This is a genomic window from Microcoleus sp. D2_18a_B4 (genome assembly GCF_036702475.1).
Taxonomy (GTDB): domain Bacteria; phylum Cyanobacteriota; class Cyanobacteriia; order Cyanobacteriales; family Microcoleaceae; genus Microcoleus.
Genome location: NZ_JAUBTL010000061.1, coordinates 1 through 48702 on the forward strand (window position 1 = coordinate 1; position 48702 = coordinate 48702).

45 protein-coding genes, 1 tRNA gene, 1 other RNA gene and 3 pseudogenes are annotated in these 48702 nt (G+C 45.3%); 24 read left to right on the top strand and 26 right to left on the bottom strand.

Annotated elements, in window-relative coordinates; translation table 11 throughout:
• Positions 1–154: 154 nt before the first annotated feature.
• On the bottom strand, positions 155–766 hold the full coding sequence (lepB, locus tag QUB04_RS26500; RefSeq protein ID WP_333289032.1) for a signal peptidase I: 612 nt from the start codon (positions 764–766) through the stop codon (positions 155–157).
• A gap of 89 nt (positions 767–855) precedes the next feature.
• On the opposite strand from lepB, the gene QUB04_RS26505 reads away from it, so the two are divergent.
• From QUB04_RS26505 to QUB04_RS26515, 3 genes are read left to right on the top strand one after another with little or no spacing between them, the layout of a single operon-like run.
• Complete coding sequence (locus QUB04_RS26505) at positions 856–2178, top strand: dihydroorotase (RefSeq protein WP_333289034.1); 1323 nt, start codon at positions 856–858, stop codon at positions 2176–2178.
• A gap of 60 nt (positions 2179–2238) precedes the next feature.
• A complete protein-coding gene (locus QUB04_RS26510) occupies positions 2239–2580 on the top strand; it encodes a DUF433 domain-containing protein (protein WP_015174644.1) in 342 nt (113 codons plus the stop codon).
• Between the two features lie 3 nt (positions 2581–2583).
• The gene (locus tag QUB04_RS26515) at positions 2584–2916 is read left to right on the top strand and encodes a DUF5615 family PIN-like protein (protein WP_333289036.1); all 333 of its coding nucleotides are present in this window, start codon (positions 2584–2586) and stop codon (positions 2914–2916) included.
• Positions 2917–3066: 150 nt separating this feature from the next.
• Here QUB04_RS26515 and tsaE read toward each other — a convergent pair whose 3' ends face one another.
• Together tsaE and QUB04_RS26525 are read right to left on the bottom strand one after the other, a co-directional pair.
• Positions 3067–3516 carry a tRNA (adenosine(37)-N6)-threonylcarbamoyltransferase complex ATPase subunit type 1 TsaE gene (gene tsaE / locus QUB04_RS26520; protein WP_333289038.1) on the bottom strand — a complete coding sequence of 150 codons (450 nt, stop codon included), beginning with the start codon at positions 3514–3516 and terminating at the stop codon, positions 3067–3069.
• A gap of 171 nt (positions 3517–3687) precedes the next feature.
• Positions 3688–5088, bottom strand: coding sequence for a gluconeogenesis factor YvcK family protein (locus QUB04_RS26525; protein ID WP_333289040.1), 1401 nt, complete (start codon positions 5086–5088; stop codon positions 3688–3690).
• Between the two features lie 164 nt (positions 5089–5252).
• Here QUB04_RS26525 and QUB04_RS26530 point away from each other — a divergent pair, with 164 nt between their 5' ends.
• The 9 genes from QUB04_RS26530 (at position 5253) to QUB04_RS26570 (ending at position 17031) form a co-directional block, all read left to right on the top strand.
• Positions 5253–6035 (top strand): ATP-binding cassette domain-containing protein, encoded by a 783-nt coding sequence (locus QUB04_RS26530; RefSeq protein WP_333066584.1) that lies wholly within the window; start codon positions 5253–5255, stop codon positions 6033–6035.
• A 69-nt stretch (positions 6036–6104) separates the two neighbouring features.
• Positions 6105–6485 carry a four helix bundle protein gene (locus QUB04_RS26535; protein ID WP_333289042.1) on the top strand — a complete coding sequence of 127 codons (381 nt, stop codon included), beginning with the start codon at positions 6105–6107 and terminating at the stop codon, positions 6483–6485.
• Between the two features lie 125 nt (positions 6486–6610).
• Entirely contained in the window at positions 6611–8101 is a 1491-nt protein-coding gene (locus QUB04_RS26540) for an MlaD family protein (protein ID WP_333289044.1), read from the top strand.
• Positions 8102–8280: 179 nt separating this feature from the next.
• The gene (locus tag QUB04_RS26545; RefSeq protein ID WP_333289046.1) at positions 8281–9057 is read left to right on the top strand and encodes a Uma2 family endonuclease; all 777 of its coding nucleotides are present in this window, start codon (positions 8281–8283) and stop codon (positions 9055–9057) included.
• A gap of 115 nt (positions 9058–9172) precedes the next feature.
• Positions 9173–9325, top strand: a complete 153-nt coding sequence (locus QUB04_RS26550; RefSeq protein ID WP_333289048.1) for a hypothetical protein — start codon at positions 9173–9175, stop codon at positions 9323–9325.
• A gap of 209 nt (positions 9326–9534) precedes the next feature.
• Positions 9535–9942 (top strand): tetratricopeptide repeat protein, encoded by a 408-nt coding sequence (locus QUB04_RS26555; protein WP_333289050.1) that lies wholly within the window; start codon positions 9535–9537, stop codon positions 9940–9942.
• A 629-nt stretch (positions 9943–10571) separates the two neighbouring features.
• On the top strand, positions 10572–14030 hold the full coding sequence (locus QUB04_RS26560; RefSeq protein ID WP_333289052.1) for a methyltransferase domain-containing protein: 3459 nt from the start codon (positions 10572–10574) through the stop codon (positions 14028–14030).
• 53 nt (positions 14031–14083) lie between these two features.
• Complete coding sequence (locus tag QUB04_RS26565; protein WP_333289054.1) at positions 14084–15391, top strand: hypothetical protein; 1308 nt, start codon at positions 14084–14086, stop codon at positions 15389–15391.
• Positions 15392–15690: 299 nt separating this feature from the next.
• Positions 15691–17031: a hypothetical protein gene (locus tag QUB04_RS26570; RefSeq protein ID WP_333289056.1), complete on the top strand. Its 1341-nt coding sequence runs from the start codon at positions 15691–15693 to the stop codon at positions 17029–17031.
• A 60-nt stretch (positions 17032–17091) separates the two neighbouring features.
• Here the strand turns inward: QUB04_RS26570 and QUB04_RS26575 are convergent, their stop codons facing one another.
• The 5 genes from QUB04_RS26575 to QUB04_RS26595 form a co-directional block, all read right to left on the bottom strand.
• Positions 17092–19329, bottom strand: a complete 2238-nt coding sequence (locus tag QUB04_RS26575) for an O-linked N-acetylglucosamine transferase family protein (protein WP_333289058.1) — start codon at positions 19327–19329, stop codon at positions 17092–17094.
• 109 nt (positions 19330–19438) lie between these two features.
• Positions 19439–19957: a type IV pilin-like G/H family protein gene (locus tag QUB04_RS26580; protein ID WP_333289061.1), complete on the bottom strand. Its 519-nt coding sequence runs from the start codon at positions 19955–19957 to the stop codon at positions 19439–19441.
• A 114-nt stretch (positions 19958–20071) separates the two neighbouring features.
• Positions 20072–21391, bottom strand: a complete 1320-nt coding sequence (locus QUB04_RS26585) for a methyltransferase domain-containing protein (protein WP_333289063.1) — start codon at positions 21389–21391, stop codon at positions 20072–20074.
• Positions 21392–21497: 106 nt separating this feature from the next.
• On the bottom strand, positions 21498–22085 hold the full coding sequence (locus QUB04_RS26590) for a Uma2 family endonuclease (protein ID WP_333289065.1): 588 nt from the start codon (positions 22083–22085) through the stop codon (positions 21498–21500).
• Positions 22086–22317: 232 nt separating this feature from the next.
• Positions 22318–22923 carry a Uma2 family endonuclease gene (locus QUB04_RS26595; protein WP_333289067.1) on the bottom strand — a complete coding sequence of 202 codons (606 nt, stop codon included), beginning with the start codon at positions 22921–22923 and terminating at the stop codon, positions 22318–22320.
• Positions 22924–23358: 435 nt separating this feature from the next.
• Here QUB04_RS26595 and QUB04_RS26600 point away from each other — a divergent pair, with 435 nt between their 5' ends.
• Positions 23359–23568, top strand: a complete 210-nt coding sequence (locus tag QUB04_RS26600; RefSeq protein WP_333289069.1) for a hypothetical protein — start codon at positions 23359–23361, stop codon at positions 23566–23568.
• 11 nt (positions 23569–23579) lie between these two features.
• On the opposite strand, the gene QUB04_RS26605 is transcribed toward QUB04_RS26600, so the two are convergent.
• Positions 23580–24161 carry a Uma2 family endonuclease gene (locus tag QUB04_RS26605; RefSeq protein ID WP_333289071.1) on the bottom strand — a complete coding sequence of 194 codons (582 nt, stop codon included), beginning with the start codon at positions 24159–24161 and terminating at the stop codon, positions 23580–23582.
• 141 nt (positions 24162–24302) lie between these two features.
• Here QUB04_RS26605 and QUB04_RS26610 point away from each other — a divergent pair, with 141 nt between their 5' ends.
• The 3 genes from QUB04_RS26610 (at position 24303) to QUB04_RS26620 (ending at position 26566) form a co-directional block, all read left to right on the top strand.
• Positions 24303–24491, top strand: a complete 189-nt coding sequence (locus tag QUB04_RS26610; protein ID WP_333289073.1) for a hypothetical protein — start codon at positions 24303–24305, stop codon at positions 24489–24491.
• Between the two features lie 105 nt (positions 24492–24596).
• Complete coding sequence (locus QUB04_RS26615; protein ID WP_333289075.1) at positions 24597–25214, top strand: Uma2 family endonuclease; 618 nt, start codon at positions 24597–24599, stop codon at positions 25212–25214.
• Between the two features lie 179 nt (positions 25215–25393).
• Positions 25394–26566, top strand: a complete 1173-nt coding sequence (locus QUB04_RS26620; protein WP_333289078.1) for an AI-2E family transporter — start codon at positions 25394–25396, stop codon at positions 26564–26566.
• A 330-nt stretch (positions 26567–26896) separates the two neighbouring features.
• Here the strand turns inward: QUB04_RS26620 and QUB04_RS26625 are convergent, their stop codons facing one another.
• On the bottom strand, positions 26897–27454 hold the full coding sequence (locus QUB04_RS26625; RefSeq protein WP_333289080.1) for a Uma2 family endonuclease: 558 nt from the start codon (positions 27452–27454) through the stop codon (positions 26897–26899).
• Positions 27455–27761: 307 nt separating this feature from the next.
• On the opposite strand from QUB04_RS26625, the gene QUB04_RS26630 reads away from it, so the two are divergent.
• Positions 27762–28937 carry a homocysteine biosynthesis protein gene (locus tag QUB04_RS26630; protein WP_333289083.1) on the top strand — a complete coding sequence of 392 codons (1176 nt, stop codon included), beginning with the start codon at positions 27762–27764 and terminating at the stop codon, positions 28935–28937.
• Between the two features lie 230 nt (positions 28938–29167).
• Here QUB04_RS26630 and QUB04_RS26635 read toward each other — a convergent pair whose 3' ends face one another.
• Entirely contained in the window at positions 29168–30415 is a 1248-nt protein-coding gene (locus QUB04_RS26635; protein ID WP_333289085.1) for a hypothetical protein, read from the bottom strand.
• 583 nt (positions 30416–30998) lie between these two features.
• On the opposite strand from QUB04_RS26635, the gene QUB04_RS26640 reads away from it, so the two are divergent.
• Both QUB04_RS26640 and QUB04_RS26645 read left to right on the top strand, forming a co-directional pair.
• Complete coding sequence (locus QUB04_RS26640; RefSeq protein ID WP_333289086.1) at positions 30999–31910, top strand: tetratricopeptide repeat protein; 912 nt, start codon at positions 30999–31001, stop codon at positions 31908–31910.
• Positions 31911–32174: 264 nt separating this feature from the next.
• Positions 32175–33044 (top strand): annotated as a pseudogene (locus QUB04_RS26645) (Uma2 family endonuclease).
• 67 nt (positions 33045–33111) lie between these two features.
• Here QUB04_RS26645 and QUB04_RS26650 read toward each other — a convergent pair.
• The 4 genes from QUB04_RS26650 to QUB04_RS26665 all read right to left on the bottom strand — a co-directional run bounded on the left by QUB04_RS26650 (position 33112) and on the right by QUB04_RS26665 (position 36422).
• The gene (locus QUB04_RS26650) at positions 33112–33432 is read right to left on the bottom strand and encodes a helix-turn-helix transcriptional regulator (protein ID WP_333289088.1); all 321 of its coding nucleotides are present in this window, start codon (positions 33430–33432) and stop codon (positions 33112–33114) included.
• 116 nt (positions 33433–33548) lie between these two features.
• Positions 33549–33905 (bottom strand): type II toxin-antitoxin system RelE/ParE family toxin, encoded by a 357-nt coding sequence (locus tag QUB04_RS26655; protein ID WP_333207369.1) that lies wholly within the window; start codon positions 33903–33905, stop codon positions 33549–33551.
• 345 nt (positions 33906–34250) lie between these two features.
• Positions 34251–35978 (bottom strand): succinate dehydrogenase/fumarate reductase flavoprotein subunit, encoded by a 1728-nt coding sequence (locus QUB04_RS26660; protein ID WP_333213462.1) that lies wholly within the window; start codon positions 35976–35978, stop codon positions 34251–34253.
• Between the two features lie 129 nt (positions 35979–36107).
• Positions 36108–36422, bottom strand: a complete 315-nt coding sequence (locus QUB04_RS26665) for a hypothetical protein (protein WP_333242021.1) — start codon at positions 36420–36422, stop codon at positions 36108–36110.
• An 837-nt stretch (positions 36423–37259) separates the two neighbouring features.
• On the opposite strand from QUB04_RS26665, the gene QUB04_RS26670 reads away from it, so the two are divergent.
• Both QUB04_RS26670 and QUB04_RS26675 read left to right on the top strand, forming a co-directional pair.
• Positions 37260–37985 (top strand): lysophospholipid acyltransferase family protein, encoded by a 726-nt coding sequence (locus tag QUB04_RS26670; RefSeq protein WP_333289090.1) that lies wholly within the window; start codon positions 37260–37262, stop codon positions 37983–37985.
• A 127-nt stretch (positions 37986–38112) separates the two neighbouring features.
• Positions 38113–38934 carry an alpha/beta hydrolase gene (locus tag QUB04_RS26675; RefSeq protein WP_333289092.1) on the top strand — a complete coding sequence of 274 codons (822 nt, stop codon included), beginning with the start codon at positions 38113–38115 and terminating at the stop codon, positions 38932–38934.
• Between the two features lie 215 nt (positions 38935–39149).
• Here the strand turns inward: QUB04_RS26675 and QUB04_RS26680 are convergent, their stop codons facing one another.
• The 8 genes from QUB04_RS26680 to nadA all read right to left on the bottom strand — a co-directional run bounded on the left by QUB04_RS26680 (position 39150) and on the right by nadA (position 45538).
• A complete protein-coding gene (locus tag QUB04_RS26680; RefSeq protein WP_333289094.1) occupies positions 39150–39800 on the bottom strand; it encodes a DUF2996 domain-containing protein in 651 nt (216 codons plus the stop codon).
• A 105-nt stretch (positions 39801–39905) separates the two neighbouring features.
• Positions 39906–40793, bottom strand: a complete 888-nt coding sequence (locus QUB04_RS26685; protein ID WP_333289096.1) for a hypothetical protein — start codon at positions 40791–40793, stop codon at positions 39906–39908.
• A gap of 137 nt (positions 40794–40930) precedes the next feature.
• Positions 40931–41485, bottom strand: coding sequence for a hypothetical protein (locus tag QUB04_RS26690; RefSeq protein ID WP_333289098.1), 555 nt, complete (start codon positions 41483–41485; stop codon positions 40931–40933).
• Between the two features lie 337 nt (positions 41486–41822).
• Positions 41823–41939: a photosystem I reaction center subunit VIII gene (locus tag QUB04_RS26695; RefSeq protein WP_333042098.1), complete on the bottom strand. Its 117-nt coding sequence runs from the start codon at positions 41937–41939 to the stop codon at positions 41823–41825.
• 57 nt (positions 41940–41996) lie between these two features.
• Complete coding sequence (locus QUB04_RS26700) at positions 41997–42506, bottom strand: photosystem I reaction center protein subunit XI (RefSeq protein ID WP_333081456.1); 510 nt, start codon at positions 42504–42506, stop codon at positions 41997–41999.
• A gap of 114 nt (positions 42507–42620) precedes the next feature.
• Entirely contained in the window at positions 42621–43340 is a 720-nt protein-coding gene (locus tag QUB04_RS26705; RefSeq protein ID WP_445301096.1) for a TIGR04283 family arsenosugar biosynthesis glycosyltransferase, read from the bottom strand.
• Between the two features lie 410 nt (positions 43341–43750).
• Positions 43751–44368, bottom strand: coding sequence for a TIGR04282 family arsenosugar biosynthesis glycosyltransferase (locus QUB04_RS26710; protein ID WP_333289101.1), 618 nt, complete (start codon positions 44366–44368; stop codon positions 43751–43753).
• Positions 44369–44569: 201 nt separating this feature from the next.
• A complete protein-coding gene (gene nadA, locus QUB04_RS26715; protein ID WP_333289103.1) occupies positions 44570–45538 on the bottom strand; it encodes a quinolinate synthase NadA in 969 nt (322 codons plus the stop codon).
• Between the two features lie 210 nt (positions 45539–45748).
• Here nadA and QUB04_RS26720 point away from each other — a divergent pair, with 210 nt between their 5' ends.
• The gene (locus QUB04_RS26720) at positions 45749–46666 is read left to right on the top strand and encodes a TIGR04168 family protein (protein ID WP_333289105.1); all 918 of its coding nucleotides are present in this window, start codon (positions 45749–45751) and stop codon (positions 46664–46666) included.
• A gap of 34 nt (positions 46667–46700) precedes the next feature.
• Positions 46701–46787 (top strand) — tRNA-Ser (locus QUB04_RS26725).
• Positions 46788–46865: 78 nt separating this feature from the next.
• Here the strand turns inward: QUB04_RS26725 and QUB04_RS26730 are convergent.
• Both QUB04_RS26730 and QUB04_RS26735 read right to left on the bottom strand, forming a co-directional pair.
• Entirely contained in the window at positions 46866–47024 is a 159-nt protein-coding gene (locus tag QUB04_RS26730; RefSeq protein WP_333289107.1) for a hypothetical protein, read from the bottom strand.
• Between the two features lie 189 nt (positions 47025–47213).
• Positions 47214–47945: pseudogene (locus QUB04_RS26735) on the bottom strand (IS1 family transposase).
• A gap of 63 nt (positions 47946–48008) precedes the next feature.
• On the opposite strand from QUB04_RS26735, the pseudogene QUB04_RS26740 reads away from it, so the two are divergent.
• Positions 48009–48179, top strand: a pseudogene (locus tag QUB04_RS26740) (ISKra4 family transposase); the annotation flags it as partial.
• A 252-nt stretch (positions 48180–48431) separates the two neighbouring features.
• Here QUB04_RS26740 and ssrS read toward each other — a convergent pair.
• Positions 48432–48619: non-coding RNA, 6S RNA (gene ssrS / locus QUB04_RS26745), on the bottom strand.
• Between the last annotated feature and the right edge of the window lie 83 nt (positions 48620–48702).

Consider the following 48702-nt stretch of genomic DNA (forward strand, 5'->3'; position numbering starts at 1 on the left):
GGTATTTTAAAGTCCCAAAAGCCTTTCGACCCCAATTATTTACTTGCTACCCCTTGACAGTTCAAGACAGTATCTACCTAATTTCGGGTGATCGACCGGACATCATATCAGTCAGCTTAGATCCCCCACTTCGCAGAAGTTGTCGGGGATCTAGCTAATTTTTAGCGGGATAAAGGGGCGTGGGGTCGATCGAACCTGTGCGGTTGAGTGGCCAAAAACGCACAATTGCCCTACCGATGATATTTTGCTTGGGTACAAAGCCCCAGTAATGACTGTCACAGCTTGCGTTGCGGTTGTCGCCGAGCACCAAGTAAGAATTTTGAGCTACAACTACAGGCCCGTAGGGATACTGCGGAATTTCTTCAATATATTTTTCCTGTAGCGGCTGCTTGTTAATAAAAACTTTTCCCTCTCTGACTTCCACACTGTCCCCCGGCAGTCCGATCACTCGCTTGATATAGGCATCTTTGATCGGTGGCGGCTGTCCGGTGCACAAACTAGCCTGGTCAGGAGGCATAAATACGATAATATCTCCTCGCTGGGGCTCTTGGAATCGATAGCTTACCTTATCTATAATTAATCGATCGTTAATTTGTAGGGTTGGGAGCATCGAGCCGGTGGGAATGTAGCGTGCTTCGGCAACCAGGGTGCGGATACCAAAGGCCAAAAATGCTGCTAAGCCGATCGTCTTAATTCCTTCGATCCAAGGATTTTCGGTGTCTTGCGGAGGTTTTTCTTCGTCGGCTGACTTGTCTAGACGAGTCATAGGGTATTGTAGTGACTGAGCTGGATACGAATTATAAACTTAATAATGCTTCCATGCTAGCACGCTGTTTACTCAATTAATGATATCTTATGACTCCCAAATCAAGTTTGTTAATCCGTCGCGCTCGCATTCTTTTGCCCAATGGTGAGTTTTTGGTAGGAGATGTGCAAATCTGCGATGGCAAAATTGTCCAAGTTGCTGCTGAAATTGTCGAATCTGGCGATCGAGAAATAGATGCGAAAGGCTTAACTCTGTTACCCGGAGTAATTGATCCCCAGGTACACTTCCGGGAACCTGGTTTAGAACACAAGGAAGACTTATTTACCGCTAGCTGTGCTTGCGCTAAAGGCGGCGTGACATCGTTTCTGGAAATGCCGAATACGCGACCTCTGACCACAACCCAAGCTGCCTTAGATGATAAACTAAGTCGCGCTGCCGAGAAGTGTTTGGTCAATTACGGCTTTTTTATTGGTGCAACGCCGGAGAATTTGCCGGATTTGTTGAATGCCAATCCGACTCCGGGAATTAAGGTGTTTATGGGTTCGATGCACGGGGACTTATTGATGGATGATGCAGCAAATTTAGAGGTAATTTTTGCGAAGGGCGATCGACTAATTGCCGTGCACGCAGAAGACCAAGCTAGAATCAACCAGCGTCGTCAAGAATTTGCTGGTATTACCGATATTGCAGTTCACTCACAAATTCAAGACAATCAAGCAGCTTTATTAGCAACTCAGCTAGCCTTAAAACTTTCTAACAAATATCAGCGCCGACTGCACATTCTGCACCTTTCCACCGGGGATGAAGCTGAGTTGTTGCGCCAGGAAAAACCGAGCTGGGTGACAGCAGAAGTTACGCCACAGCATTTGTTGTTAAATACCAGCGCCTATCAAAAAATTGGCAGTTTAGCTCAAATGAATCCGCCTTTGCGCGAACCCCGCGATAACGAAATACTTTGGCAAGCTTTACTCGACGGCGTAATTGATTTTATCGCCACCGACCACGCGCCGCACACATTAGCAGAAAAAGCTCAAGAATATCCAAATACGCCGTCGGGAATGCCCGGTGTCGAAACTTCTTTGCCTTTGATGCTGACGCAAGCAGTAGAGGGAAGATGTACAGTTGCTCAAGTTGCTAATTGGATGTCGGCGGCAGTTGCTAAGGCTTATAAGATTCCGAACAAAGGGCAAATTGCACCGGGTTTTGACGCCGATTTGGTATTAGTTGATTTGGAGAAATACCGCCCGGTGGTCGGCGCAGAGATGGCGAGCAAGTGCGGCTGGAGTTCCTTTGAAGGATGGAATTTAACTGGATGGCCTGTGGTCACGGTTGTGGGAGGAAAAGTTGTTTTTGAGGATGGTAAATTGGATACAAATGTGAGGGGAGAAGCATTGACATTTGACGCTCAGTAAGAAGGAATTTAACTCAAGTGTTATAATTGGGTATTCCCGCTCGCAAAGGCGATATTACCCATGCTTCTCCAAGAACTAGAAACACAACTCCTGGCCTTAACTCCTACTGAGAAAGCTGAAGCCATCCGGCTTTTAACCCAAAGTTTAAACAATAGCTGGCCAGGAATTACCAAAACTCCCGACGTGTGTGGCGGCGATGCTTGCATTGCCAAAACTAGACTTCCCGTTTGGCTGTTCGTGAGTTTGCGCCGTCAAGGTTCAAGTGATGCTGAACTTCTACAATTTTATCCCCAGTTGAATGCTGCCAACTTAGTAAATGTCTGGACTTATGCTGAGGCTAACTCCGAAGAAATTGAAACAGCACTCCGAGAAGAAGCAGCAGCAATGATGCAGGAAGTATAATTTATGGCACGTCTTTATGCAGATGAACAGTTCCCGTTTCCTGTTGTGGCTTTGCTGCGAAATTTAGGTCACGATGCCCTGACTATTCAAGAGGCAGGAAATGCCGGAGATGATGACCCCGAAGTATTAGCCTTTGCTGTGAATAACGATCGGGCGGTTATGACGCAAAATCGTCGGCATTTCATTCGCTTGCACGCTCAACAACCAAATCATGCTGGTATTATCGTGTGTACAGACGATAAAAATTTAGAAAGGTTGGCAACACGCATCAATGATGCTATTGCTGGTGAAGAAACTTTGAGAGGCAAATTGATTCGTGTCAACCGTCCGCAGTAAGTACGCGCTGAGATGTTGCACCATTCTCTCTTAACAGGCAAGATGCCTGTTCCACAAAGAGTGAATTTTCTTCTTGTGGAACAGGCCGGAAAGCCTGTTCAGAAAAGGCTGAGTGAGAATGGTGCAACATCTAAATTCGATCGCACTCGCTCAAATTTCCAATTGCCCATCCAATAACTCGCCATTACCAATTACTTCAATTTGCCGCCCGTTATCTAGATAACTCAAAGAAATTTGCAAATAATTTTCGGGTTTGTACTGCAATCTTTCCGCCCATTCGATCGCCACAATTCCCAAATCCCTTTCTAACCCCTCCCAATAACTTTCTAAGTGCAAAGCCTCCGCTTCTTCGGGTTCTAGTCGATACAAATCTAGATGATACAGCGGAATTCGTCCTCCAAAATACTCGTTAATCAGGGTGAAAGTAGGACTTTCGATCGAGTCGGAGATTCCTAAACCTTCAGCGATACCTTGAACCAAGGTAGTTTTGCCTGCACCTAAATCTCCTTGTAATAAGATTACAGTGCCGGGGGGGAGCGATCGACCTAACGCAAAACCAAACTTGCGCGTAGCTTCAGAATCGGGAAGCAAAGTTTTCATTTCAATAATTAGTCATTAGTCATTAGTCATTAGTCATTAGTCATTAGTCATTAGTCATTAGTCATTAGTCATTAGTCATTAGTCATTAGTTACTCGCTTGGGGCTGCTAATAACCAATAACATTAGTCTGCACCGTCAACAGTCAACAGTCAACAGTCAACTGTCAACAGCTTAAATGTTGTGCGCGCGGCCGTACCAACGCAGCAACATCCCCGCCAACCTTTGCGAATTGTGGCGAATTAAACCCGTATTTTCATCTTCATCCATGACATTGGCGATGACAACTCGCCGCCCCAATTGCGTTACGGCTTCTCGATCGAGTACAACCGGATAAGAATCCTCCTGAGAATAGCGAATCAAAGCCTTTGCAGAAGGGACTTTTCCTTGAACTACTACAGCATCGAACAGCGGCCTGCCGCAAGCGCGGTCGATCGCCCGAATGTGGTCTGCAACACTGTATCCGTCAGTTTCCCCCGGCTGAGTCATAATATTGCAAACATAAATGCGCGGAACTTCGCTATTGGCGATCGCATCAGCAATTTCCGGCACCAACAAATTCGGAATGACACTCGTATAAAGACTCCCCGGCCCAATAATAATAAAATCCGCTTCCCGAAGTGCTTGGGCTACCTTGGGCAACGCCGGAGGATTAGCAGGAGTGCAGCCAATTTTGATGATTTGCCCGTTAGCTTTTGTAATGCTGGACTCCCCCTCAATCCTGCGGCCGTCAGCGAGTTCTGCCCACAAAGAAACATCGCTCAGAGTAGCCGGCAGCACCTCTCCCCTCACTGCTAAAACTTTAGAACTCGCGGCGATCGCCTGTTCCAAATCTCCAGCAATATCGCTCATCGCCGTCAAAAACAAATTCCCAAAACTGTGACCCACCAAACCGTCACCAGCCCGAAAGCGATATTGAAATAACTCAGTCAATAACTTTTCCTCATCTGCCAAAGCAGCCAAACAATTGCGAATGTCTCCGGGCGGCAATACCCCAATTTCCCGTCGCAGCCGCCCGGAAGACCCCCCATCATCCGCCACCGTGACAATAGCAGTGATTTTGGCGCTGTAATCCTTCAATCCCCTGAGCAAATTGGAAAGGCCCGTACCGCCCCCAATTGCCACAATTTTCGGGCCGCGGTGCAAGCGGCGGTGGTTGAGGAGTCGATCGACCAGTTCCTCATTCCCTTCGGGCATCAGCACTTGAGTAATAGAGTTCAAACTGCGAGTTTGTCCCCACAGAATTAACAAAATCCCACCAGCAATGATGATCGGGCCCGACACGTAATTGGGAATAACTTCCGCAATCCACGCCAAAAAATTTCTCAATAATTGCAATAAGAAGAAAATGGGAGTCATCCCAGTCCAAATCGCTAAACCCAAAGTGGCAAGTACCACGCCGCTGGCACTAATCAGCAGCCACCGTTTCACTAACAGTCCGGGGGCTAACCACTTAAACCACTGGTGAACTCGCCCGTTCCGCAAAGAAGGGGGGTAAGGATTTCTGGATTGGGCAAAAACCTGCTTGGCTTTAGCCAAGACACGGAGGGCTTTAGGAAGTGAACTAATTGACATGGTTAATTAGTCTTAAGGGTATTGGAGCAGCTCGATCTGACAAATTTACAATACAAGAGAGTTTTGATTCTGGCAGTCAATTTAAGTAATTAGTGATTAGTCATGAGTCATGAGTCATTAGGTAGACTGATGACTGATGACTGATAACTTATTGATAACATCCTATGGCTGAGCCACTAATCGAACTCAAGGGGGTAAGTAAGTCCTTCGGCCAGAACCCGATCCTCGATCGAGTCGATCTGAGGATTTATCGGGGAGAGGCCCTGGCAATTATTGGCCCTTCCGGGACGGGGAAATCTACGATTCTGCGGATAATTGCGGGTTTGTTGGCCCCGGATGCCGGTGAGGTTTTTGTTCAGGGACAGCGCAGGGTGGGATGGGTGGACGACGTGGCAGATCCGATCGGAATTGGGATGGTGTTTCAGCAAGCGGCTTTGTTTGATTCGCTGACGGTGGAGGAGAATGTCGGTTTTTTACTTTACCAGCATTCTAAGCTGCCGCGCCGCCGCATTCGGGAATTGGTGGAGGAAAAGTTGGAGATGGTGGGTTTGCCGCGAATTGGCGAACGCTATCCGGCGCAGTTGTCTGGGGGAATGAGGAAGCGGGTAAGTTTTGCCCGCGCTATCATGGCGAATCCTGATAATGACAGGGATAATCCAGAGGTTTTGCTGTACGACGAACCGACGGCGGGTTTAGATCCGATCGCTTCGACGGTAATTGAAGATTTAATCCGCGACTTGCAGGCTGCCCAAGGTGTTTGCAGCACTTATGCGATCGTCACTCACCAAGACAGTACCATCCGTCGCACTGCCGATCGCATCGTATTTCTCTATCGAGGCAAAGTGCAGTGGGAGGGAACTGTCAATGACATTGCATCGACAGATAATTTACTTATCCGACAATTTTTTAGCGGCAGTGTTACTGGGCCAATTCAAGCGCTTGGATAGTCATTAGTCATTAGTTATTAGTCATTAGTCATTAGTCAGCAGTCATTAGTTATTAAAGTCGAGGGTAATATGGCTACAAAAAGTTTTCAGGAATTGCGGGTTTATAAATTATCAGAACGACTAGCTGATGAAATTTGGAAAGCTGTTAACACTTGGGAGCCATTTGCCAAAAATACGATCGGCCAACAAATTGTCCGTTCAGCCGATAGCGTCGGTGCTAACATAGCAGAAGGAGTCGGACGCGGCAGCTATCAAGACAATAAACGTTTTGTCAAGATAGCTAGAGGTTCTTTATATGAAACTCAACACTGGTTGAGACGAGCTTACACTCGAAACCTTTTAACTGTTGAACAAGTCAATATATTCACAGCAATCATTAATGACTTAGCTCCTCAATTAAACTCCTACCTACAATCTATCGGGTCATCCCCTAAAGAGCACGAGCAATAACTCACAAATAATAACTGAGGCCTAACAACTAATGACTAATGACTAATGACCAATGACTAATGACCAATGACCAATGACTAATGACTAATGACTAATGACCAATGACCAATGACTAAGGAGGTAATATGCAATCGCGAACTGTAAGAGAAGGTTCTGTCGGGTTCTTAATTTTAGTAGGAATCGGTTTATTTGGCGGCTTAGTGCTCTGGCTGCGGGGCGTGCAGCTAGGGAACCGCAGCTACAAATTCGCCGTAGAATTTGGCAGCGCCCAAGGAATGCAAATAGGCACGCCCATCAGGTATCGTGGGGTTGCCGTCGGTAAAATTACCGCCCTCCAACCGGGTTCCAACGGCGTAGACGTGACGCTGGAGATTGCCCCCGGTACTTTAGTGATTCCCAGGGATGTTACGATCGAAGCGAATAAATCGGGTTTAATTGGCGAATCGTCGATCGACATTACCCCCAACTCGATTTTGCCAGAATCATTACTTACCGCCAATCCCGTTAGTGCCAACTGTCCCCCGGAAATTATCTGCCAAAATTCGCGATTAAAAGGTCAAGCGGGAGTCACTATCGACGAACTAATTAAATCCACAGTCCGCCTAGCTAATTTCTACACTGACCCCGCCCTGTTTAACAATCTTAAATCTCTTACCGAGAATACAGCCAACACAGCTAAAGGTGCAGCTAAACTCACTCAAGATTTATCGACTTTAACTAAAACGGCACAAGCGGAAATAAAAAATTTGAATCAATCTGTAAGGGGAGACCTTGGCAGCTTAAATCAATCATTAAAAACTGAAATAGCAAGTTTAAATCAATCATTAAAGGGGGAAGCAAGCACCTTAAATCAATCATTAAAGGGGGAAGCAAGCACCTTAAATCAATCGCTCAAGACGGAAATATCAGGAGTTGCCGCTGATGTTTCTAAAGTAGCAGCTACGGCGGACAGTTCCACAAAAGCCGTATCTGCCGCTGCGATAAATTCTGCTAATTCAGTAACTCAAGCAGCCAATCAAATTACATTAACAGCCAACCAAGTCAATTCTTTAGTAGCAACCAACCGCGGCAGTTTAGTCTCAACTCTGAATAACATCAATCAAAGCAGTCAGGAACTGCGGGTAGCTGTCAGCAGTTTGAGTCCGACAATTAATCGAATCAACCAAGGACAATTGCTGAACAATTTAGAAGTTTTATCAGCGAATGCTGCCCAAGCTTCTAGTAATTTGCGAGATTTATCCAGCCAGGTAAACAATCCCGCCAATTTGCTATTATTGCAGCAAACTCTAGATTCTGCACGAGCTACATTTCAGAACGTGCAGAAAATTACTTCCGACGTGGATGATTTGACGGGAGATCCGGCTTTCCGCAACAATATTCGCAGGTTGTTCAACGGATTAGGAGGCTTGTTGGGTTCGACAGAACAACTGCGACAGCAAGTTAAAGTGACTCAAACATTAGCTCCCCTTTCTGAGAAAGTAAATGCGAGTACACCTGCCACAAATCAATCAGTAGAGCCTGGATTTCCTCGCTTGCAAAAACAGCCCAAATTGCCTGTTGTACCTTCTCAAACTGCAAGGTCAGCAGAACCAGTGGCTCCAGAAACTACTCCTTAAAACACGGTATCATTGAATAACCGCCCTTGCAATATGCGCGAATTCCTCTAGTTAGTAATGTGGGCAATACGCACTTTGATGACAGCTACTTAATCAGGTGTGGCTTTCGCAGCAGGCATTAAATTTATTGTCCAAATTCTATTAAGAAAAAACTCTTTCTATCGCAACCAGGAAAACCAATGACGCAAACATTATCGAAACCGGACGCAACCAAAACCAAGTATACTATAAATTGGGAAAAATTGCCCGACGACTTTAAATTACCCGACGATCCTGGGGAAAACATCGACCAACCACTTTTAGCTGCGGCCCTGCGAGAAGCATTGGATATCGCAGGATTTATCCAAGCTTCAATGCTAATAGCTTCCAATTTTGGACTCTGTGCCAAAGTTAACGACAAAATAGTAGTAAAAGCCCCTGATTGGGTGTACGTTCCCTCGGTATTGCCAGCAGAACCAGGAGAAGTTCGCCGCAGTTATACGCCCAATGCTGAGGGAGAACTACCTGCTGTAGTGATGGAATTTTTATCGGATACTGACGGTAGTGAATATTCAAATAAACCGACATATCCTTACGGGAAATGGCGGTTTTATGAGCGAATTTTGCAAGTACCGATTTATGTAATTTTTGAACCTAAGTCGGGAGTATTGGAAGTGTACAAACTCTCGACTTCGGGAGAATACGAATTGCAAGAACCGGATGCTAATCAACGATTCTGGATAGAATCAATGGGTTTATTTCTGGGGGTTTGGGAAGGTGAAAAATCTCAGAGAACGGGTTATTGGTTGCGCTGGTGGGATGAGAATGGCAATTTGCTGCTGTGGGGTGCGGAACGGGTGGAACAGGAACGCCAGAGGGCCGAAGAGGAACGCCAGAGGGCCGAAGAGGAACGCCATAGGGCCGATCGACTAATGGCATACTTGATTCGTCAGGGTATCGATCCTGATGGCATTTGAAGGTATGGGAGGTCGATCGACCTTTGGGCCCTTAATCCAATCCCATTTTGATTGCAAAATCGAGTCAGCAAGGACGTTTGAGATTAAAAATAACCACAATTAAGGAGCGATCTGCATGACTTCAACAACATTAGAAGAAAAATTAGATCGGCTTTCTGATGAATTAGCCTCAGCACTAGAAGCGGAACGCCAGCGTGCTCCTGAACTCACATCTTTGCTACCGTGTTACCGACATCGGTTTGGCGAATTGCCTGAGAGTAAGGGCTAAAAAGTAAGGGTGCGATCGCCCTTCACCGATCTCGCCCGCGTGTTATTTTCACCTAAATGTCCTTGACAAATCTTAGATTTTGTGTTTTAGGCTAGAATTGGCCTCAAATTTTAAATGGCGAAGGGCGATCGTTTGGCGATCGAACTTGGGCATTCTAGAGATTAGGTGCTTTGCGAGTGCCGGGAAAACAGCGACGCCAAGAGTTAGCAATGGAAAGTACACAGAAAAAATCTAGTGATAGTCGGGTTCATCGGAGCGATCGAATTAAGCAGATTTTTGCGTTAGTATCAATGGTTGGCTTTGCTGGTTCTACGATTTTTGGTATTGTGAGTCTGTTCGGCAGCGGTTTGAGTAGCCAGCACCAGCAAAAATCTGCTCCGGTAGCAGTTTCTCAGGAATCTTTGCTGGCGGCGCAGGAACGGGGATATCAGACGGTTTTGCAGCGGGAACCGCAGAATCAGACGGCTCTGGAGGGGTTGGCAAATGTGCGGTTGCAGATGAATAATAAGGTGGGGGCGATCGAGCCTTTGGAGAAGTTAGTGAAGCTAAATCCTAACAGAGCTGATTATAAGGCGCTGTTGGGGCAGGCGCGACAGCAAAGAGAAGGAAAAAAATAGAGGTAATAGTAGTTAAAATTTAAGGTAGGAACGGAGGTTAATAGATGACCCAAAAATTAAATGAATCTAAGATCTCAGAGTGTCAAGCAAAGTTCAACCTCAGTTATCACGTTCCATTTGCTTACTCGTGTCAACAAATGATTGGATTTGAAGGTAAGGATGTTCTAGAAGTAGGAGGAAGCTTACCTAAAGAGTTTGTACTAGATTATCTAAATGTTAAATCGTGGTCGGCCCTAGAAGCCCCAGATTTTGAAGTTTACCTAGATAGAGTTGCCAGTGCTGCTGAAGGCTCTAAGCTTGGCAAAGTAGACTATTCGGCTTTTGGTTTTACCGAGAGAGAGCTGAGTAATTATAACTTTTTTGCGGGCTACATCGAAGAATTACCTCCCGCCTACTACCAAAAATACGATTTAATTTTCTCAATCGCTGCTTTTGAACACATCCATAAATTTCCTTTAGCTTTAGAAAAAATGTTTTTGGCTTTGAAGCCCGGAGGTCAGCTATTTTCTATATTTACACCAATTTGGTCAGCTCATGACGGCCATCACTTACCCCCCATAACTGAACCTAACCAGGGAAAAACTTTCAACTTTCAGAATTCTCCGATACCGCCCTGGGGACATTTACTGATGAGACCCCCAGAACTATGCCGTTACTTGTATCAGCATACCGATAAGGAAACGGCAGATGCTATCGCACATTATGTGTACAACTCTCCCCACATTAATCGGTTTTTTACTGAAGATTATGTGGAATTTATCAACCAAAGCTCATTCATAGTAAAGCGGCTAGAACCTATTGGTTTAATCCAAATTGATAACAATACTCAACAAACTTTAGAAAAGCTTTATCCGGGCCGAACTCAATTTGCTAACAACGGTCTTCTTGCAGTGCTGGAAAAACCAGAAAATAAGAAGAGAGAAAATATTTCAGAAAAATCAATAACAAACCTCAGTGAACAACACAAGGCTCAATTTAAAAATGACCATAATCCTTCTCTCGCTCAAACCACAAATCAGGTTTATAATCACAAGCCTGTTCAAGCGAGCAGTGAGTTTTCAGGGTCGCCCATGCAAAGTCTTTCGGTTTGCATGATTGTTCAAAACGCGGAGAAAACTTTGGAGATTGCCCTCGAATCTCTTGATGGTGTTTATGACGAGCTAATAGTTGTTGACGGTGGCAGTACCGACTCCACCTGCGAAATTGCCTTGCGTTATGGAGCCAAAGTTATAAACTCAGCTTGGACAGGCAATTTTTCTGACCAGCGGAACGTGTCTTTGAAAGAAGTTAAGACTGATTGGGTTTTTATTATCGATGCAGATGAATTTATTGACCGGAAAACTCTGGAGTTTTTACGTTATGTAAAAGCTAATGGTACTCAGTTAGATACCGATCACTTTTTGATTACCAGAAAGTGGATTAGTCCATTCAGTAAAAAATATTACGTTAATAGCGAGCCTCATTTTCCCGATATGGGATGTCGCCTTTATAGATATGACAAAGATATTTTTTACACTGGACAAATTCATTGGGTGATTCATGGGCTAAAACAGCGAGTTATAATAACTTCTGGGGAACTGGGTGTATATCACTTAGATTTGTTAGTTAACAGTGAATCTCAAAGAAAAGAAAAAGTTCAAAAATATATGAAGGATAATCCTAGAGATGGGATGCCTCATTACTATATACCCGACATCACGCAGCTAAGTTTACAAGAATGGAATTATCAAGATTTACTGCCTAAAATTCCGAAGTTACTCAACGCTATACCGATGAAATGCAAAGTTTGCGAATCAGATTCACATCATTTGGCCCAGGGTAAAGTTATGGGTAAATATGATGTTGATTATTTTCAATGTTCAAACTGCGGATTTGTTCAAACCGAAGAACCATACTGGCTAGACGAAGCCTATTCTCAACCAATAGCAAGCAGCGATGTTGGCTTAGCCTTCAGAAATTTGTCATTTTCAAAAATCACCCAAAGTTTATTATTTAACTTTTTCAATCATCAATCAATATTTCTGGACTACGGTGGTGGCTACGGTCTATTTGTCAGGCTGATGAGAGATGCGGGATTTGACTTTTACTGGCTAGACAAGTTTTGTCAAAATATATTTGCTCAAGGATTTGAGATTGACGCAGCCGCAAATAACCAATTTGAATTAGTGACGGCATTTGAAGTATTTGAGCATCTGGTTCACCCCATATATGAGCTGGAAAAATTGTTAAAAAATTCCAGAAATATTTTATTTAGTACAGAATTGCTGCCAGAAAGCCATCCTAAACCTGATGAGTGGTGGTACTATGTGCTTCACGAAGGTCAGCACGTTTCTCTTTACACAGCTAAATCTCTTTCAATCCTTGCTGCCAAGTTTAATCTCAATTTTTACTCGAATGGTTCATCTTTGCATTTACTAACAGAAAAAGAATTACCTGACGATGTATTTCAACAATTGGCAAAAGGAGGATTAGCAGCGGTTAATAAGGTGTCGCTTTTACAGAATGACTTCTTAAAAGCTGTTAGCAAAATTACTCATCTTCAACAAGAAGCAAAGATACAGCCTGCGGAAATAGAAGAGGACGGCGACTCGCAAAGCGGGTTAACAATACTGGTTGACGGTGTATTCTTTCAACTGTACAGAACAGGAATTGCCCGCGTTTGGAGGTCGCTGCTAGAAGAATGGGCGGAAAATGGTTGGGCCAAGCATATAATAGTATTGGATCGGGTGGGAACATCGCCAAAAATTGCGGGAATTAGGTATTGCACCGTGCCTGCTTATGACTACAGTAAAACTGATGCTGACCGGGAAATGTTACAGCAAGTATGTGATGAAAATGGTGCAGACTTATTTATATCCACTTACTACACAACACCTTTATCCACTCCCTCTGTATTCATGGCCTATGACATGATTCCCGAAGTGCTGGGAGCAAATTTGAATGAATCAATGTGGAAGGAGAAACATCATGCTATCCGCCATGCTTCTGCTTATATTGCTATTTCAGAAAACACAGCCAGTGACTTAGCAAAGTTTTTTCCAGAAATTGCCTCTAAGTCTGTAACTGTAGCTCATTGTGGAGTTCAAAGTCTTTTTTCACCGGCTAGTCAAGAAGATATTAAGGGTTTTAAAAATAAGTATGGGATCTCAAAACCCTACTTTATTTCAGTAGGTGGGGCTGCGGATTATAAAAATAGTATCTTGTTCTTCAAAGCTTTTGCTCAACTTGCCAGCAAACAAGGCTTTGAAATAGTATGTACGGGGAGTGGAGTTGTATTAGAAGGAGAATTGAGAAATTTCACTTTAGGTACTGTAGTTCATAAGCTTCAGCTAAATGACGAGGAGTTGAGATTAGCTTATGCGGGTGCTGTTGCATTGGTTTATCCATCCAAGTATGAAGGATTTGGTTTACCTGTGCTAGAAGCTATTTCCTGCGGTTGTCCCGTTATCACTTGTCCTAATGCCTCGATTCCTGAAGTGGCGGGAGAAGCAGCTTTATATGTGAATGATGAGGATGTTGAGGGGTTAACAGATGCACTTTGCGAGATCCAAAAACCGAAGGTTCGCAACTCATTAATTGCGGCTGGGTTGGAACAAGCTAAAAAGTTCTCTTGGTCAAAAATGGCCAAAACGGTTAGTTCAGCGCTGATCGACGAAACTCTAGTGCGTTTAAACTTGAAAGAGATTAATCTAATTGTTTTTCCAGATTGGTCGCAGCCAGAAGAGTCTCTTGGTTTAGAGTTGGAACGAGTGGTAAGGGCGATCGCAACTCATCCACACAAAAGTAAGATGACTCTCTTAGTAGACACGAGCAATATTTCTGACGAAGATGCTAATCTGGCTTTATCAAGCGTGGCGATGAATCTTTTAATGGAAGAAGACTTAGATGTTTCTGACGGCCCCGAAATTTCACTGATTGGAAGTTTGAGCGAAATTCAGTGGAGAGCTCTTATTTGTTACATTAGTGCTAATATTAGCTTAGAAAATGAGAATACAGAGTCTATTCTTGCTTTCAACAAATACATGGAAAATAGGCAGGCAAAAACTCCGATCGTTCCCCTCCATGAAATAAATAGTTTTGAGTTTTAGTCATTTTGCTACTAAACTCAATAAAAATATCAAAATAATAAGGAAGCAAAGTGATGGGTTTACCTATTATTGTACTGCATGTAGGAAACAGTGATTATATTTTGTATTGTTTGGCTCAAGCCAAAAAAACTAATCCAGAATCACCTGTTATTTGGTTGGGAGACTGTATAGAGAAACATTACAGTTTTTTTGATTATGAAAACTTTTGGGATTATGCTAATGAGTTTCAAGAATTTAACAGTTATTATCAACATCGTAGTATAAACGGTATAAAATGGGAACTATTTTGCTTTCAAAGATGGTTTGTTCTTAAAAAATTAATGCAATCTAGAAATTTACACCAATGTCTACACATAGATTCAGACGTTATGTTATACGCTAACGTCACAGAAGAACAGAAAAATTTTGCCAATTGTGACCTCACTTTGTCTCAGATGCAAAGTCCCCATTTTACTTTTATTAACAATCTAAATGTTTTAGACAGTTTTTGTAGTTTCCTATTGGAAATGTACAAAGACCCTTTGATATATCAACCCATCCAAGAAAAGTTTCCTAATGTCTCTGATATGTCGGCCTTTAATTTCTTTGCTAACGGAGAAAGTTTCAGTATATGTGAAAGCTCAAACATTACTAATAATTCAAAAAACGATCACAATATTAATGTATCTGAAGGGTTTGAAATGCGAGAGGGAAGGAAGAACATTTATTTTGTTGAAGAGCGGCCTTTTTGTAAACATCTGGAATTGAATCGAGCAATTAAGTTTAATATGATTCACTTTCAAGGGTGGCGAACTAAAAAATATATAAAAGATTACTTTAACGGAGAAAGTATTTTTAGGGAAAGCAGGGAATGGGAAGTTAATAGTCAGCATTCTGACGCTATAAGGGGTTTTTTGCAGCATATAAATACTGAAAAATGTTCCCCGCAAAATAGCAATTTACAGGAAAGTTATACGACTCTAAATTTTAGTTTAAGCGAGATAAATGTGATTATTTTCCCAGATTGGTCAGCACCGGAAGAGTCTTTAAGTTTAGAATTAGAAAGAGTAGTAAAGGCGATCGCAATTCATCCCGACAAGAATAAGATCACTCTGCTGGTAGACAGCACCAATATTTCTGACGAAGATGCTAATCTTGCTTTATCCAGCGTGGCGCTCAATCTGTTGATGACACAAGATTTAGATGTCTCTGATGGACCAGAAATTTTGCTCCTTGGACAATTGAGCGAAATCCAGTGGTCAGCTTTGAACGCTCGAATTTACGGTCGAATTGTATTAGAGAATGAGAATATACAGGCGATCGCAGCCGCGGGATATGAGGAAATCCCATCTTATCTACTGGACTGTTTTACGAATATGTAATTTTGACCGAAACGCTCCGCAATTATTCTATAACTATAATTACTATGAACAGTGATATGTCAAAATCCCAACCCCCTCTCAAACCAACTTTGGACAAACCTATATTTTTCTATTGCTGTGAAGGAGTCTATTCACCTTTAAGCATATGTTTAGCGGAAGGCTTTAAAGAACTGGGAATACCCTTTTATTCAAACATCAATCATTGGAAGATTGCGCCCGACACAGAAGAATATCTTTTTTGTTATGACCCAAGTGTGAGTCATCACGATTGCTCAATTGTGATTTTGGACTTCAGATGGATGATAAACGCGAGATATTTTCCTGAACACTTATTTCAATCCGAACGCAAATATGTCACGGTCTATCTAGATGACATGGATGGTTTTACCATCTGGAATCCAGAGTTAGAGAACTTCGATTTTAGATTTAGAACTCACTGCAACAGCAAATCTATAGAGCCTTCAAACTGTTTAACGTGGGTTTTTGGGCTTTCTAACCGCATCCTTCGAGAGACTAGCGAAATTGAAAAATTTCCGAACAAAAAAAGACGCTTACTTGTCAACTTCCGCAACGACCATCGGCGATTGAGGTACACTAACACTGTGATGAAAATTCGCCAGGGTTATTTATGGGTTGACAGTGGAGTGATGATATTAGACAATCCTATCAGGCAGATTGTTTGCGAACAATTCTTGCCATTGATTCAACATATTATACCGCCGGATGATATCACTGAGGATTTTGAGAAATCTCCCTCAGACAGTTACCATTACTTGCAGTGGAAGCAAACAGGTCAACGCCACTATCCGAGTTACTACCAGCGTTTGAAGGAATCTGTGGCTTGTGCGTGCTTTGGGGGTGTTGTTACCTCCAGCTATTTGACAGGAGAACCAATCGTAGAATGGTGGGACAGTTGGCGTTTTTGGGAGTCATTGGCGGCTGGGTGCGTAACGTTTCACGTAGATTTTGATAAGTATGCAGTTAAACTGCCAGTAATGCCCGAAAACTGGCGACACTATATAGGAATCGATCTAGACAATATGCAAGATACTGTCGATCGCATTGCTGATGACCCAGGAATTTTAGAGAAAATCTCTATAGAAGGTCGGCAGTGGGCTATTGAAAATTACGCTCCTGTTCCTACAGCTTTGCGTTTTCTGGAAATGCTCGGCTCCTACACTCCGCAAATGGAGAAATGCCAGGAAAATGAAGGCGGGTCAGTAGCCTTGTCGCTGTCGATGAAATTGAGAGAAATTAACCTAATTGTTTTTCCAGATTGGTCGCAGCCAGAAGAGTCTCTTGGTTTAGAATTGGAACGAGTGGTAAGGGCCATCGCCACTCATGGAGACAAAAGTAAGATGACTCTCTTAGTAGACAACAGCAATATTGCTGACGAAGATGCTAATCTCGCTTTATCAAGCGTGGCGATGAATCTTTTAATGGAAGAAGAGTTAGATGTTTCCGACGGCCCAGAAATTTTACTGATTGGACAGTTTAGCGAAATTCAGTGGTCAGCTTTGATCCCTCGACTTCACGGTCGAATTGTATTGGAGAATGAGAATATAAAAACGATCGCTCACGCAACAGCCGAAAACATTCCCTCATTAGAACTAGACCGTTTTATGAAGGAGAGTTACTGATGAATCGAGGGAATTTGTCCAGCAACTCGCTGCACAAACTACTCACTCGGATCAGCACCCTCAATGATTTTTGTCCAGATATATCTGCCACATCTGCTCGTATGCTTTCTCCATCTCTCGCGTAAATTGCTTGCCATTCCACAGCGGAGCGGTTTGTCGTGACTGCCGCAGTTTCCAAGATATTTGCTGTCGCAGATCCGCATCTTTTCCTAAGCGAATTCCCCATTCTACATACTCTTCATCCGTCCAAGCAATCCCTTCGGAAATACCAGCATTCATCATCATCGTGTAGCTGTTGCGCGCAGCAAACTGCTCCCCCACTCGCGTCACTAAAGGAACGCCAATCCACAGCGTTTCCATAGTGGTTGTGGCTCCGTTGTAGGGGTAAGTATCGAGTACCACGTCAGCAATCCCTAAATTAGCGCGGTGAATTTGCTCAGAAGAAGCTAAGGGTAAAAATTGCAGGCGATCACCCGAGACCCCCTCGGATTCTGCAACTTGGATAAAGAAGTTTTTCAGTGATTCTTGATCCGCCAAACCTTTAATTAAAAAGTAGCTATTCGGTACAGATTTGATAATTTGCATTTGCAGCCGTGCAGTATTCGGGTTATATTTATACCCTCTCTGAGTGCTGAGATATATAACTGCATCCTCAGAGATACCTAATTCATCTCGCCGGAGAGTTGGTACCCCCACCTCAAAACCATCTACTGCTATGTAAGTTTGAGGTAAGCGCCAAATTTTTTCCGTGTAGTATTCCTGAGCAGACTCCGGTAAAACATAAGGATCGGCAAGATAGTAATCAATAGTTGGCACACTCGACGCATCCCAACCTAGCCAACCTACTTGTACTGGTGCTGGCTTAATCGCCATCGTTTCGCAGGAAGTAGTAAGTGTAATGCTATCGAGATCGACCAAAATGTCAATCTCATCCTCATAAATTTTCTGAGCCGCTTCTTGACCGTCTAATCCTAATTTATAAGCTTTGTCAGCTTTGCTAATGTACCATTCATGTAACTGGCCCTGGCTCATTTCTGCGCCAATCATATAAGCGTTGATTTCAAAATGTTCCCTGTCATGGTACTGAAAAACCCACCGTGCTAACCAACCCACAGAATGACTGCGGAAACAATGGGAAATATATCCAATCTTCAAACGTTTAGTAGGAGCATCTGCTTTCAAAATCCGCCCCCGCCATTGGCGACATTCTTCTACCTTTTCTTTGGCATAATTTTCAATATTTAATTGACATAATTGAGCTAATTGAATGCGAATTTGTGCATTTTCCTGGGCTTTATCCTGAAAATATGGAAAGAAAAATAACGCCGCAAATAAGCGAATTGTGGCACTTGAGTCCAAGGAATGCGGTTGTTCTTCAAGCAACGATGCTAACAAGGACCTCTGCAACTCTAATGCTGAACAAAATTCTTCCCAATACCCCCCTGCACTCATCAATGACCGCATGATTAACATATTTGCATAAATTTTATCAGCCAAAGTTTCCATGACTGAATAACACAATTTCGCCGATTCAATTCCTTTACTAAATTCACTATTGTCTTGATAAAAAGCCGACAAAGAGCGTAGTAATTCGGGATGGAGAGGCTCTAAACGCAACCCTAGCTCAGTGAAACGTATTGCTAGTTGATATTGCTTAGCCGAGTAAGCTATTTTATAAATAAACGGAATCAAAACCTCCATCAAATCTCTGGATTCTTTGACATAAAATAGGCAGGCTTCTGTTAATTCATAGGATGAGGGGTCGAAAGGAGCCTGAGTTAAAACATTGCTCAATACTTGTAGTAATAGTTCAGAATCTACTGCGATATTCGATTCAGACTTCAGAAGCTCTAACACGCCTAAATCTTTTAGTTGCTCTCCTGTGTAGGAGCTTTGCAAAGTGGACAGTCCAATCAAATGCAGGAGGTTATTAACATCGTTAGGATTGATTTCCCGTATGTGCTGCCGAATTGCCCAAGCTACTGCATAATCGCCCACTTCCCACCTGCGCCGCTCTGCTTCGGCGTGCAGAACCTCTATCAATTCTTCTGTCCAGAAATCTATTTCTTCTGGCTCTCCCTCGCTCATTCCCAACAGCCAAGTGGTCTGAGCTTCCACTTCTTGTTCTTGCAACAGCAACATCAATCCTAAGTGCCAGTAGTGAGACTTAACACTGGGTTCTGCTACAATCGCTTGTTCATAAAGCAATGCCGCTTTAATGTAATTTCCTTGAAGTAAACATTGGTGTGCTTGCTGCTGCCAATCAGGAGCAAGAGCTAATAAATCATTAGAAATCATAGGGCAAATTCATACAAGAATTTGATTGGACGCAATAAAGCGGGCAGCACACGCGACACCACCCGCTTTTTGTTGTTTGTCAACAAGCTACGCTTGTTGAATTTAAGACTTACTTAGTAACTTCTGTCTGGCCGGTGCCACAGGTAGGCGCATCAGAACCATTGGGTGCAAGGGCTGCCGGAGCTGCTCCCGCACCACCCTCACAAAGTATGCTCTGCGTGCTTTTTGCTTCTCCGGCTGTAACTAATCCCACAGCCCCAGCATAAGATCTCAGAGGACCGGCAGTAGTCGGGGTTGCAGCAGCGGTAGCTCCGCCTCCTGGCACTCCTATGTTGTATGTATAGTTGCTGGTTTGAGTTTTCAGCCCAATACCCAAATTCGTAATCTGGTCTGCAAATTTGGTATTTTCTGCGAAGTATGCTTGCTGACCTTTGTTGATTGAGCTGAGGTACTGTTTAGCTTCTGACTGCTTCGCTTTGTTTGCTTGGCTGAGGAAGGAAGGCAAAGCAATAGCAGACAAAATACCGATGATGATGATAACAACCAGCAGTTCAATCAGTGTGAAACCTTGATCCTGTCTTCTTTTGTTGATGTGTTGCAGGAACTTGGCTTTAAATTCAGTCTTCATAAGTCTTTTCTCCTTGAGGGGTGGGATGCTCGATTTCTAACTCTTATATGTAACTTACCCAGTTACCAGCGCTTTAATATCACCCCAAACTATTTTTTTTCTAAACTTGTGGCTCTAAGGCTCCAAAAGCACATACAGAAAGACTTCCAGCCTAATCAACAGTTCCTTGACTTCCTCAAAGGCAGTCTCATCACTAACAGACTCTAGGTTAACACCGATCTGCGAGCCGATTTGGAGCCACTGTTCTACTAGGGACACCACAGACTGCGGCCCCTCCCACAGAGGTAGCAAGCAAGCCGCGATTGTACTGTCGATGGACACCGGCGCTAGAGTTGGCACAATAATATAACGGCTAATCTCAAACGGCGTCTGGCTGTCAATGCAATTATTCAAATCTTCCCTAATCTGAGAAGCCCTCAGTTGAGGGTGCAGGTGTACCCGTGCTTCCCGCCATTGAGCCTCGGTCCATTCCGCAACGGGCACAAAAGCCTGAGTTCGATCGGGATTGCCGCACCAGAAATCAAATAAACGGTGCACGGGATGTAACAAGTCAAATAAATACAGTCGCTCTTCCATAGAAGTTTCTGGGAGACTCATCGCCCAAAACGGAGGCAAATCATCTGGATATTTGAACAAATCCATCAACTCCCACCGACGCCAATCCACCATACTGATAAACTCTAAATCAGCACCTCTCAACATTGCAAACACTTCAGGAATGGTAAAACCTTTATCACCCACGAATAAATAGTTAACCATAATCCATCCCTCATCCTTCACGCGATCGGAATTCCAGGTTAATGCCTTAAGCCCTACTTTATCTTGTAATGCTTCCATTGTTTCCCGGACTATTTCCACCTCCAATTCTCCTGGACATCCATTCATTAATCCCATTGCTTTGAAAGCAGCTTGAGCGCGAAATACTCCGGCTCTACCATTTGAACTGTGAAGGTTTGTGCGGATGATGCCATCGGTCGCCAGAACTGATTTCATCGCTTGCAATCCAGCAACAGGGTCGGGCAAGAGATACAGAACGTCGTCAGCATTGATATAGTCAAACTGTAACCCTAAACTTGGTAACTCTTCTATCTTCAAAGCATAAAACTCTGCATTAGCAACCCCATGATAGTGTAAACGTTGCTCAGCTAGTTTCACCGATTGTTCTGATAAATCGATGCCTACTATTTTCGCTCCCGGATTGGCTATAGCTAAAACCAAGGATTTATAACCGGTGCCGCATCCCGCATCTAGGATAACTTTACCTTCTGTATTGATAATTTTTCTATTTCTGAAGTAGTAAGCAGTTACAAGATTATGAAGGTAGAGCAATTCACTCTTGTCTTTTGGAGATTCTTCCAGCGGGGTTCTGGGATAAGGAGTATTGTCAAATTGCTGGCGAATGTTTTCTATTAACTCTAAATTTTGGTGATCCATGTTCAATTACACTCAACGCTGGCAAATTATCCTAGTATCTCAGAAAATAGCCGATCGCCCGCCGGGCCGCAACACATACTTGCAATAATAGTCTGAAACCCCCGCCCTAACCAGAAATTCCCCTCCTAAACTCCCTCATCGCTTCCACACTCGAAGCCATCAGCAAGCAGCGACACAGCAAGTTAATATCTAGATCTGGCAAAACCACACTTGAAGAAATTTTTTCATAACCCTCAGAACCCAAGCGATACATAGCCAATACACCATCCTCCCAAAACCAGACTTCAGCAACTCCCAATACTCGATAGCGCTGCAATTTTTTGACATTACCGCTAGTGAAGATAACTTCGATACATAAATCTGGGGGATAATTTGGGGTTATGCGTCGGCCAATAAAATAAGATTCATCAGCTTGTGCAGATACTACCCCTTCCTTTTCTTGGGTAAAACTTCCCGTAGGTGAAAACTCAATTTCATTTTCGGCGCAGTAGATAGACAGCAGCGTACAAATTGTCCGACTAAAAAATTCGTGTTCTGGGGAAACTGCCAATATTTCTACCTCTCCTTTGTAATAAAACAACCTCGTCCCTGGGGAGTCAGAAAACCCCTGTTCAATTAGCTTGAACTGTTCCCAGCTAATCCCGGACTGAATGAACCGTTGGTCTAGTGGCTGTAAGAGTGTCTGTGTCATCATGCAAACCTCAATCAAGTTCTGGGTTTCAAACAACATTCATAAAGCATTAAATACTGTTAACGTTATTTCTGTGATAAGTTTAGATTGCCTTTTTTGCCCAAGGTGCGATCCCTCGATAAGCTGTTCTGCATTTAAATTATTATATGTCAAAAAACAATCCAACTCTTGTTGGGTGGCTTTGAGCAACGCCCGAATATACAATTTAAGTTCGCGGCGACAGCTTACCAGACTTTCAAGTCGGCATAATGTCGTCTAGTCTCAGTTGTAAATTGGGAAACAGGTGAGAAGAAATAGTATCTCCCAAGCGATATTGTTGCTGCTGGTATGCACCATTAACTAACTGGCCGACTGTGAAAGTCGGTTGCTTTGGGTTGCCGATAAATTGCCAACCACCTAAGCCCCGAAAGTCCACAATCCAATATTCTGGGATATTCAAGAAAGCGTATTCTTCCACTTTTCTGGCATAATCATCTTGCCAATTAGTGCTGACCACTTCAGCAACAAGCTTCATTGTACTACCGTTACAAATAACTGGTTCTTTTTGCCAAAGGGGTTCTTGACCGAGTTCTGATTTATCTAAAACAACTACGTCAGGACGCAGCGCTGTAGCTTCAGCATAGAGTGGTTTGATTAGACAATTTTTAGGCACCAACCAGTTGAAGTTATCCCGAAAGATTTCGACATAAATTTTACCCGCAATACTCCCGGCAACAGCTTCGTGAGGGCCAGTAGGTTCCATGTCTCTGAGTTCTCCGTCAATTAGTTCATAGCGTGTATTATCCCCATATTGGGCGATAAACTCCTCAAAGCTAAGTAATTTGGCTGTGGTGTAGGTCATAGATCGTGTTTTAACGGGATGTAATTTAATTGTAAGTTTAGTTAAGCTGTCACGCATTTAAATTGCATATTCAGGGCGGGCGAGACGCCCAACCCCTACTCCCCACAAGAATTAGATTGTTTTTTGACATTCTATTTAAATGCACAACAGCTTAAAACTGAGATATTGCACCATTCTCAATTAGCCGTAGGGGCGGGTTCGCCAACAGCCTTAAAGCTTGCAAATAGGTTCTATAAACCCGCCCGACCCCACGAAAAATCCTCTTATTGATATTGCTGCAAGATGTCAGTTAAAATCGACTATCTGGCAAAAAAACAAAGGTTTGGTACTTTGCTCTCAATCCTGCCCCTCTGCTAATCTTCTATTACTTCCGGGCTTAGCACAAACTTGCGATAATAATCTCCATGCCTAATTATACAACCAACTACCACGTCCATGAACACCAACATCAGCCCCATCCTCAAAGTATTCACCCTATCCGCCGCCCTTTCCCTGGCCATCAAATATGCAGGGCCTAGCTTATCCATCCCCTCTACCGACCTCAACGCCCTGATCGCCGTCTTTACCCCCAGTATCATCCTAGCTGCTATCCTCGGCTGGCGATCGCCCCAACCTACTCAAATTAAGTTAAGCATAAAAAAATAGGTGCGATCGCCCTAACCAGAAATTCCCCTCCTAAACTCCCTCATCGCTTCCACACTCGAAGCCATCAGCAAGCAGCGACACAGTAAGTTAATATCTAAATCTGGCAAAACCACACTTGAAGAAATTTTTTCATAACCCTCAGAACCCAAGCGATACATAGCCAATACACCATCCTCCCAGAACCAGACTTCAGAAACTCCCAATACTCGATAGCGCTGCAATTTTTTGACAGTACCGCTAGTGAATATAACCTCTACAGATAAATCGGGAGGAGTTCCAGTTGACCTACCAATAAGATATGATTCGTCAGGTTGTGCTGAAGCTTCGCCTTCTGTTTCTAGAGTAAGGCTTCCTGTAGGTTTAAATTCAATATCTTTGATGTCAAAGTAGAGAGCCAAAAGAATAGTGAGGGTGCGACTTATCGCTTCGTGGTCTTCGGAAACTGCCCAGATTTCTACCTCTCCTTTGTAATAAAACAACCTGATGCCAGGGGAGTCAGAAAACCCCTGTTCAATTAGCTTGAACTGTTGCCAGCTAATCCCGGAATGAATGAACCGTTGGTCTAGTGGCTGTAAAAGTGTTTGTGTCATCATGCGAACCTCAATCAAGTTCTGGGTTTAAAACAACATTCATCGCCTCTTTCCTGTTAAAAACTCTAAGGCGCGATCGCAGCCGCAACACAATACTTGCGATAATAATCTCAATGCCTAATTATACAACCAACTACCACGTCCATGAACACCAACATCAGCCCCATCCTCAAAGTATTCACCCTATCCGCCGCCCTTTCCCTGGCCATCAAGTACGCAGGGCCTAGCTTATCCATCCCTTCTACCGACCTCAATGCCCTCATCGCCGTCTTTACCCCCAGTATCATCTTAGCAGCCGTCCTCGGCTGGCGATCGCGCCAACAGCAGCAGTAGAGACGCAATCAAAAAGTGCGATCGCTACTTGGTCTAAAGACTGTGTTTTTGCCCAAATCTTAATTCCCCGTACAGCTTATCAAAACCAAAGTTGAGGCACTCACCATGATTCAAATCATACCTGAATTAGTAACATTCGATGAATTCATTGACTGGTATCCTGAAAATTCCGAACACCACTACGAACTGCACAATGGAGAAATTGTTGAAATGCCAAAAGCAACAGGCAAACATTCTAAAGTGACCGGTTTTACCAGCGGCTGGTTATTTCTCGAAATAGAACGCTTAAACCTACCCTACTTCATCCCCAAAGAATGTGTCATCAAACCCATGCGCGAGGAATCGGGATATGAACCAGATATTATTGTACTTAACGAACAAACCATTGGAAACGAGCCGCGATGGGAGAAATCATCAATTATCACAATGGGATCATCAGTCCCCCTAATCATCGAGGTAACTAGCACTAATTGGGGTGATGATTATGCCCTAAAGCTTGAGGCATATGAGTCAATGGGTATTCAAGAATATTGGATTATAGACTATCTAGGATTGGGCGGCAGACGGTTTATTGGCAACCCCAAACAACCTACTTTTTCGGTTTACCAACTAATTGACGGGGAATACCAAGTCAAACTGTTCAGAGGGGGCGATTCTATTGAGTCCCGAACTTTCCCAGAATTGAAGCTGACAGCGCAGCAGGTGTTCGCCAAAGGGAATTGAGGAGGCTGCTTATGCGGATGTCCGAGTAGGGGTATCTGATTAAAGATGCGATCGCGCCCATCTGCTGTATCTTGTATAGAGGCGATTCATCGCGTCTGGGCTGCAGAGCAATTACCAACCTGCAATTCCCCATACCCTATTCCTCAATCTAAAATCTAAAATCTAACATCTAAAATCTAATGAAGCTAGGACAGTGGATGGGCTTATTAGCCCTCATCGCATCTTGTTACATTCTGTGGCAAATCCGGCAGGCCCTACTGCTGCTGTTTGCCGCCGTAGTCTTAGCCACAGCCTTAAACAGACTAGCACGCTACTTGCAAAAATTCGGACTCAAAAGATCGATCGCCGTACTCTTATCAGTTAGCTTCCTAGTCCTCATCTTCGTAGGATTATTCCTGATCATTGTACCACCATTTGCCCAACAGTTTCAACAGCTTACCCAAAGAGCCCCTCAAGGAATAGCCAAATTAAATGAGTGGATCGATCAGATTGAATCTCGCTTTTCGGGACAAATGGGTCAGCGACTACCGAATCTTGATATTAACGACATTATCCAACAACTGCAACCCCTATTCAATCAACTCGTCGGCGGTGCAGGAGCCTTTGTCGGCAACACATTAGGCGTTATCCTCAGCTTTTTGCTAGTCATAGTTTTGACATTGATGACATTAGCAGAACCTTTATCTTACCGCAAAGCATTTATCCAACTATTTCCCTCTTTTTATCGGCGGCGAATCGAGGGGATCTTAGATGAATGCGAAATAGCCCTCGGTCGATGGGTAATCGGTGCTTTAATTAGCATGAGCGTCATCACTTTCCTGAGTTTAATTGGTTTGTCAGTATTGCAAGTTCCCCTAGCTTTAGCCCACGGTGTTTTAGCTGGTTTGCTGAACTTAATACCCAATATAGGACCAGGTTTGAGCGTCATTCCCCCAGTGACGATCGCACTTTTAGACTCTCCCTTAAAAGCCGGTTTTGTACTCATCCTCTACTTTCTAATTCAACAATTTGAAAGCAACCTCCTCACCCCTTACGTTATGGCGCAGCAAGTATCGCTACTGCCGGCTGTTACCTTAATAGCTCAAGTATTCTTCGCCACCTTCTTTGGATTTTTAGGACTATTGCTTGCCCTTCCTCTCACCGTTGTAGCTCAAGTTTGGATTAGGGAAGCCCTAATTAAAGATATTCTCAACCAGTGGAGTGCCAGCCCTAAAACCTTAGCAGCAATTGATTCGGCTATCCATGAAGAATATGAATCTATAGAAGTCGCCGAAAGCCGACCCGAAAAGTTGCCAAAACACAAACCTGACATCCCAGATAATGTAGAAAATGACACTCCTGAAAATCAATAGTTCAGGTTTGTAATGACTTCAGTTCTTATTCATTCCCAGTTAGAGGACAGAAGTATTCACTACAAACTTAGGAAAATTGTGGTACGAATGCCCTCAAATAACTATCTTCAATCCTCGCATTTTCTACCGTATCTCTGTCGGCGCTAAAAATCTGTTTAACCGTCAAATTCAACTGCCCAAATGTGGGTGACACAACCCTATCACTCCCCCGAAACAGACCAAGAATTTCTTGAGGGTACAAGCCCCCGGATTTATCCGTGGAATCAATCCAAAATCTAAAATCTAAAATCCTCAAACCCCCGCATTTATCAGTGGGGTCGCCTCTAAAATCTAAAATCTAAAATCTAAAATCGATTGACTGACTTGATACTCACCGTCAACCAAATGGTAAACAAAAAAAGTAGGTTGTTTCGGATTGCCAATATAGCGTCTGCCACCAAGTCCCAAATAGTCCGCAATCCAGTATTCAGAAATGCCCAAAGCTTCGTAATCCACCAATTTGTAGCCATAATCATCCCGCCAATTGGTACTGACAACTTCGACAATTAGCCGGACAGAACTACCCATTGTAATGATAGATTCCTTTTTCCATCTCGGTTCGCTGTCCGTCCCTTGCCTGTCCAAAACGATCACATCCGGTTCGTAACCAGATAGCTCGTTATCAGCTTTGACAACGCATTCTTTGGGAACGAAGTAGGGCAACCCTAGCCTCTCGATTTCAATCCCTAGCTTCAGGCACAGGAAGCCGGCTACTTCTGAAGGTTCTCCGGTTGCTTTAGGCATCTCAACAATAGTTCCATTGTGCAGTGCGTAACGGTTTACCGAATTGTCAGGATACCAGTCAATAAATTCATCGAAGGTGACAGGTTTTAATATCGCTTGAGTCATGGCGATCGCCCTTTATTTGATTTATGATATTGTTATTGTATCCGTTATAATTTACATCTTGCCTCATTATCAAGAACAGGCAAGATGCCTGTTCCACGAAGAGTGAATTTTCCTGTGGAACAGGCAAGATGCCTGTTCCTAAAATGCTTATTGAGAATGGTGCAACATCTCAGCTATAATATATTGCTTTTATCTCAAACAACCAGCTCGATCGACAATCCATCAATCTAAAATCAATCCCAAATCAAAATCACTCCAAAATCAATCAATTCACAATCAAAAATCCCAAATCTAAAATCTAAAATATATGAGATCGATCAACGAAATCAACGATAAAATCAGCCAGGGCAAAGCCACAGTCTGGACAATCGAAGAACTCAAAACAAGAGTTCAAGAAACCAGCATTACCCAAGCAGCCAAAGAAGTCGATGTGATTACCACCGGCACCTTCGAGCCGATGGAATCCTCCGGTGCAATCATCAACCTCGGCCATACCGACCCCCCGATAAAAATCCGCCAGTGCTGGCTAGACGGCGTTTTAGCCTACTCCGGCTTCGGGGCAGTAGACCTGTACCTGGGAGCCACCCAAGTAGCCGAAGACGGCGAAGAATCCCGCGAACGGGGCGGGGGCCACGTCATCGAAGACTTAATAGCCGGCAAACCCGTGCAGTTGCGGGCTCTGGGGCAAGTAACAGACTGCTACCCCCGCGCCTCCTTTGAAACCACGATTACCCGCGATACAATCAACCAGTTTTATTTATTCAATCCCCGCAACGCATATCAAAACTTTATTGTTGGCGTCAATGGAGGCGATCGCCCGCTGTTCACCTACCTCGGCCCCCTGCAACCAAACCTCGGCAACGCCGTCTACTCGAACCTTGGAGCCATGTCTCCCCTGCTCAACGACCCCGACCTCGAAATCATCGGCATCGGCACCCGCATCTTCCTAGGAGGCGCCACAGGCTACATCACCTGGGAAGGAACCCAGCACTTCCCGCTGCAAAAACGCCAGCCCAACCGCACCCCCATCGGCCCGGCCGCCACCCTTGCACTCATCGGCGACGCCAAACAGATGAACTCCAAATGGGTGCGCGGCTGCTACTTCAAAAACTACGGCCCATCCCTGATGCTGGGAGTCGGCATCCCGTTTCCAGTCTTAAACGAAACAGTCGTCGCCCACTGTGCAGTATCAGACAAAAAAATAGTAGCGCCGGTGGTAGATTTCTCTATCCCCCGGCGCGTTCGTCCCACATTCGGTTTAGTCAGCTATGCTCAATTAAAGACTGGCCGCATCTTGATAGAGGGCAAACCTGTGCGGGCCGCCCCCCTTGCGAGTATGTTTCTCTCCCGGCAAGTAGCATTGGAATTGAAGCAGCAAATTGAAGCGGGTCAATTTACCCTCACGGCCCCAGTTGCTCCCCTACCCACCGACAGAGTATTTCTCCCCCAAGATTTGTGGGGCGCTCAAGTCCGGCTCGAATAAAGGATTTTAGATTATTTGTGGACGCACCAGGTCCCAGAAACCCGGTTTCTTGTCGCCAGCGCGGGCCTGAAAGCTTGGGTGGTTGGTCAAGAAACCCGGTTTCTACTCCCGGCGAGTGCGTCCAGGATTCTAGATTTTCGATTGAAGAATTCTGGTAAAAAACTGCACACATTGGAAATTGATGCACTCACCTAAAATCTAAAATCTAAAATCTAAAATCTAAAATTGGTTCATTCCTCGATCGGCTTAGGCTTCTTAACCGGCTTAGGAAGAGGTTCCTTGGGGACAGGCGGTGGTGCTGCTGCTGCGGATTTGATGGTAGGACGCCCTACAGGAGCACCGTCACCGCTGGGCCTAGGAGTAAACGGACGCTTCCCTCCTCCTTTGAAGCCACCGGGAGGCTTGCTGCCAGGGGGGAATTTCCGCTTTTTAATCGGCAGGGCACCAATATTATTAGCCTGCTCAATCATCAGACTGTCACCTTTCAATTTGACGTGGAAATCCCAAAAAAACCCGATCGCTTTTGTTGCTAAATCTCCCTTAAGTTTGAGTTTAAAAAACTTCATCTTGTCGTCATTCTTGCGGGGAGCTTGCTTGATTTTGACGATGACATACTTTTCTTCGTCTTGGGATTGATAAATCACCTCACCTCTAATCGAAAAATAGCCATCTTCAACATCAGGTTCCGAGGGAGGCAAAGATGCGGTCGATGCTTCGCCGCTAGCCTCAATCTCCGCTGCTTCCTGATTTTCCTCATCAGAGGACAGTTCGGGAGGTTTTTTGAGCGTTTCCGGCTCCCAAACTCCCATAATCTGGGCGTGCAAGTTGCCGTCTTCTTGCCTGGTGCGCGGATAGACCACCCACAAGTGTTCTTGTTCCAGCTCCAGGTGATTTTTGACTAAACTCATAACTCTACCCAGCAAAACTGCGTCGATGGCAGTTCCGTCGGCAGCTATCAGCATACCCCGGGTGAATTGCTCTTCTGATGGCGTGTAGCGGCCCCGCACCAAACCAACAGCTCGGTACTGTCTGGGTTCGCTGGGGGGGGGAATGGGATGTTGGCGCATGACGGAGGGTATGTCCTCAGCGGCCTGACTTTCGTTAGCGGCAGGCTCGGCGTTTGCGGGCGGTACGACTGCTAGGGCTGGAGTATCGCTGACAGGTGTCGAAGACGCTGCAGGCGCGGGGGGTGCAGGAGCCTTGCTGGGCTGGTCTTGTGGCTTTGTTTTGTCCTTGTCGGGGGCAGAACTGTAGCGTGGTCGTTGCAGCCTATCCTTGGACGCTGGGGCGTCTGTTGGCGTTGCCGGTGGATTTTGATCAACAGGTGCAGCCAACGCCGAAGGCACCGAACTTTCGTCTGGTGTCTCAGGAATGGAATCTGTATCTTTAGGCGGATTGACGGCCAGTTCGCTCGGCTGAGCCTTGCGATTTGAAGTAGATTTGGACGATTTGGAAGACCGGTTGGGAGAGGGGTTCATAAAAACTCCTTGCAGCGGAGACACATCCCTTAAGGGAAATTAGGAATAAACTGAAGAAACTGCTTTAAAAACTACTAGCACCTGACAGGCGGGCTTGCGCCCGGAGGTCTGGTTGTGACCCGTCAACGCCAACTTTCAACGCTACGTGTGCCGATCGGTTCGCTGGCTGCTAAAATCCTTGCGAGCAAGGACTTTGGCAGTTGCTGACCGCTCGATCGCCGATCGCGCGCTCGCTGGAGTTGCTGGCTAATAGCATTTAGGATATTCAGCTTGCCTATTTTACTTAATCCAATTACCTAACGGCCTGATCCGCCATATTTTTGGTAATTTTTAGCTTGACCAGACTAAATTGGACAGACACCGCAGTCCTTGGGGCTGCGGGTCTGAGTGCCCAAAATTGTTTAGCTAGCATGGAGTTGTGGGTCTGTTACCATATTAGCTGCAAGTAAAAGGCTGCTTTGTCCGTTGGGACTTTGAAGTTAAAAACATTTACGGTTGCACCGATCGAGCTAAATGGCAGATGCCCCCCGGCGATGCCTTAATTCTTAGAAAATAGTAGATTTTAAGCTGGGATAGTTGAATTATGGAAAAAGCAAACAAGCGTCGTGGGTTGATTACTGTGGTGGTGGTGCTGTCGCTCATCGCTTTTTTGGGATTTTCTCTTGTGCCAATTTTAAACAGTATTCTCCAGGCCAGCCAAGCGCAAAGTCGGTCAACTCCAACGCCTACTCAGACGGCGCAGTCAGGCGAGAAGCAATCAGAGTTGCTGCAAGCTCAGGCTAGGGGATACGAATTGGTTTTGCAGCGGGAACCTGACAATGTAACGGCTTTGCGGGGATTGTTGCAGGTGCGACTGGAGTTGATCAGCCAAGGAGTGGGCGACATTAAGGATGCGATCGCTCCTTTGGAAAAGTTGGCTGCGCTGAATCCTGAGACTACTGAATACGGGATTTTGCTGGCTCAGGCTAAGGAACGCACGGGCGATCGCGAAGGGGCTGCTCAAGCTTACAGGTCAATTTTAGCGTCTAAGCCTGGGGAAATTAAGGCTTTGCAGGGGTTGGTGAATTTGCTGCTGGTGCAGCAGCGGCCGGAAGCTGCGATCGGACTGCTGCAAGATACGTTGAAGGCTGCTCCGGCTGCAAATCTGGCGAAACCGGAAAGTGTGGATGTAACTTCAGTGCAGTTGATTTTGGGGCAGGTTTATGCTGTGCAGAAGCGCTACGAGGAGGCGATCGCAATTTACGACGAATCTGCTAAGGCTAATCCCAAAGATTTTCGCCCGACTTTAGGAAAGGCGATCGTGCTGAAGGAACAGGGCAAAACAGATGAGGCAAAAACGCTGTTCGATCGAGCTACTGAGTTAGCTCCTCCTAACTATAAAGACCAAATAAATCAGTTAGCTAGTGGCACTCCTTCGCCTTCTCCTGCGGCTGCTTCTCCTAGTCCCGAACCGGCTGCTTCTCCTAGTCCTGAAGGTGCGCTACCGAAACCTTAAGGAAAGTTTTAAGTAAAAGAGTTTTGAGTTTTGACTTGTCAGTGAAAAATTATTAAGTTTTTCACTTAATAATTTAAACTCAAAATTACTGGCTTTTTTCCTAATTACGCAGGACTTAGGAAAAGAAACCCGGTTTCTACGATTAATCTTGGTTGAACGACGACAGATACAGGTCGAAACCGGGTTTATAAGTCCTCGCGGGGAGCGTCTTTTTACCGATTACCAATTACTAATTACCAATTATGTAAGACCTCGCAGGGAATTATGACTACTAGCGTTAACCGCGTTGTTCTACCTCCTGCTTTTCCAGATCACACTCAAGTACCAGAGTCAGACGGTACTTTTGTGAAAAATTTTCAGGAGCATCCGCAAAGTTTAATCTTAACAGATTCGATCGGGCAAATTTTGCAGGAGCGGCATCCAGACGGACAATATGCAATCGGTCAAGACTGCGGCATTTACTGGCGAGAAACTGAACCGCCGCAACAAGGTGCAGAAGCTCCTGATTGGTTTTATGTTCCGAATGTACCTCCTAATGTAGACGGTCAAATTCGGCGTTCCTACGTGCTGTGGCGGGAACACATAGCACCGTTAATTGCTTTGGAATTTGCGAGCGGGAACGGTGATGAAGAGCGCGATTGTACTCCTTTATCTCGCACCGATGAAGGGGTAGTCACTAAACCGGGAAAGTTTTGGGTGTACGAACAGGTGATGCGAATTCCCTATTACGGCATCTATGAAATTAACAGCGGTCGATTAGAAGTTTATCGGTTGATGGAGGGGTATTATCAACTGTTAGAACTCAATCAACGCGGTCATTTTCCCATTGCATCTTTAGGGATAGAATAGGGACTTTGGCAAGGCATTTATCAAAATCAAACCATGCTGTGGCTGCGGTGGTGGGACGAGGAAGGTAATTTACTGTTGATTGGCGATGAAAGAGCAGAATTAGAGAGATTGCGAGGGGAACAACAGCGGGAAAGGGCCGAGAGTGCAGAACAGGCACGACAAGCTGAATTTCAGGCAAGAAGGGATGCAATTCCCCGATTGTTGGGAATGGGTTTGAGTGTCGAACAAGTGGCGGAGGCGTTAAGTTTATCTGTGGAGGAAGTTAGCCACAATTATCACGGCTGAGATAGTTTTATCGGGATAAAGTTAACTTCAAATTCTCGAAGATTCTCAAAGTTCAAGTGTCTGCTTCTCAGCTTTTGGAAGAAGTAATAGCGAGTGCCACATCCTCGCGAGTTGCTCCCAGCGCTAGCATTGTCCTTACCATCAAATCAAGAGAAACAGACGGATCGCCAGCTTCTATTTTAGCTACCCGTGACTGACTAGATTTAATTTTCTTAGCCAAATTTTCTTGAGAAAGATTTTGACTAATGCGAAGCTGCTTCAAGCGTTTAATTAAAGACAATTTCATCTCAATAAAAGCAATTTCTTCGGCTGAAAGTTCTAGAAAGTCTGCGGCATCTCCCACCCGCCAACCTGCTGCTTCTAAACGTTGACGTTTAATGGCATCCATTGTAAATATTACCTCTTTTAATTATATGAATTGCAAAGACCAAGGATTGTGAATGGTGAATTGTCTCTCAATTTGTAAGGTGGGCAATGCCCACCCTAAAGGAAGTCCTGAAATAACTAGGTTTCTCCTGAGCTTCGATCGTACAATCTCAGTCGTCTTTGACAGTTTTCAATCATTCGCTTAGGCGTTTTCTGGGTAGTTTTTTGAAACACATCTGCAATGACAATAGCATCTGAGTCAATCCGGTAAATAATTCGCCACTGTTTATCAGCTTCACTATCATCTATCCGCAATTCGTGGCAGTGAGGGCTGATGCTTGGCATAGGTCGAGAGACAGGCATGGCTAAAATTTCTCCATTTTGTAACATCCTTAATAAAATCCCTACCTCGATTCGCGCTGAGGCTGAAAAAGGAGGAGTTTTTACTTCGCCTCTAAGCCAAACAACATCCTTGTTCTCGCCTTGGGATTCCATAAATTAAGTACAGTCCAGTCATAGAGTTTACAATAATATGTCGTATCTGACATAATTATAACCCAATATGACTAAAAGTGGTACGAGAGACTAAAGATTGCCGAATTTCCTCTCAATTGCTAAGGTACGCATTGCCAGCCAGCCCGCGTCTTGGTGCGATCCTCTTCGAGGGCTGCGCTAACGACTGATTTCCGTCATTCTAGGCGGTGGCGATCGGCAATAAACCAGGTTTATTACCGATCGCCTTTTAAAAGAATCAGATTTAACGATCGCCCCCTACGCAATTTCAAGCGTTTGAGGGATTTATTCACTACCTTAACAGGGCTGGCAATGCCCACCTACAAATTAATACTTCCTCTCCTGCGGCTCAAACATCGTAATCGCCACCGGCATATAAGCCAAATCAATCCCCGCCGGCGAATAATACGCCATTGTATGCTTCAAAAAATTCCCATCATCGCGCTCAGTAAAATCTTCCCGCGAATGAGCTCCCCGACTTTCCTGTCGGTTCAAAGCAGAAGTTAAAATCATTTTCCCAACAATTATCAAACTCCGCAACTCCAAAGCTTCCACAATTTCCGTATTCCACAACTTGCCTTTATCGTCTAAGTAAACCTCCTCATATTGTCGCTCTAAATCCTCCAATTTTTTTAAACCTTCCTGCATCAATTCGGCGCTACGAAATACACCACAATACTCAGTCATAGTATCTTGATACTGCTGCCGGATTTGATTGATGCGGTATTTTCCGGGACGCTCTACAAGTGCCTGAATTTGCTCTTTTGCTTCCATAATATAACGCTGTTCGTCTACTGTCGGCAACTTGCGATTTTGTACGAATTGTGCTATGGTTGCGCCAGTAACTTTGCCATAAACGACGCATTCTAAAAGCGAGTTGCTGCCCAAACGGTTGGCGCCGTGAACGGACACGCAAGCTGCTTCGCCCGCTGCAAAGAAACCGTCTACTAAACTGTCAGGACTGCTGCGAACTTGGCCGCTAACATTAGTAGGAATTCCCCCCATTGAATAGTGAACCGTAGGGCGCACGGGCATCGGCTGATTTACGGCATCAATTCCTAACAAACGGTGGGCTTCTTCCCAAGCAAAAGGAATTTTGCTCATAATTTTTTCGCGTCCCATGTGCCGCAAATCGAGGTAGATAAAGGGGCCGCCGGCACTACCATCAACATTAATCCCTCGGCCGGCGCGAATTTCTATGGAAATTGACCGCGAAGTGATATCTCTGGGCGCTAATTCCATCCGCGACGGGGCATAATTGGCCATAAATCGATCGCCCTCTGAATTAATCAAATAAGCGCCTTCGCCCCGCACAGCCTCCGAAATCAACACTCCCACGGGATACAAACCCGTCGGGTGAAACTGCACGAATTCCATATCTTCCAGCGGCAATCCAGCTAAAGCCGTCATCGCCAAACCGTCTCCCGTCGAGGCGTAATCGTTCGACGTGGTATTGTAAACTCGGCCGTAACCCCCCGTAGCAAACATCACCGCCTTAGCACGGACAACCTCAATTTGACCGTCTAGAAGGCTGTACATAACTACGCCCTTGGCTTGGCCTTCTTCCAAAATCAGGCGCGTAACATACCACTCCTGATAGATGTGAACTCCGCAGCGGCGCAGATTGTTGACTAATTCGTGGAGGATGGCGTGACCAGTTTTGTCCGCGGCGTAGCAGGTGCGGCGGTGGGAATGTCCGCCAAAAGCGCGCTGGGCAATTCTGCCGTCTGGGAGGCGGGAAAAGAGGACTCCCATGTGTTCTAAATCTATGACTACACCGGGGGCTTCGCGGGTGAGGATTTCTACCGCGTCTTGGTCGGCTAAATAGTCTGAACCTTTTACTGTGTCGAAGGCGTGGGCTTTCCAACTGTCTTCGGGATCGACATTTTGGAGGCTGGAGGCCATGCCACCTTGGGCTGCGACGGAGTGCGATCGAATCGGGTGAGTTTTGGCGACGACAGCTACCTTTAAACTGGGGTCAGTCCGAGCAATTTCTACTGCGGCGCGGCAACCTGCTAAACCGCCGCCTACAATGATTACGTCGTGTTCTAGCATCTTTTTGAATTATTTTGAGTGTTCTGCTCAACTTATCGTGACGCAAAAAAAAACTTCCTACCAAAAGAGCAGGAAGTTTTTTAACTTTTGATTTGAATGGGAAATCAAAAGTTAAAATTTCACATTGGACTAGCCGGCGCTTTCGACAGGCTGCTGATTGGACTGATTTCCCGTTGCAGAAGGTTGAGTTTCCGTACCGGGTTCTACAGCAAGCACTTCAATGTTATTTAGCAGAGTTGTAACGAAAGCAAACAGCAAGAAGGGCAGAGACAGCACTAAAATCAAGCCGACAGTAGCCAAGGCGAAGATTTGGCGGGCGCTACTCCACAAGGCGAGTGCCGACGCTAGACTTAGGAAGATGACTATCAGCCAAACAATGATTTGACCGTAAATGTCGCCAAAGGTGAGCGTACATCTAAGGCGATAGTTTTGGATGTTATTCATTTGATGCCTCGCGAGATTGCTATTACGACTTGTCCAAAAATACTTTGACAGTGCGTCAATGCCCACTGTAAATTTCTAAGTTTAGCTGCAGCAACTTGGTTTTGGGGCTGTTGTAAACATTCTTTATTGACACTCCCCGGCGTGAACGCACGGGGATTCTTAATTCATCGACTGACCTTTAAGCGCTGTGTCCTTGCGGCAATCCTTAAACTCTTCAACCGTGCAATTGCACCAATTGACCAGCTTAACTCACAACCACCCCAGAGAGCCTATCTCCAAAAGCGTACGCTTGATACGAGCAAGCGAGTTCGGGTGTGCCCCACCCTACTTGACTGAAACAAATTATTGATTTTCTGGTGAGAATGGGTTGATTCCCTAGCTCTGTTTTACAAGGTTTTCGCTACCCTTCTTTTTGCTCTCAAAAAGCTTTCAGGTTCTAGGGTGCCGACGATGGCGCCGCTTCACAACCGCCCACCTTGGGAATTACAACCATGTCTATTGTATCAAAAAGCCGTCCTATAACGACGGGGTTTTCAACCCAATTTCCTGATAAGTTGCCACAACACTTGATAAATTTTTGCTTCTGAGGGGAATTTCTGCCGACACAGTTGGCTGACGCCCTGCGACGGCTAGAAACCGGTTTTTTACTGTTTTGGCGGGCCCACTAGAAGTAAACGTGCGAAACAACCAAGGTTATGACCGCCCGTGCGTCCAGGATTACGAAACAAAGGCATAAGGGGAAAGTCTACTTTTTGGCTGAACCCTGACTTGGTAAAGAAATGTTAAGCTGCGGGGGAATGGAATCAACCTTTATAGCGTCGCACCTGTCTTTCGCCCATGTCTTCAGAGAGCAAATTGCTGATTTCGCGCTGTTTCCTGGCTGGTTTAGGAACGCAGATGTTTATGTACCGCGAAGACCGGATTCCCCAAGAGAGTCCGGTGCTGGTGGTGAGCAATCACCGCAGTTTCTTAGATCCTGTGCTGCTGACGGCGGCTTTGGGTCGATCGATCCGCTTTGCTTGTCATCATTACATGGGTCAAGTTCCGGTGATGAGGGAAGTGGTCACGACTTTCGGCGCTTTCCCCTTGGAAGCACCGGAACACCGACAGCATCATTTTTTCTCTCAAGCGACAGCGCTGCTGCAAGGCGGGGAGATGGTGGGGGTGTTTCCAGAGGGTGCAGAACCGATGGTGAAGCTGACTGGGCCGAATACGGTGGGGAAGTTTCAGCGGGGATTTGCTCATTTGGCTTTGCGGGCACCGGTGCGGGATTTGGCAGTTTTGCCGGTGGCGATTAGTTCTTTTGAGGAACACTCAGTACGATCGGGTGTACCGCTCAAGTTGTTGAGTTTGTTCGATCCTTCGGAACCGCTGTTCGATCGATCTGGGTGGCATCCTGTGATAATTTATCAGCGAGTTAATGTTTTAATCGGCCAGCCTTACTGGATTACTGTCGAGAGACAGCAGCAATATCGAGGCAAAAAAGCCAAAGCAGTTGTTGCTGAACTCACAAACCACTGTCAGGGAGAAATTGCAGAATTACTCCAACGAGGTTGTTTGTAAGTTTGTTGACTGTTGGCTGTTGGCTGTTGGCTGTTGGCTGTTGACTGTTGACTGTTGACTGTGGGCTGGTGTCAGATTTCCAATCTAAAATCTAAAATCTAAAATCTAAAATCGCTTGACTTGAATCATGGCAAATGCTAACAACAAGATTCGTTTCCTAACCCCCAAACCGCCTAAACCCGATCGCCCTTTATTTGTATTTCTGCCCGGCATGGATGGCAGCGGTTTGCTGCTGCGGCCGCAAATTTCTAAATTAGCAAATCATTTCGATATTCGCTGCTTAACTGTACCGGCTGACGACATGGCTAGTTGGGAGGTACTGGTTAGCGAAACAATAGCCTTAATTGAAGCAGAAAAGCAAGCCGGAAAGCCGAAGCGGCCGGTTTATCTGTGCGGCGAGTCATTTGGGGGCTGTTTAGCGATGAAAACTGTTTTAGAAGCTCCTCAATTGTGCGATCGATTAATTTTAGTTAATCCAGCTTCTTCGTTTCGACAGCAGCCTTGGGTGCAGTGGGGGTCGTATCTGACTCAGTGGCTGCCGGCCAACCTTTATCCGCTGTCGGTAATCGGTTTATTGCCGATATTAGCATCATTAGGAAAGATTGGGCGCGACGATCGCCGCGCTTTGCTAGAAGCGATGCAAGCAGTACCGCAAAATACGTCTGTGTGGAGATTGGCGTTAGTGCGATCGTTTAATGTTGACGAAAATCAGTTGCGCGGCATCAAACAGCCGACGCTAGTAATTGCTAGCGGTGCCGATCGGCTGCTGCCTTCTCTAGTAGAAGCGAAGCTTTTAGTCAAGGTAATTCCCAAAGCTGAAATGGTGCTGCTGGCTAACAGCGGTCATGCTTGTTTGTTAGAAACAGATGTTAACCTTTATGGGATTATGCAAGCTCGCAATTTTTTGACAAAATCCGAAGAAAATCTGTCATTAGTCAATAGTCATTAGTCAGTAGTCATTAGTCAGTAGTCATTAGCTATGACTTCTCGCTTCTGAGGCAGTGGGGGCAAAATTAGAGATGGGGCGAGGGGTAAAGTTTATATTACAATTAACCCGCCCTGACACTCATTAGTAAGTGCCGGAAGACAAGCCACTAATAACTAATGACTACTGACTACTGACTAATAACTAATGACTAATAACTAATGACTACTGACTACTGACTAATTAAGATTTAGCCATTTTTGAGCGTTAAGCCGCTGGACGACGCCAAACACCATGAGGTCTAGTGTTACCTTGCGCTCATCTATCAAAAAAGGCTCTAAAGTGCTTGTTTTGGTATTATTTTCAGCGCAGGAAAATGCTCTTTGACTTTGAATATTTTCTTGAGGAAAATACAGGTTAAATTGGCGCTGACCTTCTTGGAATTTCCCAATTACCTGCCAGCAATCCCCGGCGGAACTCATGCCCGCAACCGGGAGTTTTTGCTTGGCCAAACTCACCTCTAAATCCTTAACGCCCTGCTTAGTCAAAGCAGTTTGCAAAGCGGGCAAATAATCTTGTTGAATAAATTCCGCAAAGGGCTTGTCTTCAACAGCAGGTGCTTTTTCCTTTTTAGCTTTAGCTGGGGGCTTGTCGCCTTCGGCCTTGGCTGCGGGCTTTTTAGCAGCCGGCTGAGGCTTGTCAGTGCTGGGAAAGTCGCTTGTCTCGGCTGTGTCGGAACTCGGGGCGTTCTCGATCGAAGCACTGGGAGTTTCCGATTCGCCAGCGGTAGGATTTTTCGGTTCTTCTGACATTAACGCTTCCTGGTAAAAGTGATTGGGTAAGGAGTTGGGAGTTGAGCAAGCGGGCGATCGACTTTCTTGATGGCACACATTTTATCCAAAACCAACCTGAGAGAATGGCGAGTCAAAAAAATTTGAACTGAAAACACTCTCACAGGGCGATCGCCAGCAAACATCACAACTCTTGAGATTATTCTAAATCTCAGCGACAGCTCGTTCAATCAAACGGCGGGCGAGAGTTTGAACACCGGTGTGTTCGTAGTAGTTGGTAGTCATGTCGAGGAAGGCGCCCACGTAGTCCACCTTGTCTGCTGAAATATCTACAAAATTCTGCAAGTGGCCGAGTACGTTTTGGGGAGTCAAACCTCGATCGCTCACAAAAGAGCTCATCCAGCCGGAAACCGAGTTAAAGCTTTCGCCGATAAAGCCCAACTGGCCTGCGGGAGAGCCCCCTGGAATCATGCCGCCGATCGACTTAAACACCGAATTATCTTGCAAATCGTTCGGGGAGAGCCTCTGAATCCAAGACTGAGTTGCCATGATAAAGTCCGGGCCCAGGGGAATCAAACCATCAAAGCAAACCAAAGCAGCCATCCGCATCAGGGATTCGCCGCCGTAGTCGCCCAAGGAAGCGGCAAAATCGCCGATGCTGTCGCCGGGAAGGCCGTTGATTTGGCAAAAAGCCAGCAACTCAGTGACTAACTTCAGAGAAAGGTCGATCGTTTGAGCTTTTTCCGGCTTGGGAGTGAGATTGCCGAGCATGGACAAAAACGGCACATTTTGGGAGACTTTGTTAGCGAGGGCAGCAGTGCCCAAAGCCTTGTCGGCACTGTCAATAGTTTGGTAGAGCCAGAGAGCGCGCTGGTAGCCCTCAGATTTATCGTTGTAGAGGTAGATGGCACGCTCGCCAATTTGCTGGATCAGTTCTTCGTCTGTTTCGCCAGTAACGGTGCGAATGGTATTTTCAAAGCCCACTAAATTGTTCCACTCGCCGGGAACCACAAAGTCAAGCGCTCGCAGGGCTTTGACAGTCATGTTGTCTTGAGGCAGTTGATCGACTAATTCAAAGACTGTTTTGCTCACAAAAAACTCCTTATGCTGGAACGAAAATCAAAGGTATTACTTTTGGCAGATTGCAAAACTTCACTGTCTCATTGTGGCAGACTTAGTTCTGATAGCGCCAGACTGGAATCGGGCGCGGAGTGTGACAAGAGACATTGCTATTTGACGCGGGCGAGGCCGCCGAGGTTAAATTTTGAGAGCCAAGCTTCGCGATCGCTAGCGGTAAAAGAGGGACTGCGCGATTGAACTTTCACCTGATAGCGATTTGCCACTAAAACAGCGGTACCATTAGCACCCTGATTAATGGCGGGATAGCCGGCAATTTGCTTGGTACTTTGCTTAAATTTTGCACCTGCGTTGGGGTTGCCGGCGATGTCGTTAATCGAGAGTACAGCGACATTTTTACCGTCTTTGTTCAACTTAGCTTCAGCAAAACCGGATTTTTCTTGAGCAAAAACGCGATCGAATCCACCGCCAGAAGACGGGAAGTATTTATTTAACTTACCGCCTGCAACTGCCTTCTTGGGCAGGTTTTGATTACTAGCACTTGATTTATCAGCAGTTGTCTGCTGTGCTTTACCAGGTTTTTGGGTGCTTTCCTGCTGAGCTTTGTCCCAGCGTGATTCGGTTTGGGTTTGACCGCAGGCGGTCACTAACAGCAGTACCGAGATCAGGAATGGAGCTAAAATTCTGCGTGCGGGGGAAAATTGCATCGCTGTCTCCTCATTAGTAGGTTTCCATAACAATTGTGGCTCAGAATTTGGCAATTTGTGTTCCCCGATCGGATGATTTGTCTTCTTTGCAAAAAAATCCTCTACCTACAGGCAGAGGATTTTTTTGCAATTACGAGTTTTGAAGGAAGAAAACTGAAAGATTGCTCCACAGATAAATTCTGGGGATGGGGGTAAAGAAACTAAGTTTTCTGATAGCCAGCAATCTCAAAACAATTTTTGCTGATTTTCCCTAGATTTATCTAGAAATTTCAGAGCGATTGTTCCTCAATCATCTTACTTCGGCTTTCCAACTTAGGTCTTACTTGAGGGGTAAGGATCAGGCGTCGCTTTCAATGTAGATAAACAACAAACCCATTACCACCACCGGCATCACCCAGGTAATTAGGGGAATCAAAATCCAAGGCAAGAAAGAGGCAGCGTAGGAACCTGTCATATCAAATTCTCCAAACTAAAGTTAGTGTGTTCCAACAGGGATATGTGGGAGTTGAGTCTAATTGTTGACTAAACCCCGGAAAATGGCATCAACGCCGTTAAAGTTTTCGAGTAAGAAGTAGGCAACAAAGACACCACCCATTCCACCAATGAAGAAACCACCGGTAAACTGGCTCCACCCTTCAGCATTTCTGAGGGCATCAGGGGTCATGGGATTAGCGCTAGGGTAGCTGGTGTTGTCTTGTTTGAAAGAGACTAAACCGTAAGCAGACATACCTAGTGTGCCAAGCAGAACTAAGACGAGGGCTGTATATAATCCTCCGAGATTAGCTGCTTCTGGATAATCCCGCAGGGGTCCGAAGACGATTTCGGGGCCGACGAGGAAATAACCGTGTGCCAAACCAATTTCTAGGCCTCGAATTAGGGGCGAGAGTCCTTTGCGGTAGACGGGCAAGTTCCCAATGAATGCTTTTGTGAAATCAGAAGCACTGATGGGAGTTGCGAGATGACCCGTGAAGGGGTCGCCGTTAAAGGGTTTAATCAGCTCTGCATCTCTGGGATCGGCCATATTCTCTTTTTCCTCGCTGTGCGTAAAAGTTGAGGCGTTCAAGTCATATTTTACGCAGGGACGTGTTTCCTATTTGCATAATTGGCAGCGAGCTTTAGAAAAGTTCACTATTCTTTAGTTTTTGGAAGAATTTTTCTTTTGCCTCTTATACCAGAAAGCGAGTCGATCGGGCGACACTCCCAGGAAATAAGCGATGATTACTATTTGATTAATGGCGGTGGTTTTGATCACCCCAAGCTGCTGCCAGCGACGGGCGGATGTCAGCACTGGCTGGGGTACTATTTCAATGCGGCCTTGTTTTTTCAACCGCCGCACGAATTCAAAGTCTTCCATCAGGGGTAAGTCGGGAAAACCGCCGATTTTGTCAAAGGTAACTGCGTTGAGGAAAATAGCTTGATCGCCGTAGGGCATTTGTAAAAAGTTCGATCGCCAGTTTACCCCTGTTTCTACCAGCCGGAGGCTGAGCCTGCGGGCGTCAATCTTGAGTTCAAAGGCCCCTGCTACTGCAGACGGGTTAGCTAGTACCCGACGCGCGCAAGAGTCGTACCCGCGAGGCAAAAGAGTGTCTCCGTGGAGAAACAGCAATATCTCTCCAGTAGCTGCGGTGGCACCTGCATTCATTTGGGTGGCGCGGCTTGGGGCGGTGGAGATAACTCGGACGCCCAAAGATTTTGCTATATCTGTAGTACCGTCGCTGCTGCCGCCGTCGGCGACAATTATTTCGACATTTTTGGCCTCAAGGGCGGTGGAGATGACTGAGGCAATTGTAGGTGCTTCGTTTAAGACTGGAATGATCAGGGAAATTTTGAGATTGGGATTTTCTGGCGACAACATACAGAATTAAGCAGCCCGTGAGAGAGAGCGGGTTTTGTACAAAGCTGATTTTGCCCATTTCTGACCCCGGGCTCGCCCCTACATTTTGCCTTAACGTGAGAGTTTGGTAAAAAACAAAGCTATTAGTTGCTCATTTTTTACACCTGGCCCGCGCCTACATTGGGCTTTCATCTGGCGGGGCGGGTTTTGTACAAAGCGGAGCTGTTAGTTGCTAATTTAGTTGGTAATTTTTGGCTTTTTCTCGCGCCTGGGACTATTGTCCCAAGCGCTGTCTAACTGCTACTGAGATTCAGCATTTGGTTAGACAAATACAATTACTATATTATGACGTTCTGGTTTCACAATCAAGTATTTATTTCAAATAATATATGACAATTTCTAATAAATTATCAAACTTAAATAGACTTTAGTTATTTCAACATATTAATATCTAAACCGAGGAGATCTTCGGGTCGATCGATATCTGCAAGAGTGGGAAGATAAGCAATATTGAGATCGAGCTTTTGGGCGATCGCCCGCGTACAAGCCAATACTTGACTGGTTCCCCAGTGAATGCCACCGAACAATTCCGGTATCGCTCGCCGCAGCCCGATCAGATAATAACCTCCGTCTTTGGCCGGGCCCAAAACTAAATCGTGCTGGCTCAATTCCTCAAAAGCTTGTGCCATGATTTCTGCTTTCAAACCCGGACAATCAGTGCCGATAATTGCAGTTTTCTCAACACCTGAATTAAAAGAGTTTTGAAAGGCTGCTGTCATTCTTGCGCCCAAATCACCGTCTATTTGATTTTCACAATAAATATCACTTCCCAACCACTCTTGCATCAGTTGTTGGCTGCCGCCGGCTCGGTGAATTTCTACCGATAATCGGCGGGTTTTTTCGAGAGAGAGAGCGCAGGCGATCGTCCGTTGGGCCATCAAGCGGTGAAGGTTGGCAGCGCCTGTTTTTCCCAGCACCGGAATTAGTCGAGTTTTGGTTGTTCCCGGTTCGGGATAGCGGGTGAAAACAATCAGTTTTTCTAAAATCATCGATTGTCCATAATTTTTAAAGAAATGACCTAATGCAGTCCTGGACGCACGCGGGGCTAAAAACCCGGTTTCTGTGGCGAGCATCCGCAATTTTTCGGAGAAACCGGTTTTTTCGCGTCCATGATTACTAATTTAATCCGTGGATTCAACCCATCCTAAAATACTGTCAACTGTCAACTGACAACTGTCAACTGTCAACCGTTAGCTCATTTCTAGCATTCGCTGGATCGGCTGCAAGGCTGCTAGTTGAATATTTAGGGGCATGGTAATTTCAGGGGTTTGATTTTTCATAGCTAGATACAATTTTTCCAAGGTATTTAATCTCATGTGCGGGCATTCGTTGCAAGCACAACTATTATTGTTGGGAGGAGCGGGGATGAAGCGTTTGTGCGGAGCTTGCTTTTGCATTTGGTGAATAATTCCCGGTTCAGTCGCGACAATAAAAGCTGGGCTGGAACTAACTTGAGAATATTTGAGCAAAGCGGTGGTGGAGCCGATGTAATTAGCGTGGCGCAGCACGGGAGGTTCGCATTCTGGGTGGGCAATTATTTCGGCTTCGGGATTTTCGATTTTGAGTTGAACTATCTTTTTTTCTGAGAAGTTTTCGTGGACGATGCAGGCTCCTTGCCAGATTTCCATGTTTCTGCCTGTTTGTTCCATGACGTAGCGGCCGAGATTGCGATCGGGCCCAAAAATTATCGGCTGATTTTCGGGAATTTGGTTGACAATTTTAACTGCGTTAGAACTGGTGCAAATTATATCGCTCATTGCCTTAATTGCGGCGGTACAATTAATGTAGGAAATTACTAAATGTCCTGGTCGATCGGCTTTGAAAGCTGCAAACGCTTCGGGAGGGCAACTGTCGGCGAGGGAACACCCAGCATTTAAGTCTGGCAACAATACTAATTTGTCGGGATTGAGAATTTTTGCGGTTTCGGCCATGAAATGAACTCCGGCAAAAACTATGACATCGGCGCTGGTGTTGGCGGCTTTGCGGGCAAGTTCTAGGGAGTCCCCAATGAAGTCTGCGATGTCTTGAATCTCGGAGTCTTGGTAATAGTGGGCGAGAATGACGGCGTTCAACTCTTGTTTGAGGGCGTTAATTGCTGCAAACAAGTCGTCGGGCAGTCGCGTTTGAGTAAAGTTCGGAGCAGGTGCGGTGGTAAACACAGTTAGAATATTCCGGGGAAGGTGGCGAAGACAGCTAAAGTGTATTTGAATTATAGTTGAATTCACCAAAAAGTGCTGGCTGTTCAGTGGAGCTCATCTAAAATCTCAAATTTAAAATCCAAAATATGCTGCGGGAGAGTGCAAAAATAGGTCGCTGTTTCTTATGCTGAGTAAGAAGGGGCTAGGGATCGATCGCACATGACAAATCATATGAATAAAGCTAAATCTATCAAAATTGCGGTGGTGGGGGATGTTCACGATCGCTGGGAACCTGAAGACGGCGAGGCCCTGAAGCATCTGGGCGTTGATTTGGTGCTGTTTGTGGGGGATTTTGGCAATGAGTCGGTGGAGGTGGTGCGGGCGATCGCCCAATTGGACATTCCGAAAGCAGCGGTGTTTGGGAACCACGACGCTTGGTACACAGCGACAGAGTGGGGCCGCAGTCAGTGCCCTTACGATCGCACTCAAGAAAATTGGGTGAAACAGCAGTTAGATTTAATGGGAGAAGCTCACGTCGGTTACGGGAAGCGTGATTTTCCCGAATTGGGCGTAACTGTGGTGGGAAGCCGCCCGTTTACTTGGGGGGGATCGGAGTGGAAGTACGGGGATTTTTACTCGGAGTGGTTTGGGGTAGAAAGTTTTGAGGAGTCGGCGCGGCGCATTGCAGGGGCGGCAGCGGATGCCGATTGCGAAAATGTGATTTTTTTGGGTCACACGGGCCCGACGGGGTTAGGAGAGGCTCCTGAAGACCCCTGCGGGCGAGATTGGAAGCCGCTGGGAGGGGATTGGGGCGACCCGGATTTTGCGGAGGCGATCGATCAAACTCGGAGTTCTGGGAAGCACATACCGCTGGTAACTTTTGGTCATATGCACCACAAACTGCGGCACACGAAGCACGAGTTGCGGAAGTCGCTGGAGGTGAGTGCGGAGGGTACAGTTTATTTGAATGCGGCCAGCGTACCGCGAATTGTGGAGAGAGAGTGCTCGAAATTGCGGAATTTCTCGATCGTCCTGCTGGAAAATGGAGCAGTGTCGGAAGTGTCTCTGGTATGGGTAGGCGAAGATTTCGCGGTAGAAAGAGAACAAATTCTTTATCGGCGCGCTGAATCTGCGGCTATTTGTAGTTAGAGACATTTGCTGGTATGATAAAATTTATGCGCCAGGAGAGGTGGCAGAGTGGTCGAATGCGCTCGACTTGAAATCGAGTGTGGCAGTGATGTCACCGTGGGTTCAAATCCCACCCTCTCCGTTTAACAATTCTCTTGCCTGTTAAGGGTTTCAGGTTAACTACATAGCAAGAAAAACCGTTTTCCGCTCAACTTTCGCGCTAATGGTTTTCTAATATGTCCAAAACCGCCTCCATATCTGCCAAGTCTGCCCCGGACTTTTTGCGTCTGTTTTTCAACTGATTGAGCAAGTCGGCCGCTTCTGGCAACTCGCTGGCAGTGGCTGATTTTTGTTTCAGGTCGGCGAGCTGTGTTTCCATTTTCTCACGATCGGCGCGCTCGGTCGTAAGTTGCGATCGCACTTCGGCTAATTCTTGCCTGAGCTTATTGGTGATGTGGGTACTAGATTCTAGAAGCTTGGCGCAGTCCGCGCGGGCTTCTGCTAATTCTTGTTCAAGGTCATCTGTTCTCCGCTTATTGCAACTGGCCTTGCTGAATGGGGGTATGATTTAGGAATCCCGTGCGGTGAGTAATGCTCGCTCGGAATAATTAATTGAACATGGAACGGGAACATCATTAAACTTGAGGTAATGAATAAGTAGCTTAATTGAATATCTGAGCATTCTTTCTGATGCCAGAATAACAAAGAGTTTTTCGTTTTAATCGAGCCAGATAATGCCTTAATCTTGTGTTTTCACCTTCTGCAAGTCATGTAAGTTTTGGATATAATTTGGTCTCCATCTGGAATAAACATTGGATCAACTTTCGGGCCATCCGTCACATAAAAATAACATCCCCATTTACTAACTACATCCCACAAAGGTTCAAATGTTTTAGCACGCTCGGTCTCCTAATACCCCTCCTAGAATACCTGGTCTAAAGTGGTCTACTACTGTCCACACCCCTTTTTTTTTTGAGCCGATAAAAGTTTGTAGTTCATCTAGTTCTCCTACTTCGGGAATTATCTCGGGAGCGTAAGCCGATGGTAGCAATTTTCCAACTTGCTTGACCCAATTAATTCTTGTCCTGTGAGGCACGCATTTTACTCTCTCTATCGCCCGAAAACCCATTCCCTCGATCTACATTTTTAGGCATTCATATTTAACTTCTTGTTCGTAGCCACGGTGGCTTTGATAGCAATCTATAAATTGCCTGTCACCGTCAACATAAATATAATTTTGCTTGCCTTTTTTGTGACCATTTTTATTAACATGAGTTAACTTACATTCGGGACATTTCATTGTCTTTCACTTTCAGTTAGTTGGTTTTTATGAATCCCTCGCTCCATTTATCATACCTCAATTCAGCAACGCCAGATTTGTTCCATCGGCTCGGGAGCGGTGGAATCGACGGTCAAACAAATAGATAGAAGGTTGAAAATTTCTGGGACTCAATGGTTGAAAAAAAATGTCAATCAAATGCTAAAATTTCGTTGTGCCTACCTCAACGACCTCTTAGGAATGAGAATTAAATAACTTCCACTCTTGAAAGTGGGATGGGCGTCCCGCCCGTCGAAAAAGGACGGGCGGGACGCCCATCCCACAATAACAATTAAAATTGTAAGTTATTTAATTCGCGATCCTTAGCCATTTGAGGCTTTTGCAAAACCGGGATGTTCCCGTTGCAAAAGCCCTCGTCGAGCTCACGTTTACTATGAGTAAAAGCGTGTATCTAAAAAAAAATAGGCTAGCCATATTTCACAGCGCCTATCTCTATCCAAATTTTAATGGTTCCCCGCAACGCCGTCTTACCTCAGCTTTTGACCTGGTATTTTACCAGGTGGGTACCGTTGGCTCGGACTTAAAGTTTCTGGGTACAAGCCCAGTTTACTGCTGTCCAAACATCTTGATTCCCGAGAGTTAAGAGTTATAGATCAAAAAAACATTATTGGCAGTCACCAACGTCGCAGTAGAACCTTTATGTGAACAAACCTGACTGTCAACTGAGTACAGTTAGACCGCAGGCTTCTTTTTCCTTTTTTTCAAAGGCTTTTTATAG

Excerpts from the sequence above, each read along its gene's own strand:
- lepB (WP_333289032.1), bottom strand. The coding sequence starts at position 766 with ATGACTCGTCTAGACAAGTCAGCCGACGAAGAAAAACCTCCGCAAGAC.
- QUB04_RS26505 (WP_333289034.1), top strand. The coding sequence starts at position 856 with ATGACTCCCAAATCAAGTTTGTTAATCCGTCGCGCTCGCATTCTTTTG.
- QUB04_RS26510 (WP_015174644.1), top strand. The coding sequence starts at position 2,239 with ATGCTTCTCCAAGAACTAGAAACACAACTCCTGGCCTTAACTCCTACT.
- QUB04_RS26515 (WP_333289036.1), top strand. The coding sequence starts at position 2,584 with ATGGCACGTCTTTATGCAGATGAACAGTTCCCGTTTCCTGTTGTGGCT.
- tsaE (WP_333289038.1), bottom strand. The coding sequence starts at position 3,516 with ATGAAAACTTTGCTTCCCGATTCTGAAGCTACGCGCAAGTTTGGTTTT.
- QUB04_RS26525 (WP_333289040.1), bottom strand. The coding sequence starts at position 5,088 with ATGTCAATTAGTTCACTTCCTAAAGCCCTCCGTGTCTTGGCTAAAGCC.
- QUB04_RS26530 (WP_333066584.1), top strand. The coding sequence starts at position 5,253 with ATGGCTGAGCCACTAATCGAACTCAAGGGGGTAAGTAAGTCCTTCGGC.
- QUB04_RS26535 (WP_333289042.1), top strand. The coding sequence starts at position 6,105 with ATGGCTACAAAAAGTTTTCAGGAATTGCGGGTTTATAAATTATCAGAA.
- QUB04_RS26540 (WP_333289044.1), top strand. The coding sequence starts at position 6,611 with ATGCAATCGCGAACTGTAAGAGAAGGTTCTGTCGGGTTCTTAATTTTA.
- QUB04_RS26545 (WP_333289046.1), top strand. The coding sequence starts at position 8,281 with ATGACGCAAACATTATCGAAACCGGACGCAACCAAAACCAAGTATACT.
- QUB04_RS26550 (WP_333289048.1), top strand. The coding sequence starts at position 9,173 with ATGACTTCAACAACATTAGAAGAAAAATTAGATCGGCTTTCTGATGAA.
- QUB04_RS26555 (WP_333289050.1), top strand. The coding sequence starts at position 9,535 with ATGGAAAGTACACAGAAAAAATCTAGTGATAGTCGGGTTCATCGGAGC.
- QUB04_RS26560 (WP_333289052.1), top strand. The coding sequence starts at position 10,572 with ATGAGACCCCCAGAACTATGCCGTTACTTGTATCAGCATACCGATAAG.
- QUB04_RS26565 (WP_333289054.1), top strand. The coding sequence starts at position 14,084 with ATGGGTTTACCTATTATTGTACTGCATGTAGGAAACAGTGATTATATT.
- QUB04_RS26570 (WP_333289056.1), top strand. The coding sequence starts at position 15,691 with ATGATAAACGCGAGATATTTTCCTGAACACTTATTTCAATCCGAACGC.
- QUB04_RS26575 (WP_333289058.1), bottom strand. The coding sequence starts at position 19,329 with ATGATTTCTAATGATTTATTAGCTCTTGCTCCTGATTGGCAGCAGCAA.
- QUB04_RS26580 (WP_333289061.1), bottom strand. The coding sequence starts at position 19,957 with ATGAAGACTGAATTTAAAGCCAAGTTCCTGCAACACATCAACAAAAGA.
- QUB04_RS26585 (WP_333289063.1), bottom strand. The coding sequence starts at position 21,391 with ATGGATCACCAAAATTTAGAGTTAATAGAAAACATTCGCCAGCAATTT.
- QUB04_RS26590 (WP_333289065.1), bottom strand. The coding sequence starts at position 22,085 with ATGATGACACAGACACTCTTACAGCCACTAGACCAACGGTTCATTCAG.
- QUB04_RS26595 (WP_333289067.1), bottom strand. The coding sequence starts at position 22,923 with ATGACCTACACCACAGCCAAATTACTTAGCTTTGAGGAGTTTATCGCC.
- QUB04_RS26600 (WP_333289069.1), top strand. The coding sequence starts at position 23,359 with ATGAACACCAACATCAGCCCCATCCTCAAAGTATTCACCCTATCCGCC.
- QUB04_RS26605 (WP_333289071.1), bottom strand. The coding sequence starts at position 24,161 with ATGATGACACAAACACTTTTACAGCCACTAGACCAACGGTTCATTCAT.
- QUB04_RS26610 (WP_333289073.1), top strand. The coding sequence starts at position 24,303 with ATGAACACCAACATCAGCCCCATCCTCAAAGTATTCACCCTATCCGCC.
- QUB04_RS26615 (WP_333289075.1), top strand. The coding sequence starts at position 24,597 with ATGATTCAAATCATACCTGAATTAGTAACATTCGATGAATTCATTGAC.
- QUB04_RS26620 (WP_333289078.1), top strand. The coding sequence starts at position 25,394 with ATGAAGCTAGGACAGTGGATGGGCTTATTAGCCCTCATCGCATCTTGT.
- QUB04_RS26625 (WP_333289080.1), bottom strand. The coding sequence starts at position 27,454 with ATGACTCAAGCGATATTAAAACCTGTCACCTTCGATGAATTTATTGAC.
- QUB04_RS26630 (WP_333289083.1), top strand. The coding sequence starts at position 27,762 with ATGAGATCGATCAACGAAATCAACGATAAAATCAGCCAGGGCAAAGCC.
- QUB04_RS26635 (WP_333289085.1), bottom strand. The coding sequence starts at position 30,415 with ATGAACCCCTCTCCCAACCGGTCTTCCAAATCGTCCAAATCTACTTCA.
- QUB04_RS26640 (WP_333289086.1), top strand. The coding sequence starts at position 30,999 with ATGGAAAAAGCAAACAAGCGTCGTGGGTTGATTACTGTGGTGGTGGTG.
- QUB04_RS26650 (WP_333289088.1), bottom strand. The coding sequence starts at position 33,432 with ATGGATGCCATTAAACGTCAACGTTTAGAAGCAGCAGGTTGGCGGGTG.
- QUB04_RS26655 (WP_333207369.1), bottom strand. The coding sequence starts at position 33,905 with ATGGAATCCCAAGGCGAGAACAAGGATGTTGTTTGGCTTAGAGGCGAA.
- QUB04_RS26660 (WP_333213462.1), bottom strand. The coding sequence starts at position 35,978 with ATGCTAGAACACGACGTAATCATTGTAGGCGGCGGTTTAGCAGGTTGC.
- QUB04_RS26665 (WP_333242021.1), bottom strand. The coding sequence starts at position 36,422 with ATGAATAACATCCAAAACTATCGCCTTAGATGTACGCTCACCTTTGGC.
- QUB04_RS26670 (WP_333289090.1), top strand. The coding sequence starts at position 37,260 with ATGTCTTCAGAGAGCAAATTGCTGATTTCGCGCTGTTTCCTGGCTGGT.
- QUB04_RS26675 (WP_333289092.1), top strand. The coding sequence starts at position 38,113 with ATGGCAAATGCTAACAACAAGATTCGTTTCCTAACCCCCAAACCGCCT.
- QUB04_RS26690 (WP_333289098.1), bottom strand. The coding sequence starts at position 41,485 with ATGCAATTTTCCCCCGCACGCAGAATTTTAGCTCCATTCCTGATCTCG.
- QUB04_RS26695 (WP_333042098.1), bottom strand. The coding sequence starts at position 41,939 with ATGACAGGTTCCTACGCTGCCTCTTTCTTGCCTTGGATTTTGATTCCC.
- QUB04_RS26700 (WP_333081456.1), bottom strand. The coding sequence starts at position 42,506 with ATGGCCGATCCCAGAGATGCAGAGCTGATTAAACCCTTTAACGGCGAC.
- QUB04_RS26705 (WP_445301096.1), bottom strand. The coding sequence starts at position 43,340 with ATGTTGTCGCCAGAAAATCCCAATCTCAAAATTTCCCTGATCATTCCA.
- QUB04_RS26710 (WP_333289101.1), bottom strand. The coding sequence starts at position 44,368 with ATGATTTTAGAAAAACTGATTGTTTTCACCCGCTATCCCGAACCGGGA.
- QUB04_RS26720 (WP_333289105.1), top strand. The coding sequence starts at position 45,749 with ATGAATAAAGCTAAATCTATCAAAATTGCGGTGGTGGGGGATGTTCAC.
- QUB04_RS26730 (WP_333289107.1), bottom strand. The coding sequence starts at position 47,024 with ATGGAAACACAGCTCGCCGACCTGAAACAAAAATCAGCCACTGCCAGC.